The 46,379-nt window shown below is 52.9% G+C and carries 51 protein-coding genes and 13 tRNA genes (1 of these 64 only partly in view); 46 read left to right on the top strand and 18 right to left on the bottom strand.

Annotation, left to right across the window (positions count from 1 at the left end; translation table 11 throughout):
- Positions 1-364 precede the first annotated feature (364 nt).
- The 15 genes from JET16_RS22525 to JET16_RS22455 all read left to right on the top strand — a co-directional run bounded on the left by JET16_RS22525 (position 365) and on the right by JET16_RS22455 (position 3,525).
- Positions 365-440 (top strand) — tRNA-Phe (locus JET16_RS22525).
- Positions 441-454: 14 nt separating this feature from the next.
- Positions 455-530: transfer RNA gene (locus JET16_RS22520), tRNA-Thr, on the top strand.
- An 11-nt stretch (positions 531-541) separates the two neighbouring features.
- Positions 542-627 (top strand) — tRNA-Tyr (locus JET16_RS22515).
- A gap of 4 nt (positions 628-631) precedes the next feature.
- Positions 632-705: transfer RNA gene (locus JET16_RS22510), tRNA-Trp, on the top strand.
- A 17-nt stretch (positions 706-722) separates the two neighbouring features.
- Positions 723-798, top strand: a tRNA-His gene (locus JET16_RS22505).
- A gap of 10 nt (positions 799-808) precedes the next feature.
- A tRNA-Gln gene (locus JET16_RS22500) sits at positions 809-883 on the top strand.
- Between the two features lie 6 nt (positions 884-889).
- A tRNA-Gly gene (locus JET16_RS22495) sits at positions 890-964 on the top strand.
- Between the two features lie 11 nt (positions 965-975).
- A tRNA-Cys gene (locus JET16_RS22490) sits at positions 976-1,049 on the top strand.
- Between the two features lie 19 nt (positions 1,050-1,068).
- Positions 1,069-1,157 (top strand) — tRNA-Leu (locus tag JET16_RS22485).
- Between the two features lie 13 nt (positions 1,158-1,170).
- Positions 1,171-1,247 (top strand) — tRNA-Arg (locus tag JET16_RS22480).
- A 14-nt stretch (positions 1,248-1,261) separates the two neighbouring features.
- Positions 1,262-1,344: transfer RNA gene (locus tag JET16_RS22475), tRNA-Leu, on the top strand.
- 56 nt (positions 1,345-1,400) lie between these two features.
- A tRNA-Leu gene (locus JET16_RS22470) sits at positions 1,401-1,483 on the top strand.
- Between the two features lie 56 nt (positions 1,484-1,539).
- Positions 1,540-1,622, top strand: a tRNA-Leu gene (locus tag JET16_RS22465).
- Between the two features lie 333 nt (positions 1,623-1,955).
- A complete protein-coding gene (locus JET16_RS22460) occupies positions 1,956-3,164 on the top strand; it encodes an ROK family protein (protein WP_199620659.1) in 1,209 nt (402 codons plus the stop codon).
- A 106-nt stretch (positions 3,165-3,270) separates the two neighbouring features.
- A complete protein-coding gene (locus tag JET16_RS22455) occupies positions 3,271-3,525 on the top strand; it encodes a hypothetical protein (RefSeq protein ID WP_199620656.1) in 255 nt (84 codons plus the stop codon).
- A gap of 76 nt (positions 3,526-3,601) precedes the next feature.
- Here JET16_RS22455 and JET16_RS30255 read toward each other — a convergent pair whose 3' ends face one another.
- Together JET16_RS30255 and JET16_RS30250 are read right to left on the bottom strand one after the other, a co-directional pair.
- A complete protein-coding gene (locus JET16_RS30255) occupies positions 3,602-3,694 on the bottom strand; it encodes a YjcZ family sporulation protein (RefSeq protein WP_233532060.1) in 93 nt (30 codons plus the stop codon).
- Between the two features lie 46 nt (positions 3,695-3,740).
- Positions 3,741-3,851: a YjcZ family sporulation protein gene (locus JET16_RS30250; RefSeq protein WP_233532058.1), complete on the bottom strand. Its 111-nt coding sequence runs from the start codon at positions 3,849-3,851 to the stop codon at positions 3,741-3,743.
- Between the two features lie 268 nt (positions 3,852-4,119).
- Here JET16_RS30250 and JET16_RS22450 point away from each other — a divergent pair, with 268 nt between their 5' ends.
- The 8 genes from JET16_RS22450 (at position 4,120) to JET16_RS22415 (ending at position 9,332) form a co-directional block, all read left to right on the top strand.
- Positions 4,120-4,419: a LiaF transmembrane domain-containing protein gene (locus tag JET16_RS22450; protein ID WP_199620654.1), complete on the top strand. Its 300-nt coding sequence runs from the start codon at positions 4,120-4,122 to the stop codon at positions 4,417-4,419.
- 17 nt (positions 4,420-4,436) lie between these two features.
- Positions 4,437-5,114: a PspA/IM30 family protein gene (locus JET16_RS22445; protein ID WP_199620651.1), complete on the top strand. Its 678-nt coding sequence runs from the start codon at positions 4,437-4,439 to the stop codon at positions 5,112-5,114.
- Positions 5,111-5,578: a PspC domain-containing protein gene (locus JET16_RS22440; protein ID WP_199620649.1), complete on the top strand. Its 468-nt coding sequence runs from the start codon at positions 5,111-5,113 to the stop codon at positions 5,576-5,578. The genes JET16_RS22445 and JET16_RS22440 overlap by 4 nt, the downstream gene beginning before the upstream one ends.
- A 2-nt stretch (positions 5,579-5,580) precedes the next feature.
- Complete coding sequence (locus tag JET16_RS22435; RefSeq protein ID WP_199620646.1) at positions 5,581-6,252, top strand: PspA/IM30 family protein; 672 nt, start codon at positions 5,581-5,583, stop codon at positions 6,250-6,252.
- 158 nt (positions 6,253-6,410) lie between these two features.
- Positions 6,411-7,076 (top strand): cell wall-active antibiotics response protein LiaF, encoded by a 666-nt coding sequence (gene liaF / locus JET16_RS22430; protein ID WP_199620643.1) that lies wholly within the window; start codon positions 6,411-6,413, stop codon positions 7,074-7,076.
- Positions 7,077-7,088: 12 nt separating this feature from the next.
- Positions 7,089-8,168, top strand: coding sequence for a sensor histidine kinase (locus JET16_RS22425; RefSeq protein ID WP_199620640.1), 1,080 nt, complete (start codon positions 7,089-7,091; stop codon positions 8,166-8,168).
- On the top strand, positions 8,131-8,781 hold the full coding sequence (locus tag JET16_RS22420; protein WP_199620637.1) for a response regulator: 651 nt from the start codon (positions 8,131-8,133) through the stop codon (positions 8,779-8,781). Before JET16_RS22425 ends, JET16_RS22420 begins: the two co-directional genes overlap by 38 nt.
- 104 nt (positions 8,782-8,885) lie before the next feature.
- Entirely contained in the window at positions 8,886-9,332 is a 447-nt protein-coding gene (locus JET16_RS22415) for a GNAT family N-acetyltransferase (protein ID WP_199620635.1), read from the top strand.
- Positions 9,333-9,383: 51 nt separating this feature from the next.
- Here JET16_RS22415 and JET16_RS22410 read toward each other — a convergent pair whose 3' ends face one another.
- Positions 9,384-9,743, bottom strand: coding sequence for a hypothetical protein (locus JET16_RS22410; protein WP_199620634.1), 360 nt, complete (start codon positions 9,741-9,743; stop codon positions 9,384-9,386).
- A gap of 211 nt (positions 9,744-9,954) precedes the next feature.
- On the opposite strand from JET16_RS22410, the gene zwf reads away from it, so the two are divergent.
- The 4 genes from zwf (at position 9,955) to JET16_RS22390 (ending at position 14,408) form a co-directional block, all read left to right on the top strand.
- Positions 9,955-11,481 (top strand): glucose-6-phosphate dehydrogenase, encoded by a 1,527-nt coding sequence (zwf, locus tag JET16_RS22405; RefSeq protein ID WP_199620683.1) that lies wholly within the window; start codon positions 9,955-9,957, stop codon positions 11,479-11,481.
- A gap of 51 nt (positions 11,482-11,532) precedes the next feature.
- On the top strand, positions 11,533-12,162 hold the full coding sequence (locus JET16_RS22400) for a cyclase family protein (RefSeq protein ID WP_199620633.1): 630 nt from the start codon (positions 11,533-11,535) through the stop codon (positions 12,160-12,162).
- A 98-nt stretch (positions 12,163-12,260) separates the two neighbouring features.
- The gene (locus tag JET16_RS22395; RefSeq protein ID WP_199620632.1) at positions 12,261-13,844 is read left to right on the top strand and encodes a peptide chain release factor 3; all 1,584 of its coding nucleotides are present in this window, start codon (positions 12,261-12,263) and stop codon (positions 13,842-13,844) included.
- A 144-nt stretch (positions 13,845-13,988) separates the two neighbouring features.
- Positions 13,989-14,408, top strand: a complete 420-nt coding sequence (locus tag JET16_RS22390) for a LytTR family transcriptional regulator DNA-binding domain-containing protein (protein WP_199620631.1) — start codon at positions 13,989-13,991, stop codon at positions 14,406-14,408.
- A gap of 255 nt (positions 14,409-14,663) precedes the next feature.
- Here JET16_RS22390 and sspI read toward each other — a convergent pair whose 3' ends face one another.
- Positions 14,664-14,873: a small acid-soluble spore protein SspI gene (gene sspI / locus JET16_RS22385; protein WP_199620629.1), complete on the bottom strand. Its 210-nt coding sequence runs from the start codon at positions 14,871-14,873 to the stop codon at positions 14,664-14,666.
- Positions 14,874-14,962: 89 nt separating this feature from the next.
- Here sspI and JET16_RS22380 point away from each other — a divergent pair, with 89 nt between their 5' ends.
- The 7 genes from JET16_RS22380 to yunB all read left to right on the top strand — a co-directional run bounded on the left by JET16_RS22380 (position 14,963) and on the right by yunB (position 23,611).
- The gene (locus JET16_RS22380; protein WP_199620626.1) at positions 14,963-15,793 is read left to right on the top strand and encodes a TrmH family RNA methyltransferase; all 831 of its coding nucleotides are present in this window, start codon (positions 14,963-14,965) and stop codon (positions 15,791-15,793) included.
- A gap of 227 nt (positions 15,794-16,020) precedes the next feature.
- Positions 16,021-17,814, top strand: coding sequence for a cache domain-containing sensor histidine kinase (locus tag JET16_RS22375; protein WP_199620624.1), 1,794 nt, complete (start codon positions 16,021-16,023; stop codon positions 17,812-17,814).
- Complete coding sequence (locus JET16_RS22370; protein WP_199620621.1) at positions 17,786-19,378, top strand: response regulator; 1,593 nt, start codon at positions 17,786-17,788, stop codon at positions 19,376-19,378. The genes JET16_RS22375 and JET16_RS22370 overlap by 29 nt, the downstream gene beginning before the upstream one ends.
- 96 nt (positions 19,379-19,474) lie before the next feature.
- Complete coding sequence (locus JET16_RS22365; RefSeq protein ID WP_199620618.1) at positions 19,475-20,842, top strand: ABC transporter substrate-binding protein; 1,368 nt, start codon at positions 19,475-19,477, stop codon at positions 20,840-20,842.
- 157 nt (positions 20,843-20,999) lie between these two features.
- Positions 21,000-21,899, top strand: a complete 900-nt coding sequence (locus JET16_RS22360) for a carbohydrate ABC transporter permease (protein ID WP_199620616.1) — start codon at positions 21,000-21,002, stop codon at positions 21,897-21,899.
- A gap of 3 nt (positions 21,900-21,902) precedes the next feature.
- Positions 21,903-22,733, top strand: coding sequence for a carbohydrate ABC transporter permease (locus JET16_RS22355; protein ID WP_199620614.1), 831 nt, complete (start codon positions 21,903-21,905; stop codon positions 22,731-22,733).
- Between the two features lie 113 nt (positions 22,734-22,846).
- A complete protein-coding gene (gene yunB, locus JET16_RS22350) occupies positions 22,847-23,611 on the top strand; it encodes a sporulation protein YunB (RefSeq protein ID WP_199620612.1) in 765 nt (254 codons plus the stop codon).
- An 18-nt stretch (positions 23,612-23,629) separates the two neighbouring features.
- Here the strand turns inward: yunB and JET16_RS22345 are convergent, their stop codons facing one another.
- On the bottom strand, positions 23,630-24,640 hold the full coding sequence (locus tag JET16_RS22345; protein WP_199620681.1) for a M23 family metallopeptidase: 1,011 nt from the start codon (positions 24,638-24,640) through the stop codon (positions 23,630-23,632).
- 171 nt (positions 24,641-24,811) lie between these two features.
- Here JET16_RS22345 and larC2 point away from each other — a divergent pair, with 171 nt between their 5' ends.
- The gene (gene larC2 / locus JET16_RS22340) at positions 24,812-25,297 is read left to right on the top strand and encodes a nickel pincer cofactor biosynthesis protein LarC2 (protein WP_325176760.1); all 486 of its coding nucleotides are present in this window, start codon (positions 24,812-24,814) and stop codon (positions 25,295-25,297) included.
- Positions 25,298-25,391: 94 nt separating this feature from the next.
- Here larC2 and larC read toward each other — a convergent pair whose 3' ends face one another.
- Genes larC through larE form a run of 3 tightly spaced genes read right to left on the bottom strand, consistent with a single transcriptional unit; the run spans position 25,392 to position 27,931 of the window.
- A complete protein-coding gene (gene larC / locus JET16_RS22335) occupies positions 25,392-26,321 on the bottom strand; it encodes a nickel pincer cofactor biosynthesis protein LarC (RefSeq protein WP_199620608.1) in 930 nt (309 codons plus the stop codon).
- A 6-nt stretch (positions 26,322-26,327) separates the two neighbouring features.
- Positions 26,328-27,092 (bottom strand): nickel pincer cofactor biosynthesis protein LarB, encoded by a 765-nt coding sequence (gene larB / locus JET16_RS22330; RefSeq protein WP_199620606.1) that lies wholly within the window; start codon positions 27,090-27,092, stop codon positions 26,328-26,330.
- On the bottom strand, positions 27,089-27,931 hold the full coding sequence (gene larE, locus JET16_RS22325; RefSeq protein ID WP_325176759.1) for an ATP-dependent sacrificial sulfur transferase LarE: 843 nt from the start codon (positions 27,929-27,931) through the stop codon (positions 27,089-27,091). The genes larB and larE overlap by 4 nt, the downstream gene beginning before the upstream one ends.
- 152 nt (positions 27,932-28,083) lie before the next feature.
- Between larE and lipA the strand changes: the two genes are divergently transcribed.
- Both lipA and JET16_RS22315 read left to right on the top strand, forming a co-directional pair.
- A complete protein-coding gene (lipA, locus tag JET16_RS22320; RefSeq protein ID WP_199620600.1) occupies positions 28,084-28,965 on the top strand; it encodes a lipoyl synthase in 882 nt (293 codons plus the stop codon).
- 5 nt (positions 28,966-28,970) lie between these two features.
- Positions 28,971-29,951, top strand: coding sequence for a YutD-like domain-containing protein (locus JET16_RS22315; RefSeq protein WP_199620597.1), 981 nt, complete (start codon positions 28,971-28,973; stop codon positions 29,949-29,951).
- 885 nt (positions 29,952-30,836) lie between these two features.
- Here the strand turns inward: JET16_RS22315 and JET16_RS22310 are convergent.
- Both JET16_RS22310 and JET16_RS22305 read right to left on the bottom strand, forming a co-directional pair.
- Positions 30,837-31,646, bottom strand: coding sequence for an NAD kinase (locus tag JET16_RS22310; protein WP_199620594.1), 810 nt, complete (start codon positions 31,644-31,646; stop codon positions 30,837-30,839).
- A gap of 57 nt (positions 31,647-31,703) precedes the next feature.
- Positions 31,704-32,933 (bottom strand): nucleoside recognition domain-containing protein, encoded by a 1,230-nt coding sequence (locus JET16_RS22305; protein ID WP_199620591.1) that lies wholly within the window; start codon positions 32,931-32,933, stop codon positions 31,704-31,706.
- Between the two features lie 203 nt (positions 32,934-33,136).
- On the opposite strand from JET16_RS22305, the gene JET16_RS22300 reads away from it, so the two are divergent.
- The gene (locus tag JET16_RS22300) at positions 33,137-33,844 is read left to right on the top strand and encodes a DUF2225 domain-containing protein (protein ID WP_199620589.1); all 708 of its coding nucleotides are present in this window, start codon (positions 33,137-33,139) and stop codon (positions 33,842-33,844) included.
- On the opposite strand, the gene JET16_RS22295 is transcribed toward JET16_RS22300, so the two are convergent.
- A complete protein-coding gene (locus JET16_RS22295; protein ID WP_199620676.1) occupies positions 33,845-34,003 on the bottom strand; it encodes a YycC family protein in 159 nt (52 codons plus the stop codon).
- Between the two features lie 182 nt (positions 34,004-34,185).
- On the opposite strand from JET16_RS22295, the gene JET16_RS22290 reads away from it, so the two are divergent.
- Together JET16_RS22290 and JET16_RS22285 are read left to right on the top strand one after the other, a co-directional pair.
- Positions 34,186-35,958 carry a M3 family oligoendopeptidase gene (locus tag JET16_RS22290; RefSeq protein ID WP_199620673.1) on the top strand — a complete coding sequence of 591 codons (1,773 nt, stop codon included), beginning with the start codon at positions 34,186-34,188 and terminating at the stop codon, positions 35,956-35,958.
- 38 nt (positions 35,959-35,996) lie between these two features.
- Complete coding sequence (locus JET16_RS22285; RefSeq protein ID WP_199620587.1) at positions 35,997-36,212, top strand: hypothetical protein; 216 nt, start codon at positions 35,997-35,999, stop codon at positions 36,210-36,212.
- An 82-nt stretch (positions 36,213-36,294) separates the two neighbouring features.
- On the opposite strand, the gene JET16_RS22280 is transcribed toward JET16_RS22285, so the two are convergent.
- Positions 36,295-36,525 (bottom strand): alpha/beta-type small acid-soluble spore protein, encoded by a 231-nt coding sequence (locus JET16_RS22280; RefSeq protein WP_199620586.1) that lies wholly within the window; start codon positions 36,523-36,525, stop codon positions 36,295-36,297.
- Positions 36,526-36,646: 121 nt separating this feature from the next.
- Between JET16_RS22280 and JET16_RS22275 the strand changes: the two genes are divergently transcribed.
- Together JET16_RS22275 and trpS are read left to right on the top strand one after the other, a co-directional pair.
- Complete coding sequence (locus tag JET16_RS22275; protein ID WP_325176758.1) at positions 36,647-37,132, top strand: hypothetical protein; 486 nt, start codon at positions 36,647-36,649, stop codon at positions 37,130-37,132.
- Positions 37,133-37,493: 361 nt separating this feature from the next.
- On the top strand, positions 37,494-38,474 hold the full coding sequence (gene trpS, locus JET16_RS22270; RefSeq protein ID WP_199620584.1) for a tryptophan--tRNA ligase: 981 nt from the start codon (positions 37,494-37,496) through the stop codon (positions 38,472-38,474).
- A gap of 5 nt (positions 38,475-38,479) precedes the next feature.
- On the opposite strand, the gene JET16_RS22265 is transcribed toward trpS, so the two are convergent.
- The 4 genes from JET16_RS22265 to JET16_RS22250 form a co-directional block, all read right to left on the bottom strand.
- The gene (locus tag JET16_RS22265; protein WP_199620582.1) at positions 38,480-38,650 is read right to left on the bottom strand and encodes a DUF5325 family protein; all 171 of its coding nucleotides are present in this window, start codon (positions 38,648-38,650) and stop codon (positions 38,480-38,482) included.
- 33 nt (positions 38,651-38,683) lie between these two features.
- The gene (locus JET16_RS22260) at positions 38,684-39,673 is read right to left on the bottom strand and encodes a metal-dependent hydrolase (RefSeq protein WP_199620580.1); all 990 of its coding nucleotides are present in this window, start codon (positions 39,671-39,673) and stop codon (positions 38,684-38,686) included.
- Positions 39,674-39,798: 125 nt separating this feature from the next.
- Positions 39,799-40,284, bottom strand: a complete 486-nt coding sequence (gerQ, locus tag JET16_RS22255; protein ID WP_199620577.1) for a spore coat protein GerQ — start codon at positions 40,282-40,284, stop codon at positions 39,799-39,801.
- Between the two features lie 26 nt (positions 40,285-40,310).
- Positions 40,311-40,742: a cell wall hydrolase gene (locus JET16_RS22250; RefSeq protein WP_199620575.1), complete on the bottom strand. Its 432-nt coding sequence runs from the start codon at positions 40,740-40,742 to the stop codon at positions 40,311-40,313.
- 241 nt (positions 40,743-40,983) lie between these two features.
- Between JET16_RS22250 and cyoE the strand changes: the two genes are divergently transcribed.
- Complete coding sequence (gene cyoE / locus JET16_RS22245; RefSeq protein ID WP_199620573.1) at positions 40,984-41,922, top strand: heme o synthase; 939 nt, start codon at positions 40,984-40,986, stop codon at positions 41,920-41,922.
- 22 nt (positions 41,923-41,944) lie between these two features.
- Complete coding sequence (locus tag JET16_RS22240; RefSeq protein WP_199620571.1) at positions 41,945-42,556, top strand: SCO family protein; 612 nt, start codon at positions 41,945-41,947, stop codon at positions 42,554-42,556.
- 4 nt (positions 42,557-42,560) lie between these two features.
- Here the strand turns inward: JET16_RS22240 and JET16_RS22235 are convergent, their stop codons facing one another.
- Both JET16_RS22235 and JET16_RS22230 read right to left on the bottom strand, forming a co-directional pair.
- A complete protein-coding gene (locus JET16_RS22235) occupies positions 42,561-42,914 on the bottom strand; it encodes a toprim domain-containing protein (RefSeq protein ID WP_199620569.1) in 354 nt (117 codons plus the stop codon).
- A gap of 82 nt (positions 42,915-42,996) precedes the next feature.
- Complete coding sequence (locus JET16_RS22230; RefSeq protein ID WP_199620568.1) at positions 42,997-44,184, bottom strand: MFS transporter; 1,188 nt, start codon at positions 44,182-44,184, stop codon at positions 42,997-42,999.
- 188 nt (positions 44,185-44,372) lie between these two features.
- Here JET16_RS22230 and JET16_RS22225 point away from each other — a divergent pair, with 188 nt between their 5' ends.
- Together JET16_RS22225 and JET16_RS22220 are read left to right on the top strand one after the other, a co-directional pair.
- Positions 44,373-44,795, top strand: coding sequence for a hypothetical protein (locus JET16_RS22225; RefSeq protein ID WP_199620567.1), 423 nt, complete (start codon positions 44,373-44,375; stop codon positions 44,793-44,795).
- A 68-nt stretch (positions 44,796-44,863) separates the two neighbouring features.
- Positions 44,864-46,379, top strand: the 5' portion of a protein-coding gene (locus JET16_RS22220; RefSeq protein ID WP_199620566.1) for a peptidoglycan D,D-transpeptidase FtsI family protein. The gene runs 578 nt beyond the window's last position; the window shows 1,516 of its 2,094 coding nt (coding positions 1-1,516); it begins with the start codon at positions 44,864-44,866; its stop codon lies off the right edge, out of view.

The following is a 46,379-nucleotide window of genomic DNA, read 5'->3' as shown; positions in this document are numbered from 1 at the left end:
GCAGGAGACCGCGGGTTCGAATCCCGTCAGCTCCGCCATTATTTATTTAACTGTGAGTTTAGGGATGAGAACCCTTTGGGTTCGTCGGAGCATTCGCTTCGATAGCGAAACATTGCAGTCTCGTCAGCTCCGCCATTTTCTTTTTCCACCATGAATTACAGCTTTGCTTTTTACAAAGACTATTATATAATGTAATTCCGTCACCGTTGTCGANGATGAGAACCCTTTGGGTTCGTCGGAGCATTCGCTTCGATAGCGAAACATTGCAGTCTCGTCAGCTCCGCCATTTTCTTTTTCCACCATGAATTACAGCTTTGCTTTTTACAAAGACTATTATATAATGTAATTCCGTCACCGTTGTCGAGGCTTGGTAGCTCAGTCGGTAGAGCAAAGGACTGAAAATCCTTGTGTCGGCGGTTCGATTCCGTCCCAAGCCACCATTACCATCCATCATGCCGCTGTAGCTCAATTGGTAGAGCAACTGACTTGTAATCAGTAGGTTGGGGGTTCAAGTCCTCTCGGCGGCACCATGTATTGCTTTGGAGGATTAGCGAAGTGGCCAAACGCGGGAGACTGTAAATCTCTTCTCTTACGAGTTCGGTGGTTCGAATCCATCATCCTCCACCATTTTAGGGGCATAGTTTAAAGGTAGAACAGCGGTCTCCAAAACCGTTAGTGTGGGTTCAATTCCTGCTGCCCCTGCCAGTAATATCATCATTTTGGCGGTCGTGGCGAAGTGGCTAACGCATCGGATTGTGGCTCCGACATTCGGGGGTTCAATTCCCCTCGATCGCCCCATAACCTTCATTGGGGATTAGCCAAGCGGTAAGGCAACGGACTTTGACTCCGTCATTCCCAGGTTCGATCCCTGGATCCCCAGCCATTTTATGCGGACGTGGCTCAGTGGTAGAGCATCGCCTTGCCAAGGCGAGGGTCGTGGGTTCGAATCCCATCGTCCGCTCCATTTCACTTTTTGGCGCCATAGCCAAGTGGTAAGGCAGAGCTCTGCAAAAGCTTTATCCCCAGTTCGAATCTGGGTGGCGCCTCCACAAACAAACAACACTGCCGGCCGGGGTGGCGGAATGGGCAGACGCACAGGACTTAAAATCCTGCGATAGGTGACTATCGTACCGGTTCAAGTCCGGTCCTCGGCACCAACAAATTGAATATGTGCCCTTAGCTCAGCCGGATAGAGCGTTTGACTACGAATCAAAAGGTCAGGAGTTCGAATCTCTTAGGGCACGCCATTATTTTCATACATGCCGGTATGGCGGAATTGGCAGACGCGCGCGACTCAAAATCGTGAGGGAAACCGTGGGGGTTCAAGTCCCTCTACCGGCACCATATGTTTTTACAGCTTACAGTAATCTGCTGTACAGTATTTGTTGACGATTTTACATGCCGGTATGGCGGAATTGGCAGACGCGCGCGACTCAAAATCGTGAGGGAAACCGTGGGGGTTCAAGTCCCTCTACCGGCACCATATGTTTTTACAGCTTACAGTAATCTGCTGTACAGTATTTGTTGACGATTTTACATGCCGGTATGGCGGAATTGGCAGACGCGCGCGACTCAAAATCGTGAGGGAAACCGTGGGGGTTCGAGTCCCTCTACCGGCACCAAACATAAACAGTTCGCAGCCTTGAGCATCGATAATGATGCCCAAGGCTATTTGTGTTAGTTCGTAACCGGAATTTCGACGATGCCGACCGGAGGAGGCGAAATGACGCCAGGCTCAAAAATGAGCACAGCTTTCCCGTTGCAATCACGTCATCATCATGGACATGGAGCGGTTGGTCCGAACTTTTATTTCGGTTGTATAGGTGCTTGGGTTGGGTTCGCAAGGCTCTATTGCTTTTGCCGGGAAGATTTTGCTGCCGTATGCTACAATAATCGATAGCCTCATATATTCCAATATCAACGGTTATCGGTGCGGTTTGAACGGAGGGCAGACGATGATTGCGGTTAGGGAGCGAATCGGCAGCGTCAAGGCAAAGCAAATATACTCTTTAATTAGAAAATATAGAACGGTGTCGAAACAGTTTTTGCAAGAGCAAAGCGGAATGAAGGGAAGCACGCTGACACGGCTTCTTGAAGATATGGCACAAGAAGGATGGATCCAGGAAACCGGATTCGGTGAATCGACCGGCGGCCGGCGGCCCATACTATACCAAGCGCATCCGGAGCAAGCATTCGTGTTCGGGCTCGACATATCGCGCATACATTCGCGCTTGGTGCTTTGCGATATGCATTTTCGCAAAAGGGATTCCAGGGTATGGAAAATGACGCCGAATACGACGCCTGAGGTATTGATTGAGCATATGACCGAAGCGATGGCGGATATGCTGAAGATCCACAATATCGAACATACCCGGTTGCTTGGCGTCGGCGTCGGGTCGGTCGGTCCTTTGGACCGTGTCGGAGGCATTATAACCGATCCGCTGTATTTTCCGTCTCCAGGCTGGAAGAACGTTCCTGTATGCGAAATGATTTCGAAACGGCTGAACGTTCCGTGCGTGCTCGACAACGGAGCGAATGCGGCTTTGCTTGCGGAATATTGGGTGGACGATCCCGGGCAGCGTTGCGAGCACGTACTTTATATTCACGGCGGAATCGGTTTGCGTTCGGCTATGCTCTCCAACGGCAAGCTCGTCTACGGCGCAGTCGATATGGAGGGGGCCGTCGGCCAGATGATCATTCAAACGGACGGTATCGCGCACCGCGAGCCGCAGGGCAACATAGGGTGTCTGGAGTCTTATGCATCCATCTACGCATTGGAGCAAGCGGCGATTTCACGAATTAAGCAAGGACGTGACACCGTGCTCCGTCAATTGGCGGGCGGATACGATCAATTGTCCTTTTCTCACTTGGTGGAAGCGCTTGAGACAGGCGATCCGCTTACTACCGAACTGTTCGCGCAATCGGCAACGTATTTCGGCATCGGACTGGCCAACATGCTTAATATGCTGCATCCGGAAAAGGTGATTTTCGGAGGGCCTTTATTTAATGCGCAAGATTTATATTTCGATGTGGCCACCCGCATCGCGATTAAGAATACTTATTATTACCCGGCTTACCAGGTTCAGTTTAGCCGCGGTCGGCTTGGGGAAGAGGCCCTGGCCATCGGGGCCGCGGTAATGATGGCTGAGCAGTTGACGGTGTGATCGAACGAATACCCTTCCTTCTCGTTCCCAATTGATGACATAGGCGTTAAGCTTGTGCTTTTCAAGCCGGTCATTGAATAGAATGATAGGGAAGGGAGGGGTACTTGTGGAGTTTCAAGCTTATGACATAGCGCTCGTGCCGATTATCGTTGGCTTGGTCGGGGTTGCCCGGACCGCAGGTTTGCCCGCACGTTGGCTGCCTCTTCTCGCCGTTGTGCTCGGTCTCGTTTCGGGTTTTGTATATATTGCTCCGGATGAACCGCAAAAGGCTGTGTTATCCGGTGTCGTAATGGGATTGAGTGCAATAGGGGCTTGGTCCGGAACAAAAAATACGATCCAAAGCCTGCGAAGCAAAAAGTAGAACGAAGCTTTCCATTGTACGCAAAAACCGCCCGTTACGAGCGTTTCTCGTGACGGGCGGTTTTCTGTCGACTTTATTAGCACACGAAAAATACACGGGAGACGATCACCAATAAGATGAAAAGCACGAGAATGACTCCCGTAGACGTAAATGCACCGACCGCAGTCATGAGACCTCCTCCTTCTTACTGTAATATTCTGCGGATACCGGCCTAGTTAGAAGACTCCGAAGATACCGCTGCGCAGAATGATGACCAACAGGATGAACAGCACGAGGATTGCGCCTGTGGAAGTGAATGCACCGAAACCTGCTCCTACACCTGACATTGAGCGACACCCCCTTAATCTGAAGTCAATACCAACATATTCGGACAGTGAGTATGCGGATTGGACGGATGACCCGGCTTAGCCCTATTTTTGGAACTATCGCCTGCATTGGGGAAAACCCGGAATTTTTCTCCGGTCTAACGCCGTCCCCGCCTTAGGTCCAGTCATAAAAACCGTCACCGGTCTGTTTTGGCGGCTCATGAAATCTCCTAAACTATAAACATGAACACCATACAATGTAGCAAAAAGAAACGGAGTGAAAGAAGCCATGAAGTGGAACGGGAAAATGGGCTTGGGGATTGCGCTGATTGCCGTAGGCGGATTGTTCTTGTTAAGCAAGCTCGGTCTTCCGACAGGCAACTTGCTGCATGCGATCATACCGGCCGCAATGGTGCTGCTCGGATGGTACGGGATTAAGCACGGGCGATCGACAATCGGTTGGATCGTGCTAACGATCGGATTGATCGGCCTGATTGGGATGCTTTCCGGATGGATTGCGGTGCTGTTGCCGATCGCTCTGATTTGGGCCGGCTGGTCCTTGCTGAAGAGCCGAAGCAAAGCATATTAAAGAAGGGAGATGCACATATGGGCATTATGAAGAGAGTAAGAGACATAACAATTGCAACATTGAACGATCGTTTGGAGCATGCGCAGGATCCGCTTCGAGTCATTGACGGATTTTTGGCTGAAATGGCGAACGCCATCCGTCAGACGGAAGCGTTGTACCGCCAATGCGCCGCGCATACCGCCAGCATGAGGAGCCAATACTTAGCCGCCGAATCGCTCGCCGACAAACGCGAACGGCAAGCCATGACGGCATTGAAGGCCGGTGAAGACGGCATCGCCCGGGCCGCGCTCGCCGAGAAGGTGTTGGAGGATGAGAAGAAGGAAGGATTCCGCAACTTGTACGAGCAGAGCCGTCTGTCGACGATGGAACTGCAAGAGCAGCTCAACGCGCTGCAGAGAGATTATCAGGAAGCATACCACAAGCGGCAATATTATTTGGCTCGGGTTGAGACGCTTCGGCTGCAGCAGCAGTTGACCGAACGCAGCCGTCAGTACGGTACTCACTCCGGAGGAGTTTGGTTCGATCGGTTGGAAGACCGCATCCGCGACATGGAATTTGAAGCGGCCACCCTGCGGGATGTTCGCAACGGGACGAGCGCGGGCAGCGTATACGCCGCGAGAAACGAGAACGATGGAGTGGATCAGGCTTTAGCGGAAATGAAGAGAAAACTGGAAGAAAGCGAGGGCATGCGATGAAAACGATCTATCGATCGCACCGCGATAAGAAGCTGTTTGGGGTGTGCGGCGGTTTGGCCGAGGCATTCGGGATCGATTCGACCATCCTTCGTCTGGTAACGGTTGTCGCGACGATTTTCTCGAGCGGAGCGGTGATACCGGTTTATATAATAGCGGCGCTCGTCATGCCGCGCGACCCTATGTTTCAGCCGCACGTACAACCGAATATGAACGGGTACCGGCACGGTTGGGGACACGGTCATAACGGCCAAGGGCATCATGGCAATCATGGCCATTACGGCCACCAACAGCCGCCTTTCGGACAAACGACGCACGGCCAATACGGCCCGAACGCCGGAAGCGCCGCGGGCGCCGATCTGGACGGAATGATGAACGACTTGGAGAAAAAAGCGCTGCAAAAAGAAATTGAACAGTTAAAAGCGAAATTGGCCAAAATAGAAAATAACAATAAGGGAGATGTGTAACAATGGGAGTATTCAAAAGAGTGAAAGAAATGACTGTAGCGTCGATCAATGATTTGCTGGACAAAGTGGAAGATCCGGTGGTGATGCTTAATCAATATTTGCGCGATATGGAAGAGGAGATCGCATCGGCTGAAGTGACGGTCGCCAAGCAAATGGCGAGCGAGCGCAAGTTGAAGGAGCGTCTTCACGAAGCAAAGCGCTCCGGCGAGACGCTTCTGGCGAAAGCGGAAGAAGAGCTGCAGGAAGGCCGGGAAGCAACGGCTAGAGCCGCTCTTGAAGAAAAGCTGCGTTACGACGAGAAAATCGCCGATCTGGAAAAAATGCACACACAAACGAAGGAACATGCAGGAGAATTGCTGTCCCAGCTTCACGGGATGAAAGAAGAGTTTTACAAGATGCGGAATAAGCGCAATGAGCTGGTTTCCCGCGCACAGCTTGCAAAAGCGAGAAAACAAGTTGCGCAAGCGGCGTCGGTGCATTCGATCGACGGCGGCAGCGCGGCAAGAGGGTTTAGCCGCATGGAAGAGAAGATTATGCAGTTGGAGGCGGAAGCGGAAATCTCGCAATTCCCATACGGCGCACCGGCGGCGTTAGCCAACGGTGTCAAGAATGAGCAGGTCGAGTCCCAGCTGGAAGAGCTGAAGCGGAAATTATCCTCCGGCTCCGAACAATAACCTGAATAGGAGTTTTCCGAAGGAAACCCTCCACGGAAAATTGATGTGGGACAGTTGACGGAAATATGATATAAAAGGCCATAGGGGTTTTGCGGATGTTTCCGCAGAAAGAACCGCTATGGCTTTTTGCAGCTAAGAATGGGAGGAGGGTGCCGGATATGGAGCGAAGCAATCGCAACACGGCCATGTTTTTCATAGGAGCGGGATTGTATTTAGCCATCGGGGCGGTCGCCGGATATCTCACGGCCAGCGCGTTGCTGTTGGCGGCTCTGGGATTCGCGCTCCTTCGTTCTTCCGGCAACTCCGAACAGGGTAAACGATCGGCTTATGTGGTGTTCGCCATCGCCGGATTCGTGCTGATCGCCAATCACTGGCTGTTCATGCTCGGTTTAGCGGCGGCAGGCATCGGTTGGTATTTTATCAAGACAAAAGGCGAAACCCGGCAGGGGGTCAAATTCGTAAAACAAAGTATAGTTGAAAGTGTGAGATGGGAAAAGGATGAACCGTGGGTGCTCGAATCGACGGATATTACCGTCGCGGTCGCAGAAGTGCGGATCGACTTGACGAAGGCTCTATTGGAACAGAAAGATACGCAAGTGAATTTGCAGGGAGTGATCGGAGACATCGATGTGATCGTTCCTGAAGATATCGGATTGTCGGTGAACGCTTCCGTCCTTCTCGGGCAAATTCAAGTGGCAGGAGAGAAGGGCGCCGGGGCGATGAACCGTCTCGTGTGGCGTTCTCCGAACTTTGAGAGCGCGGAGCACCGGATATTGCTCAATATTTCTTACGCGGTAGCGGATGTCGACGTGAAGGTGCTGTAGAGGGGGGCGAAAATGGGACCTAAATTAACGAGTATCATGTGGCGGACAATGGGGGAAGCGATTTTGCTCAGCCTTGCGCTCTTCGCGGTCGTTGCGCTATCGATGCACGGATTTCAACTTCTCCGCCCGACACAGTGGACCATCGGCATCCGGTTTACCGCAACGACGCTGCTGATTGTTACAACCGTAGGCGCAGCCTACGGGTTTTGGCAAAGCCACCGGCTCAACGCCCGGCTGGAGGCGCTGCGCGAGGCGATGTTATATATGGAGAAGGGCAATTTCGCGCGTCCGATTCCGAGACTTGGCGAAGACGAAATCGGAAGGCTTGCGGAGCAGCTGGGCAGGATTAGCAGCAAGTGGGAAGAGCAAGTGACAAGCTTGCAGCGGCTGTCGACGCATAATGCGGAGCTGGCCGAGAAAGCGCGGTATTCGGCGGTTATCGACGAACGCCAACGTTTGGCCCGCGAATTGCACGACGCGGTTTCCCAGCAGCTGTTCGCGATATCGATGACGGCAACCGCGCTGGGACGAACGCTCGAACGGGATGTGGAGAAGGCGAAACGGCAAGTATCCTTAATCGAGGAAATGTCGTCGGTCGCCCAATCGGAGATGAGAGCGCTGCTGCTCCACCTGCGGCCGGTGCACCTTGAGGGCAAACGATTTACGGTTGCGCTGAGAGAGCTGCTGCAGGAGCTGACGGCCAAGATGCCGATTCATATTGCATGGGAGATGGACGACGACGTGCGCATGGCGAAGGGCGTTGAGGACCAATTGTTCCGCATCGTTCAGGAGGCGCTGTCGAATACCCTCCGGCACTCCCGCGCCGACCGGCTTGAGATGAAGCTGCACCGGCGCCTTGACGGGGTTCGGCTAAGCATTCGGGATAACGGCGTGGGCTTTGAGTTGGATGAGAAGAAACAAACGTCTTACGGTCTTCTTTCAATGGGCGAACGGGTCAACGAGATCGGCGGGTTTTTGAACATTGTAACCGCACCTGGGAAAGGGACGAAAATCGAAATTCGAGTTCCTGTAATGGTGGAAGGGGAAGAAGGGCATGACGGTAAACTTACCGGTGAAGGTGTTGTTGGTTGACGATCATGAGATGGTGCGCATCGGACTTGCGGCTGTATTGGGCACCGAGGAAGGGATCGAGGTCGTCGGCGAAGCGTCTAACGGCAACGAAGGCTTGCGCCTCGCGCAGGAATATCGGCCGGATGTCGTATTGATGGATCTTGTGATGGACGGAATGGACGGCATTGAGACGACGAGGCGGCTGCTTGAAGTACACCCGGATTGCAAAGTGATCGTCCTAACCAGCTACATTGACGACGAGAAGCTGTATCCGGTCATAGAAGCGGGCGCGTTCAGCTATTTGTTGAAGACATCGCGCGCAAGCGAAATCGCCTCCGCCATCCGTGCCGCGGCAAACGGGCAGCCGGTGTTGGAGTCGCGGGTCGCTTCCAAGATGATGAACCGCTTCCGCCAACCAAAGGCGGCCGCAGCGCCGCACGACGAGCTGACGGAACGCGAGATGGAAGTTCTGAAGTTGATTGCCAAAGGAAAATCCAATCAAGAAGCGGCTGATGAATTATACATCGGCATCAAAACCGTCAAGTATCACGTTACCAACATCCTCGCCAAGCTTGGAGTGGAAGACCGGACGCAAGCGGCGATTTATGCGGTAAAGAACGGATTGGCCGATTGAAAATAATATCATAAAGTACCGGAGAGAGACAGCCGTCCATACATCCGCCGTCTATTTCGCATAGGGTAATACATACCCCATGAAGGCACAAGGACGGTGGAGGAATGATCCGCAAGCGGAATCCATCTAAAGACGACAGAGCCATCTTCGGATTGATTCGGCGGGAACTCATTCCGTTAAATCCGCCGGAGCTGCAATTCGGAGATCATTCGGATCGGCAGCTGCTGAAGCGGCTGAAGCGGGGAATTACGTACGTATGGTCATCTTCGGGCACGGAGCCCGCATCGGCGTTCATTACGTTCATCCCGCGCGGCTCCACGATGTTTGTCGACTTGTTGGCGGTACACCCGAAGCTTCGCGGTTCGGGAGTCGGTTCCGCATTAATGAAGAAAGCGGAATGGCACGCATGGTCGCTCGGTTGCCGCCGCGTGCAATTATATGTGAATGAAAGCAATATGACCGGACTGCGGTTTTACATGAAAAACCGGATGTCGGTCGTTCGTTACGAAACTATATTGCGAAGTTACCTGATGGATAAACCGATCGGATAACGAAGAGCCTCTCCTTTGCCGAAGAGGCTCGATGCGCCGGCGGGGCGAAGCCTACGGAAACAAGGCGAACAGCAATGCGATTTTTTCGAGCTCGATCGCTTTGTATTCCGCAGGCGGAATGTACGGTGCCAGCGGCGCCGCAGGGCTCTGCGCAGGCGACAGCCCAATCGCGGCCGTCTTAGCCGTATTGTCCTGCTTTACGCTTATGCGTGCCCCTCTTTTCTTCGCTTTCTTCTTTAAAGTTTCCGCTTTTGTTTGTTGCTTAAGCAAGTGTCCGTTTAAAATCAGCTTTCCGCGTTCGCAGCCGGTGACGGTTCCATAATGATGCGAACCGTCATGCAGTACGGCGCAGACATGCTTGTTTACAAAGCGCGGAATTTGATTTTCCGTGACCGGATGTTGGACGTGCATCCCAATGAACACCTCCTGACGATTTACCACCACTGTATTCACCCAGTTCCGGCGTTGGTTGGACTCGGGACAAAAAACCACAGCCCATTTTTCATAGGCTTATCTCCCGGCTTACATAGCATTATGAGGTTCGATTATGCTACACTTATAGTATCGCTATGGGATCCATAGCCAATTTCGAACGAAAGAATGATGCCGCTTGGACCGTAATTTGGAAGGAGCCGTAATCTTGTTATTCGGAGCGACGGGCGATTTGGCCCGGCGCAAACTATATCCGGCCATCTACAGCCTGTATCGCGAAGGCAAATTGTCGGACAAATTTGCAGTGATCGGCGTAGCTCGCCGCAGCCGGACCGACGAGAAATTCCAAGACGACGTTCTGGAATCGATTCGGGAATTTGCGCGGCATAAACCGGAAAGCGATGAAACGTGGAGCCGTTTCGCCGAACATTTCCGTTACGTATCGCTTGATATACATGATGTCAATGCGTTTAAAGAATTGCGCATCGTTGCGGACGGATTGGATGACCGTTTCGGCATCGGGGGCAATCGATTGTATTACCTTGCGCTTGCGCCGGAGTTGTTCGGGGACGTGTCTCACAACCTGAAGGGAGGAGGCCTGCTGGATTCGGAAGGTTGGAACAGGCTTGTCATCGAGAAGCCGTTCGGCTACGATTTGGCTTCCGCAGAGAAGTTGAACGAGGTCATCAGAGAAGTGTTCCGGGAGGAAGACATATACCGGATCGACCATTACCTCGGGAAGGAAATGGTCCAGAACATCGAGGTCGTCCGCTTTACGAACGCATTCTTTGAGCCGATCTGGAACAACAAATACATAAACAACATCCAAATTACGCTTAGCGAGACGGTTGGCGTTGAAGAGCGGGGCGGTTATTACGATTCGGCCGGCGCTCTTCGGGACATGGGGCAAAACCATATGCTCCAGATGGTTACGATGATGGCCATGGAGCCTCCCGGAGTGCTTCATCCCGAAGCGGTCCGCGACGAGAAAGTGAAAGTGCTTAAGAGCATGCGGCTGTATAAAGACGCTGCGGACGTGAGGCGCAACGTCGTCCGGGGCCAATATACGTCCGGAAGCGTGAAGGATAAAGAGGTCCCCGGCTACCGCAACGAAGAGAAAGTGAACCCGGAATCGAAGACCGAAACGTATTTTGCGGCGAAGGTGTATGTCGACAATTTCCGCTGGGCAGGAGTGCCGTTTTATGTGCGGACGGGCAAACGTCTCCCTGTGAAGGCGACGGAGGTCGTCGTAGAGTTCAAGAACGTTCCGGACAATGTATACTTGGCGAGCAAGTACAGTCTGCAGCCGAATTTGCTCGTGTTCCGCGTTAATCCGATGGAAGGCATCTACGTTAAGTTTAATGCGAAGGCGCCCGGTTCCGACGGTGCCATCCAGCCGGTGGCGATGGATTTTTGCCAATCCAGCGGGGTCGGCATCAATACTCCTGAAGCGTATGAGCGGCTTCTGAGCGATGCGATTCGCGGCGATTCCACTTATTTTACCCGTTGGGACGAGGTATCCTCCGCTTGGCGTTTCGTCGATGTCATCGCCGACGCATGGAAGGAATCGCCGGACGATCTCGAGTTTTATCGCGCCGGCACGTGGGGGCCCGAAGGCGCGTCAAAGCTGCTCGAAGCGGAAGGCAATCGGTGGTGGCCGGTGAACGGCCAGCGGGATGAAGATACGGTACGTGTTTGCAGCGAAGAGGCAACCTGAGGTTGCCCGCGATGACGAGTTTGTGTAGCAAAGGAGGTTGACCCTAAACCGATGTTGAACGGACGAAAATTATACGATATATCCATGACGATTAACGAAGGCATGCAAGTGTACAAAAACAAAGAAGAAAAGAAACCGGAGCTGCGCAACATGTCGAACCATCGGACGGGCTCCGTATACGAGACCCGCATCGGGATCGACGCGCACTGCGGGACGCATTTGGACGCGCCGCTTCATATGCTGGACGGAGGGGCGACGATCGATACCATTCCGCTTGAGCGCCTTGTTTCAAGTGCTCAAGTGGTCGACCTGACGCATGTGTCCGGAGGCATAAGCAGATCGGATCTTGAAGCGCTGGACATCGGGGATTCCGAGTGGCTGCTCTTGAAGACACGCAACTCTTTCAGCGAACAATTCGATTTCGAATTCATCTATTTAACGGCTGACGGCGCTCAATATGTGATTGAGAAGGGCATTCGAGGGGTAGGTACAGACGGATTGGGGATCGAGCGGTCACAGCCCGAATATCCGACGCACCGCTCTTTGATGCGCAGCGGCGTGCTCATTCTGGAAGGGCTTCGCTTGAAAGACGTGCATCCCGGAGTGTACGATTTCGTGCTCGCGCCTTTAAAGCTCGAGGGGATTGAGGCTGCTCCGGCGAGGGCGTTTTTGATCGGGTAGCGACGGAAAACAATGGAGGGGGCGATTTTCAAGCGCGCCCCTCTTTTTCGTGTATAATGTATGAAGCGAATATGTATATGGAAGGACAAAAGACTGAAATGAGCAAAACATTGGGAACGGAACTGTCAAAAGAAGTGTCGAAGAGGCGAACATTCGCCATTATTTCCCACCCGGACGCGGGGAAAACGACCTTAACCGAAAAGCTGCTGCTATTCGGAGGCGCCATCCGGTTAGCCGGAACCGTCAAAGGGAGAAAGGCCGGGAAATTTGCGACGTCCGACTGGATGGAAATCGAGAAGCAGCGCGGTATTTCGGTGACATCGAGCGTCATGCAGTTCGATTATCAAGGCAAGAGGATCAATATTTTGGATACGCCCGGCCACCAAGACTTCAGTGAAGACACGTACCGCACATTGACGGCGGCGGATTGCGCTGTCATGTTGATCGACTCCGCCAAAGGGGTGGAGGCGCAGACGAAGAAATTGTTCCAGGTTTGCCGGATGCGCGGCATTCCGATTTTTACATTCATCAACAAACTTGACCGGGAAGGCAGGGATCCGTTCGAGTTGTTGGAAGAGCTGGAGGAGGTTCTCGGCATCCGCTCGTATCCGATGAATTGGCCGATTGGGCAAGGCAGAAGCTTGCGGGGAGTATATGACCGGCTCCAATCCCAGATGGAATTGTTCCAAGGAGACGACCACTCCGCCATAGCTCTCCGCCCGGTGGAAGGATATGACGATCCGGCGGTTATAGAAACGGCGGGCGACGATCTGTACCCGAAATTGCGGGAGGACCTGGAGCTGCTGGAGGTGGCCGGCGACGAATTCGATCTGGAGAAAGTGTCCCGCGGAGAGTTGACCCCGGTCTTCTTCGGCAGCGCCATTAATAATTTCGGCGTGCAGACGTTTCTTGAAAACTTCCTGCTTCTGGCTCCCGAACCGGCGCCTCGCAAAAGCACGGCCGGGGAGATCGATCCGAGTGAGAGCAAGTTCTCGGGATACGTGTTTAAAATTCAAGCGAACATGAATCCGGCTCACCGGGATCGCGTCGCATTTTTGCGCATCGTATCCGGCAAATTCAGCCGCGGTATGGCGGTGAAGCATGTCCGCGTCGGCAAAGAAATCAAACTCTCGCAGCCGCAGCAATTCCTTGCACAGGATCGCGATATCGTGGAAGAAGCTTTTCCGGGGGACATTATCGGCTTGTTCGATCCCGGCATCTTCAGGATCGGCGATACGTTATCGGAGCGCAGCGACATCGAATTCGACGAGCTCCCCACTTTCTCGCCGGAGCTGTTCTCCAAAGTCGTTGTAAAGAACGCGTTAAAGCATAAGCAATATCAGAAGGGCGTCGATCAGTTGACGGAAGAAGGCACCATTCAAGTGTTCAAGACGACAGGCTTTGAGGATACGATTTTAGGCGTTGTCGGTCAGCTTCAATTCGAAGTGTTCGAGTATCGGATGAAGAACGAATACAACGTAGATATCGAGCTTCAACGCCAACCGTATCAATTTGCCCGCTGGGTCGTCGGCGAGAATGTGGATCCGGGCAAGTTCCGCGTAAACTCGCAGCTATGCCTCGACAAGAAAGGGAATTTCGTCGCATTATTCGACAGCGAATACGCGATGCGCGCGGCGATGGAAAAAAATCCGTCGATTACGTTCCTTGAGACAGCCCCGTGAAGGGGCCGTCCTTTTTGAATAGTTCGAAAGTAGCATTTTAGAATCTCTCGATAAATTCTGAAACTGCTATTTTCATAGTATGGAACAATATGGTATACTGTGAGCATGGGTCTTTTCAAAGATTGTATGAAAAGAGTGATGGGTATGATGATGACGGTGCTCCGCGTGCACCCGAATGGTTCGGAGGAACTAGCTTGTATCAGCTTGCAGGATGTCGACTATATGGAAATCGAAGGGCGGAAAATAGTATACCACGCTAACAACCAGAAATTCAGGCACATTTCGACATTGTCGGAGATGGAAGAGTGTTTGTCCAAGTTCGGTTTTGACATGTTGGACAAGACCAATCTTGTTAACTTGAACAAGGTGGCTTCATTTGACGAGACACAGGGCAAAGTGTTTTTCGAAGAACCCGCCAACCCGTGGAGCAAATACGCTACCGTAGCACTTATCAAGCAAAAGCTGATTCGCAAAGAGATGATCCAGTCGGCAACTGCGCATATTCGCGAGGTGTTGAAGCGGATTAAAGGCGAAGAAGTAAACCGACGCGAAGCGAACGCTTAGCGTGATTTTAGACCGCACCGGAAACGGTGCTTTTTTGTTGGCTCCGCGCAGCGGTGACTTTTTCCTCTGCACCGCCGGATTCGGCGAATTGAGGCAATTGCAGAGGAAAGTTTTGCCGATGCAGCAATAAACGAGACGGCATTCGAGCATATTCGAGTGCTGCAGCGGCAATTATTAGCTTTGGAACAACATACGATAATTCGGGACTAAAGGCCCTCCTGGTTACGGTACCAAACGAGCGTCTAACGGTTCGCATTATTCCTTGGGAAAATTCGCTTTCAACGTTGAAACGAGCTTGTTCTTCGTATCTTCATCGATATTTTGCCAAATAATCTCAAATAAAACGCCAAGCCCGGGCAACGTCCTTTCGTCGTTCCCAATCGCGTCTTCAATGGTGTTCATGAACTCATCTTCGCTCATCGGCAGCATCTTTTGATAAATCGCTTGTCGTAAGGTTAAAATCATTTACAAAACCTCCGGAATGTGCATTGAGAATAGTATGGACATGCTGTATGCGATTCATGCGGAGCAGGATACGGAAAGGAAATCGGTCAATGGATGAAGGGATTCGGTCGTTAAACAACGAGCAAGTGAAGCAATGGGCGGCCCTGCAAACGAAAAAAGGACGCGATAAAAGCGGGACTTTCCTCATCGAAGGAGCGCATGTTGTCGGAGAAGCGTTTCACAGCGGCGCGAAAGTGGACACCATACTTTACATTCCGGGTTCGCCGGCCGTTCGTGAATTGGGCGGTTCCGGGCTCGGATTCGGCCCGGAACAACAATCCGGGGGAGCCCGTTGGGTGCCGGTGTCCGACGCCGTGATGGCCAAAGTGGCGGATGCGCAAACTCCCCAAGGCGTAGCCGCTGTCGTGAAGATGCCCGATTACGGCTTCGAGCCGCTGCTCGCCGCCGCGCAGAACGGGCTTTTCGTAGCTGTCGACGCGGTACAGGACCCGGGGAATTTGGGGACGATCATTCGGTCGGCGGACGCTGTCGGAGCAACCGCCGTACTTGTCGGCAAAGGTTCGGCAGACGTGTATAATCCTAAGACGGTCAGGTCAACGATGGGCTCGCTGTTTCATGTTCCGGTCGTTCCTTGCAATCTCGCGGACGTTCTTCCAATCGCTCGTTCCAGCGGCGTGAAAGTGATTGCGGCGTCGCTCGGCGCGACGCATACGTGTTTCGATGCCGATTACGCCGGAGCCGTTTGCTTTCTCGTCGGCAACGAAGGGGCCGGCGTTTCGGCGGAATTGCTGGCGATGGCCGACGAAACCGTCATTATCCCGATACCGGGGCGCGCCGAATCGTTAAACGTGGCGATGGCCGCCACAGTGTTGTTATACGAAACGGTCCGGCAGCGCCTGGTTTACAACACAAAAAAATGATTGCTGTGCCAAAAGTCCGATGTAATACGATTCATGCGGGGACAGCCCATTGCTTCATTGAGGGCTCCCTTTTTTTATGCTATTTTGCAGAACGGCTGAATTGAAATGAACAAGACTCTCCTGTCAAGAGGAGGGTCTTGTCGTATATTTATATAAAAAGCCGCATACGGGTCTGAAAAAAGTCGCATTCATCTCATGTTATACTGTTCTGGAAGGGGGCATCTCCGATGACCGGGTTGCGGCAGCTATGGAGCAGTGTTTTCGTCAAGTTTTCCGGTGCGTTCATTGTGGTAGGCATGATCCCGCTCTTCGCGCTCAGCTTGTTTTCGTTGCAAACGTTTACCGGGCACGTGCAGAAGTACACCGTAAATAACTTGACGCAGATGACACTGTATATGAGTTATAACTTGAACAATGCATTTAATCACTATAATGAAATCACGAAACTGATGTATAACAGCAAAAACAACGGGACTACGGAAAGCACCTTGGTTAGTCAAAGCTTTTACGTAGACCAGTTGGAGCAAATCAATCAAATTCCGATCGAGGACTTCTTAAAGACGGTGCTGTACAGCGACCCCTATATTCGCACCGCCTTTTTCGTCCGACAGTCAGACAAGAAGCTTTATTATCAAACCCGCGAAGGAAATGCATTGCTGACGGATCGATTGCCTATCGATACTTGGCTCTTGCCGCTGCAAGAGAACCCCACAAGACTGGCGGTGCACTTAACCCATTCGATGAAATATGTGTTCAATTCCCAACGGAATGTCATTACTTTCGGACGCAGCTTGATCGATATTTCAGGGCCGGTCACACCGGACCGGAAAGTGGTAGGCGCGTTATTCATAGATGTCGACAGCCGTATTTTCTATGATATGTTCAGAGAGCTGAATTTGGGTGACAACGACGAGCTCTATGTGCTTGACGGGAATGATTTTGTATACCACAGCAATAAAGAGGAGATCATCGGCGCGAGGCGGCCGGTTTCCGGTTTAACCGACAGCGACAAATTCGTAATCAGCGAAAGGCTGTCTTTCCTCAATGGACGCGTCGTCCTGAGGATATCCAAGAACGATCTGTTCGAGCAGCTGACATCGACGCAATCTGCCGTATATGTCGCCATTGCGATATGCGTATTCGTATTGATAGTGATGGGCGGATGGTTTTCCAAGCGGTTGGCGGAGCCGATCAGGGTGATCATCAAACAGATGGCGAAGGTGGAGTCCGGAAATTTGGAAACGCAAGTCGCGAAGTACGGCAACGACGAAATCGGGAGGCTGGCCCACGGCTTCAATCGGATGGTCGAGCGCTTGAACAATTTTATCCATGAAGCGTACATTGCGGAGCTCGGCAGGAAGCAAGCGGAACTGAACGCGTTGAAAAGCCAAATCCGTCCGCATTATCTGTACAATACTTTAGAAGTGATTCGCATGAACGCAGTACATAACGACGACTCTGAAGTGGCCGATATGATCCTTTCTTTGTCCAATCAGCTGAAATACGTGATCGACTACGGAGAAGACTGGGTATCGATCCGCAGGGAATTGGATCACCTGCACGATTATTTCTACATTATCGGCGTCCGCTTTGAAAACCGGATCGAGCTGCGCGTTGACGTCGCTTCCGGCGTCGATCCGGAGTGGCAAATTTTAAAGCTGTCGCTGCAGCCGATCGTCGAAAACGCGATTCAGCACGGCATTCGTCCGAAGGGCGGCAAAGGTAAGGTCTGGTTGACGATAGAGACGATAGATGAGGACTTAACGGTCACAGTTTATGACGACGGCGTCGGTATCGACGAGGAAAGCTTGGCGGACTTGAACGCGAGGATCGACGATCCGAAGACGGCGGTCAAGGGCGTTGGGATGAAAAACGTCCATGAACGAATCAAATCGGTATGCGGTGATAATTACGGATTGGAAATCAGCAGCAAGAAGCATATCGGCACCTCGGTGCGGATGCGGTTTCCGATCCGGAAGGAGGCGGCAAGGCATGGCGATACGAGTCATACTGGCGGATGACGAACCGCTTATTATTAAAGGTTTGCGAAAGCTGATCGATTGGGAAGCGCTCGGCATGGATATCGTGGCGCAGGCGTACGACGGACATGAACTGATGGAGGCAATCGAAACGCACAAACCCGACATAGCGATCAGCGATATAAGCATGCCGCACAGGTCCGGCATCGACATTATCAAGGAAATCAAACGGCGTTCGCTGCCTGTCAAAGTCATCTTCATCAGCGCGTATCAGGAGTTTTCGTATGCGAAGGATGCCGTCGCCTACGGGGCTGTGGATTATTTGGTGAAGCCGCTCGTCAAGCGGGAGCTGGAGAACGTGCTGATCAAAACAGTCTCGCTGCTTCGGCAGGAGGATGAGCAGGTAAGGCAGAAGGACAAGCTCCAGCTGCTGGAACGGAGAAGCCGGAACGAGGAGATGCGGGATTGGTTCGTTCGGCTGACGGACGGAACATTATCCGAACAAAGCGAAGCTTACCGGACGATAAAAGCGGAATTTTACGGTCCGTTCCATTCGATAGGGGTCGTGGATATTGAAGGCATCGGAGGCGAGTCGGAGAGATGGCGCGATCAGGAAAAGAAGCTGGTCGATTTCGCCGTGGAGAATATATTGACCGAACTATTATCGGGCTATGGCCGAGGGCAAATGTTTTATAAAAATAAAAGGCATATGTATGCCGTCGATCATGCCGACCCCGAGGAAGCGATCCGGCTGGCTGAAGTCATCCGGGAAAAAATCGGCTCCTATCTGAAGCTGGAAGCCTCCATCGGCCTCGGTCGGCCCGTGCCCGATATCGCGCTGCTCGTTCAATCGTGCCGTGAAGCCGAGCAAGCTTTGTCGATGAAGTATTTCCTCGGATTGAACCGCATTATCGTGTATCACGAGCACGAGCAGAAGAGGGATGTCGAAAGCGAATTGTATGCGCTTCGATCGGAGACGGTTCGCGGCTTCACCTCCAACGATTGGCAAGCGGCGAAGTCGGCGATGAAAAGCATGCTCGATACGATAGGTACCGCAGCGTACGGAAATCAGGCGCTTGCCGTCTCGACTTGCTTTTCGTCCGTGTTGTTCATCATTCAGGAAGTGAAAAATTCGGGAATCAGGCTGTCGGGCGGGGGATTCGACATTCATGACCTGCAAAGCCGGTTGAATCGGTTTGAAACGTTTGCGGCTATGAAGCAGGGCATCATGGGGATGCTGGAAGAACTTCATCATCGGATAGACGATAAGGCGGGGAATAAAGAAAAGCTGCTCATGGCGCGGATCAAACAATACATCGACGACCATTATGCGGAAGAAATCACATTGGATTCCGTCGCTTCGATCGCTTATATGAACCCCTATTATTTCAGCAGCTTCTTTAAGAAGCATACGATGCAAAATTTCAAGCAGTACGTGACGGAGGTGCGGATGAAGAACGCCGTGCGGCTTCTCACCACCACCGACATGATGGTGTACGAGATCGCGGAAAAAGTGGGCTACAACAATGCGCGTCACTTCAGCGACATGTTTAAGAAGATGTACGGTAAACTTCCTCTGGAATTCAAGCAGTCCGCAAAATCTTAAATATAGCGCATATGGGACTTAAAAAACTTCATTCAAACCGATCGGACGGGGTGCTATTCTTTAACTGAGTTAACAATAAGGGGAGGTTCATGCAGCATGACAAAAAAATCACTATTCGCGCTTCTTACGCTTGTCCTGGCATTATCCGTTTTCTTGACCGCATGCGGCGGCGGCAACAATGCAAACAATGCTTCAAATGACGAATCGTCCGAACAACAGCAGAGCAACACAAATAGTGACTCAGCGGGAGAAGAACCGGCTCCGCCGAAAGAGGTATCCTTCACAATCGGCTACGCTTCGGGCGATCCGGCTACCAGACAAGCGATGGCTAACGCGATCAAAGCGTTCGCGGATGCGAATCCGCACATCAAAATTAAGGACATTAGCGAGACCGGAACCGCTTCTTACCTGGATTGGCTGAAGACGAAAGACGCGGTTGGCGAATATCCGGACCTCGTTGAATTGCGCGACGTCCAAGTGTTCGTGGACGCCGGCCGGGTCGCCGAGCTGCCGTCCGATCTTCACGATATTTTCAAATCGTTGCCGGAATTGAACGGCAAAAAATACGTCGCGCCGATTGTCGGGAACGCGCCGCAAGGTATTATTTACAGCAAGAAGGCGTACGCCGATGCCGGCATAACCGAGCTTCCGAAAACATACGACGAGTTCATTGCCATTCAGGAAAAGCTCAAAGCGTCCGGCATCTCGCCGATCGTGGTAGGCGGCAAAGACATTTGGCACATGGGCTTCTGGCTTAACAAGTTTCTGATCGATCAAGTGTATGCCAACGATCCGCACTGGAATTCCAAACGGACGGCCAAACAAGTCAGCTTCACCGATGCCAACGTTGCGCAGGCCATGACCGACTATAAAGATTTGTTTACCAAGTACGTTGACAAAGGCTGGCTCAGCACGGCGGACAACCAAACCGCGTCCATTCTCGTAACGGGCAAGGCGGCGCAGCTGTTCTCCGGACCATGGATGTTTACGCAAATCAAGGAAGCGGACCCGAACTTCGAATTCGGTTTCTATGCGATTCCCGACCGGCAGGGCAATCTGATTGTCAACGGTTTGCCGACTTTGGCGGGTTGGTCCTTCTCGGCTGAAGCGTCGAAAGATGCGGACAAAGTTGAAGCGATGAAATCGTTCATCCGGTTCTTCTTCAGCAAGGAGCAGTATACGAAGTTCCTTGAAACCGCTAACGCTCTTCCGACCACTGCGGAACCGATCACATACGAATCGACCGAACAATTTGCGAAAGTGTTGGAGTATGTAAACGACCCGAATGTGAAGAAATCGCTCATGATCAACAACTGGTGGGGCGATGATGCAATTCCGCCGCAGTTCCGCAACTGGTATTACAAGTTGATGCAAGAGATGGTCGTGGAGAACGGCGACGTCACGGAATACATGAAGCGCGCGGACGCCGAATATGACAATCAAGTAATACAGAATCAAAAATAAGAAAAGCTTCTATCGAAGCACATTCAGTGAAGCGGATACGTCCTTTGTAGAGGAAGTTTAAAAGCAAGAGTACGTTCAATTTCGGAGCAACCTCTGCGCCAGCAGAGGTTCTCCTTATATTAGAACGGCTTTAAAGGGAAGGCAGGGAGAGAAAACCATGTTGGCAACGCGGCCTGTAAGGAAGAAAAGATGGTTCAACTATGCGTTTTGGTTTATTTTGCCGGCATTTGTACTTTATAGCGCGTTTGTAATCGCCCCCACGGCAAGCGCCGTCTGGCTGAGTTTTACATCATGGGACGGAATCAGCGACGACATCCGTTATATCGGCTTCAGCAATTTCATCGAAATTTGGCACAGCACCCGGGTGCATAATGCGCTGAAAAACACGCTTCTTATAACGATTGCTCTCGTGGTTTTGGAGAACGTATTGGCCATCATTCTCGCTATGCTCGTGGACAAAGTTCGTTGGTTCCGCAACATTTTCCGCAGCGTGTTTTACTTTCCGGTGCTGATGAGCGGCATCGTTATGGGATTTATTTGGGTAATCATATTGAATTACAACTTCGGCGTCGTTAACCAATTCCTCGATAAGATAGGTTTATCGGCTTGGAAGATGGATTGGCTCGGCGACCCGAAGATGGCTCTGATCTCCATTATTTTTTCCACGGTGTGGAAAGCGGCCGGATACTACATGGTCATTTATTTGGCCGGCATTCAAGGCATTCCGCAGGAATTGACCGAAGCGGCCAGCATCGACGGCGCGAACGGTTGGCAGCAGTTCCGCTATATCACATTTCCGCTGCTCGCTTCCGCGATGACAGTATGCGTGATGCTCTCCATGATCGGGTCACTGAAAATATTCGACCAGATCGCCGTAATGACCGATGGCGGTCCGGGCTTCGCGACCGAGACGTTAACTTATATCATATATAAAGTCGGCTTCGGGGAGCTCAGACAAGGGTTCGGTACGGCGCTCGCGATCGTGCTGTTCCTGATTACGCTCATTTTCTCCCTTATTCAGATAAAGGTGCTCCGGAAGAGGGAGGTGCAATATTAAGCGATGCGAAAAAAGAGGCACTTCTTGGATATATTAATTTTTAGCGTTACGCTGGTGCTCGCCGCCGTATTTTTCTTTCCGATATTTTTCAATCTCATCTCGGCTTTCAAGAGCAACGGGGAGATTTTGCGCGATGCGATCGCGTTTCCGCAAGGCCTGTATTTGGAAAGCTTCAAGTATTTGGTGACGGAGACCGATTATCCCCTGGCAATCTTAAACAGTGCGATTTTAACCTTTTTGTCCATTATATTTATGATTCTCGTCATTCCGATGGCGGCTTATGCGATCGAGCGAACGAACAAGAAATGGACGAACGGCGTATTCATTTACTTCTTGTTCGGCTTGATGATCCCGTTCCAAGTCTATATGATTCCTCTGATCAAGGAATTGAAAATGATCTACTTGTACGGCAGGTTAGCCGGACCCATTGTGATATATATTTCCGGATCGGTTGGCTTCGGCGTGCTTTTATATACAAGCTTCCTGAAAGGCGTTCCGAGGGAAATCGAGGAGTCCGCGGAAATCGACGGCTGCAGCAAAACGGGGATATTTTGGAAAATCGTCTTCCCGCTGCTTGGACCGTGTACGGCAACGATGGTTGTGCTGCAGGGACTTGGAATATGGAACGACTTTCTGATGCCGATGCTGGTTCTCCCGTCGGGCGAACCGAAAACGATGATTGTCGAAATATTCTACTATGTCGGCGAATTCACGTCCCGTTGGGATATGATATTCGCCGGGACGACGATGTCCATCGTGCCGGTGCTCGCGGTGTTCCTGGCGCTGCAAAAGTATTTTGTGAAAGGTGTCGCCACCGGGGCCATAAAGGGATAGGCCGCCGCCCGCCTTGAGTAATCGCCCCTCTGCTTTGACGGACGGCTTCTCTTCTTTTTCCCAAAACTTCCGCATATAGATGGGGATAACGACCAAGCGGAGGAGGGCGCAAGATGCGAAGTCGCAGGTTCCGCAGCCAAACGAGCAAGCCGTTCAGCCGCAAAACCGTGTTTTTGCTGTCGCTGATCGTGATGCTCATTTTTTCTCTGCAGACGTTTATATTTATCGAGAAAAATTTGCGCGAACCGCTGATGGACGTAGCGCGCATCCGTGTGCGGCAAGTGGCAACGGACGCCATCAACAAGGCGATCGCGAACCAAGTCTCCGAAAAAGGCGACACCGACAATCTGATCGACTGGCGAACCGACTACAGCGGCAATGTAACGGGATTTATGCTCAATTACGCGGAGCATACGAGAATATCGTCGCAAGTCGTTAACATTGTGAAAAAAACACTCGGAAAGCAGAAGCATCTTACCGAGTACGTTCCGGTCGGGCAAGCGTTCGACAGCGTCATTCTTTCCTCGTTCGGCCCGTCCATCCCGATTCGATTCGAGGCGGCGGGTGCGCCCCAAGTCGATCTCGGCACGAAAAAAGAAGACGCCGGCATCAACATGCTGCTCGTCACCGTATTCGTCCGGATCACCGCGGAAGTTATGATCTACATTCCGTTCGCGACCGCACCTGAAATCGTGACGACCGAAATTCCGATCTCGTATATACTTGTGAACGGCGATGTGCCGATGTATTATTTCAACTCCAAGGGAGATCCGTCCGGAACGTTAAACGGAGGCGCCTTGCCGCCCGCGCTTACTGTGCCTCCGGCAAGCGGTGAAGAAGCGGAGACGCCGGAAGCCCCGCCCGTTACGACGCGTTGAAGGGCGGGGCTTCTATCTTCACTTGCGTTTGCGGCGTTTCCGCTCTTCCCGTTCCCACTTGCGCAAATGAGGGTACGGATCGAACGACCATTCCGTAAGCCCGTTATCCCGGTATAATCCGTAGTGCAAGTGAGGAGGAAACTTGCCTTGGGTTCCGGGCCTGCCGTAGCCGGAGCTGCCGACCCACCCGACGACGGTGCCGGGTTCCACGATGTCTCCTTCGCGGAAATTCTTATTGAAACCGGACAAGTGCGCGTAATAATGATATACGTTGTTCAAATCCCGTATGCCGACACGCCATCCCCCGTACCGGTTCCACCCCATCACCTCGATGACTCCGAAACAGGTGCTGCGCACCGGCATGCCGTAATGGGCGAACAAATCCGTTCCTTCGTGAATGCGGTAGCCGCCATAGCTTCGGGAAGCCCCCCACGTGCTGCGGAACGAATAATCTCCTCCAAGCGGCAGAGGGAAGGCGTGGCGGTGAAGATCCAACGTGCCGTACTTGCCGTAAATCCGGGCAAATTGATTGATTCTTTCCACGCTTCGTGAATTTTCGTAGTACTCCCATAACCCGATATTGAAATCGGATGAAGAAGTACCGTATTGCAGCAGGAAATGGGCGACGCTGTAAAGCACATCCGCGTCATTGTTCCGGTCGGCCTTCCCGTCCCCGTCGCCGTCCCGTCCGAAGCCGTCGAAGTAAGCGATCGACCTCGGTTTCGTATCCTCATGGTCCGGGTTCATCAAGCCGACCCACTTCACTTCGTTCATATAAATCGCGATGAGTCCATCCCTTAAAGGACGGGTTTTCGGATGAGCGAAGCTCAGCGTTCGTTCGTATTGGTCGATAGCGGCCAAGTTGTACCAGGGGATGCCTGTCATCGTTCCGATATTTTCGTACAGCGCTCTTCGCTCCGTAAACGTGTCGAGAAGCGATTTGCGGGCCGATTCGACGGTTTTGTCGTTGCCGGCAGACGTATTTTGGTTCGGTTGCCTGGCGGATTCAGACGATGCGGCACAAGGCATTGCGACTGCATTTACGACGAATGCGGCAAACACAAATATCGAAATATATCGCTTAATCAACGCGGTTTCGCCTCCATTTGCCAACTTGCTGTTTTTCGGTATCATTTTTAATGTGCACAATTATTGTGAAAATGTTTCTATCTTCCCGAAAAAAGGAGTCGGTGAAAATTGGTGTTCGAAGAGGCGCACGCTGATGAGCACATAGATGACGGCATGGTGCTGCTGCAGGCAAATTTGGACGATATGAATCCGGAGTGGACGTCGTATGTGTCGGATCTTCTGTTCGCGGAAGGAGCGAACGACGTCTATTGGGTGCCGATTATTATGAAGCGTGGCCGTCCGGGTGTCATGTTGAACGTATTGACTGACGAGCGGGCGGTGGAACGGCTGGAGGAAATTGTGTTTCGCGAAACGACCACATTGGGGGTGCGGAGGCTGCGCGCTTCCGTGCACCGGCTGGGAAGACGGATCGTTCACACAGAGACGCAGTGGGGGACGATTCCGGTAAAAGTGGGTTTGTTCCAAGGGAAAGAGGTTCAGTATGCGCCGGAGTACCGCGAATGCGCCGCGGCGGCGGAACGGTATGGAGTTCCGTTAAAACAAGTGTACGATGAAGTGAGGCGGTTGTACCTTGAATCGAAGGGAGAGGCGCGGTAACGGAGTTTAATTTCCTCTGAAGCGGGAAATGCGGCTTCAACGGATAAGCAGCGGAAAATTACCCCTGGGAGAGATCGCCGCCCAGGGGGAGTGATTATTGTTCTCTATGGTGATGTTCGTGCTCTTGGTGATGCGAGCCCACATGTTCCGAATGCGTTGCGGGCCAAAGGCCGATCCGTTTCTCGGCGAAGCCTAGAACGGTGCGCAATACGTTCGGTTGATTCGGCAAATCGCGTGTGCCCGCTCCGTAACCGATTGCCTCTACGACCATAGGCGGCAAGCTTGGCGAAAATTCGTTCACGACGGCCGATACGATTCCGGCGCCGGTAGGCGTCGTCAATTCGACGGCATGCGGTGACGGAGCGACGGGCAGTCCGCGCATCATCTCCAGCGTAGCGGGCGCGGGCACAGGGTAAATTCCGTGATCGATGCGTACGCTGCCGGACCCTAGCGGTACGGGCGAGCATACGATGAAATCGGGATTCAGATTGTCTATCGCCAAGGCGACGCCAACGATATCGACGATCGAATCTACGGCTCCCACTTCGTGAAAATGTACGCGGTCCATCGGGATATTGTGGATCTTTGCTTCCGCCGCGCCGATTTTCTCGAAGATGGCCAGGCTGATCTGCGTCGTCCGCGTACTTAAGCCCGCGTTCTCAATCAGCTTCACGATATCCGCATAATGGCGGTGGTGATGATGGCCATGATCGCCTTGATCGCTGTGACTGTGTTTGTGCTCATGTCCATGATGATGGCGGTCGCGGTCATCATGGTGCTCATGTTCGTGCTCATGCTCGTGCTCGTGCTTATGGTGGTCATGACGGTCGTGCACGAGCACATCCGCTTTCAACGCCGCGATGCCCTTCTTCACCACGCGGCTCCACGATAAGGTATATTCATCGACGTTCAGCTTTTGCAGTTCGCGTTCGATGTAATCGCTGTCGGCGCCGAGGTCGACCAGCGAAGCCAGCGTCATGTCGCCGCTGATGCCGGAGAAACAATCCAAATATAAGATGCGCATACGTATTTACCTCTTCGCGATTTGTTTATGAATAATGCCGGCGTTATATCCGGCCCCGAAACCGTTGTCGATATTGACGACCGACACTCCGGGCGCGCATGAATTCAGCATCGTGAGAAGCGCCGATACGCCGCCGAAGCTTGCACCGTAACCGACGCTGGTCGGCACCGCAATGACCGGCTTGTCGACCAATCCGCCGATTACGCTTACCAATGCGCCTTCCATACCGGCTGCAACGACGATTACAGAAGCGCCGCGAATCGTATCGAGCCGCGCAAACAACCGGTGAATGCCGGCAACTCCGACATCGTAAATACGCTCCGTGTGCGAACCCATGCATTCGAGCGTAAGCGCCGCTTCCTCGGCGACGGGAAGATCCGACGTGCCGGCGCACACTACCGCCACGTACCCGTCGCGCACGCGCAGGATCGGGCGCTTAAACCACGTCAAGGCCCGCGCCGTTTCGTGAAATGTAACGGCGGGTAATGCGGCAGTTACAACGGCGGCCTTCTCCGGCGTCACTCGCGTGGCGAGCACGCGGTCACCGCTCTCCATCAACCGGCGGAAAATCGCCGTTATTTGTTCGGCCGTCTTTCCTTCGCCGAAAATCACTTCCGGGAAGCCCGTCCGCCGTTCCCGTTCCAAATCAAGCTGAGCGAAGCCGAGGTCGGCGACAGGGGAAGCCGTCGCGGCGCGAATCGCCTTCTCGGCCTCCGCCGGGTCAAGCTTCCCCTCCCGAACGCGAAGCAAGAGCTCTATTAAATCCGTCATTGAGCCGTTGCCTTCTTTCTTATATCAGACCCCAGCACCTCGTTCATGCTTCCGGTCCGGTATCCCTGCAAATCCAAAGTGACATATTGAAAGCCGAGCTCTTTGAATTTCTCATCGATTTTGCCGCTGTGAGCGATCACTTTCGTCATTTCCTCCGGCATCACTTCAATGCGGGCGATTTTCTCATGATGACGGACGCGCACCTGCCAAAGCCCGAGTCCCATCAAGAAGTTCTCCGCCTCGTCAAGCTGGTCGATCTTATGCTTCTCGATCTTCGTTCCGTAAGGGATTCGAGAGGATAGGCAGGCGAACGACGGCTTATTCCAAGTCGGAAGCCCGAGCCGTTTCGAAAGCTCCCGGATTTCGTTCTTCGTAAAGCCCGCTTCTTGCAATGGGCTTCGGACGCCTTGCTCCGTCTTCGCTGCAAGCCCGGGACGGTAGTCTCCAAGATCGTCGACGTTTGAACCGTCGACGATGAACCCGTACCCTTGCTCCGCCGTTATGCGTCTCAGATGCGAATAAAGCCCCGTCTTGCAATGATAGCAGCGATCCGGATTGTTGGCGACAAAATCCGCATTGTCGAGCTCGGACACCTCGGTCTTGATGAGACGAACGCCCATTTGTTCGGCAAGCGCGACGGCCGCGTCGAACTCCCTGGTAGGAAACGTCTCCGAAGCGGCGGTGACCGCGACGCATTGATCCCCTAACTCTTGGAAAGCGCGTTTAAGCACGAACGTACTGTCCACGCCTCCCGAGAAAGCAACCAGTACATGTCCCATATCGCGCAAAATTTCACCGAGCAGCGCGTCCTTTTGTTCCAAAGTCAGATTGCGTTCCACGTCGGTCCTCCCCTTTTCCCGATATGCTTCCATATTCACTAATGATAGCACAAATCACCATCCGAAGTGGAATGGAGTTCAGTTCATGTTATAATGTCAGAAAGTAAATGTTTTGGAGCGAATCGTTTTTTTGGAAGGAAGGGATGCCGCCAATGGCGAGAACGATCGAACGCAAACCCGATTGGCTGAAAATAGACCTCGTTTCCGGGGAGAAATACAAGAACTTCAAAGAAATCAAAAGCATGATGCGTTCCAAGACGCTTCACACGGTGTGCGAGGAAGCGAAATGCCCGAATATTCACGAATGCTGGGCGAACCGAACGGCGACGTTCATGATTCTCGGCGATATATGCACTCGGGCGTGCCGGTTTTGTGCGGTGAAGACGGGACTGCCGACGGAACTCGACCTTGCGGAGCCGGAGCGGGTGGCGGAAGCCGCCGAACAGATGGGACTGCGTCACTGTGTCGTCACTTCCGTTGCAAGGGACGATTTGACGGACGGAGGCGCTTCGATTTTTGCGGAGACGATTCGCGCGATCCGCCGGAGAATGCCTATGTGCGGGGTCGAAGTGCTTATTCCGGATTTCTTGGGACGCGAGGAGTCGCTGCACACGGTGCTGGATGCTCGTCCGGACATATTGAATCATAACGTGGAAACCGTGGAACGTTTGTCCGACCGTGTGCGCTCCAAGGCGAAATATCGCCGGTCTTTGGAGCTGCTGCAGAGGTCTAAAACATATGCCCCCAATATTCGTACGAAGTCGTCGATTATGATCGGCGTGGGCGAAACGTTGGATGAAATTGTTGCGACGATGGACGATTTGCGCTCGGTGGACTGCGATATTATGACGATCGGACAATATTTACAACCGACAAAACAGCATCTATATGTAGAAAAATATTATACGCCGGACGAGTTCGCCGCCTTGAAGAAAGAAGGCTTGAAGCGCGGTTTCGCGCATGTGGAATCGGGACCGCTTGTCAGGAGCTCGTACCATGCGCATGAACAGGTGGAGTCGGCGAGGGGGAGCTAACAACAGTGATATTGATCGGGGAAAAGACGTACGAACTGATTTTGGAGCATAAGAACGCTTGGAATGCGGATGCGTTTAAAGAGCGATACAGCGAAGTGCTTGACCGGTACGACTACATTGTCGGCGATTGGGGATACAACCAGCTGAGGTTGAAAGGATTTTTCCGCGAAGGAAGCCCGAAATCGACGAAAGATACCTCGATTGGCGGATTGCAGGATTATTTACAGGAATACTGCAACTTCGGTTGCGCTTACTTCGTGTTGGAGCGGACCGCAAATAAGGCGGGAGGAGTTCCGCCCGTAGCGGAACCCGTCCAAGCGGTACCGGAAAGCGCAGAGGAAGACGGTGCGGTTGATGCGGAGCCGCAGGAAGGGCGCGGCTATACTGCCGGTTTGGCGGGAGGCCAAGCCTTCAGCGACCGCAGGCCGTACTCCTGGCGTGAACATCAATCGCCGTCGAGGCATTCCGGCCGAAACGGCGGGGAACGTAAGGACGCCTCAGCCGACGCGGCCGGCGACGTCGGCGGCGTCAAGGCGGAGCCCGAACGCGCCGCAGGCGCCGGACCTCGCGGCCGCGAGCGCAATGAGGAGTCGCCCCGTCTGCATGGCGCATATCAGCGCCAGAATGACGGCAAGGGCCGGCAGAACGAGGAAGGTTCGGCGGGACGCGATCGTTTCTCGAACCGCGGCGGCGCCCGCAACCCCGTTCCTAACGGGGACGGAGGCGGCGATCGCGGAGAGAAGGCGCATCGAGGCGGCGGGTTCCGCCCTCACCACAAGGGGCCGAAACATAACGCGCATAACCGCAACCGCGGTCCTGGAGGCGGCGGCGGTCAAGGTGCCCGCGCGGAAGGCGGCGGGCAAAGGGGAGCAGCCGGAAACCGGCCCGACGGCCGCGGAAGACCGGACGGTGACGGGGGTAACCGCCATTCGCAGCGCGGCGGCCAGCACCGGGCATCTGCGGCACCGCAACCACGCAACAATTAAGGAGTTTATTTAAAGTGTCCGCCCGTGGTATTCATGCCGATTTGGGCGGACATTTTTTTCGCCCGTCGGATGCAGAGCACTTTACCAGAGTACATTCCCCAGAAACCGTTCGCGTTGAGGAGTGGTTCTAACAATACTTTGTCTAACAAGCAGCTTGAGGAAAATTCCCTCCCGCGCTTTCTCTTGGTCTACGACCTCCATTAAAACAAAAATGTTGATTATCCATCGTCCCGATGGTTAATTCTACTTACTTACACAAACTTCTTGATACCCGGGAAAATGGACGCTGAGGCGTATAGGGTCAATAATTGAGGCTGTCGATTAATTGTGGACAACAGACTTGCATTTCAAACAAACGCTGTATGTAACAGAAAAAACATCAAAAAGTCCGGTTACACAGTGACGCATCTGGAACAATAGTTTCACTTTTTGAAGTTATTGCGCGGAAAGAGGCTGGATTGATGGCAATAGTTTCATTTTTTGAAGTTATTGCGTGCATTTTGGGTGAAAATCAGTCAGATCGGGCACAATAGTTTCACTTTTTGAAGTTATTGCGCGGAAAGAGGCTGGATTGATGGCAATAGTTTCATTTTTTGAAGTTATTGCGTGCATTTTGGGTGAAAATCAGTCAGATCGGGCACAATAGTTTCACTTTTTGAAGTTATTACGTGCAAGGATGGGGTTTGGGAGGGCATAGTTTCATTTTTTGAAGTTATTACGTGTATTTGGGGAAACGGCGGGAAATTCAAACGGAAAGCCAGATTCACTATATAAATTGAGCTCTCCCTTTAAGCGCCAAAACCCGTGCGGGCGGCTGATGCCACAGGCACACCAAAGCGGCGGCCGCAGCACACCCGCAAAAAAATAGCGCCTCACAATGAGGCGCTATTTTACGTCGTCGCCGACAAAAGCTTCCCTCACCCGGTTCCAGAACGGAAACGGGCGATACCGCGCGAAGCTCACTTTCCGCTCCGCCACCATGCTGCGAACATTCAGGACGGAGGTGTGCGGCACAGCCAAATGATCGACCGTAAGCACGACCTTCTGCTCTTTCTTCGGCACGATGTCGCAGTGGTGATGCTTCGGCAAAATCAACGACGAGCCGATGGTGCGGTATACGCGGTTGTTGATCGACGCTATTTCGGCGATCTGGATCGCCTCGAGCGACGGATGAATCAACGCGCCTCCGAGACTTTTATTATAAGCCGTACTTCCGGAAGGGGTCGAAATGCAAATGCCGTCGCCGCGGAACATTTCAAACGGAGAATCGTTGATGTTCAGTTGCGCCACCAGCGTTGCGTCCGCGCCTTTCAATGTGAATTCGTTCAAAGCGAGGAACGTTTCCACGCCGAAAGAAGTCGTCAGTTCGATTTTCACAAGCGGATATTTCACGATCTTGTCCTGCAGCCTCGAGCCGCTCTCGGCCATCAGATTCGCCAGCCGTTCAATTTCATCCGCTTTCCAATCGGCAAAAAAACCTAAATGCCCCGTATGGATTCCGACGAACGCAATTGAATCGAGCCGCTCTTTAAATACATGAAACGCGTGCAGCATCGTGCCGTCGCCGCCGATCGACAATACCACATCGGGTTCGTCTTCGGACAATTGCATCCCTCTTGATGCCGCCAACGCGTGAAACTGCCCGGTCAATGACCGGGACAGGCTGTCGCCCCGGTCCAACACGAAATATTTCAAAGCGCACCTCCGCAAATCCCGATAATGTATTCATCATAGCGGAACTCCGAACGGAACTCAACGAATTAAGGCGCGCAGCAACCAACGTAACACGGCGTAAAACAAATATAATACAGGGATAGAAGAAAGCACGCCGGCAAAAATCGCGATCGAATAGGGAGCGAATGCCCGGAAAGCGTCCCAACCCGAGACCGGAGCCGCGCCGACCGGCAGCCACGCGCTTGCCGCCGGAGATAACCAATCCCACACGAAGTAAACAATGAAGGCCGATATGAAAGCATGCACAAGCCGGGCGAGGAAAAAAGATGAGTACCGAACCGGCATATGATGCATCAAGCTCATGGATTGCGCATGCACGGATAAACCAGCCCATGACAACACGAATGCGGCCACGGCCGATTGCGCGCGAAGATCCGCACCAGGGAATGGGGTACCCGCACTTCTCGCGCCGAGCGTCACTTCGAAAAATCCGTTCACAATCGCGGCAGACAGAGGTGCGGCGATCCCGAATACCGAGAGGGCCCAGCTTACGAAGCTTTGCAAGATGCCGATTACTCCCGCCAGCGACAATACTTTGAGCGCAACCGAGAAAAACACGACGAGACCGCCGACGACGATGATCAGGCGGAGGCCGGATTGTATCCCTTCCCGGAGAAGCGTTCCTACCGGCCTTCCGTCGTTCACCCTGGCCCGGTGCATCGCTTCGAACGCCCTGCGCCATATCGAACCGCTATTGCCGCCGCCGTACACGAGCTCCCACCCGGAAGCGGTGCGCCCGCCCCAATAGCGCATTAGCAGACCTACGGCGACCGCTCCTCCGTAATGCGCGATCGCAAGCACCGGAGCCAGCGCCGCGTTATGGAAGAAACCGACCGAAACGGCTCCGATAAGGAATATTGGGTCCGAAGTCGTCGTAAAGGAGGCCAGTCGTTCGCTTTCCTCGCGGTTCACCAACCCTGCGTCCCAAAGCTGCGACGTCAACCTTGCGCCGACAGGATAGCCTGAAGCAAGTCCCATGGCCAACACGAATCCACCCGGTCCCGGAACGCGGAAGAGCGGCCGCATCATGGGATCGAGCAGCGTGCCGAAGAAGTGTACGATACCGAATCCAAGCATCAATTCGGAAAGGACAAAGAAAGGGAATAACGCCGGGAACAAGACGTCCCACCAGATGCCCACTCCCTGCAATCCCGCTTTAAAGCTATCTTCCGGAAATGCAATGATCAGAAGAGCGACGGCCGCAGCCGCAACTGCAAGACTGATTTCGCCTCTTGAACGAAAGACCACCGCGCCACATCCGTTCCTCGCAAGATGCCGGCCGTCCGATGTAAAAGACGAGCCTATCACAATATATGCGAAGCCCGCTCTGCGAATGACGCACAATAAACGAATGAAAAACCGGTGATTTTTTCCTATAGAATAGGTATAATTGTCCTATATAAATGAGACGGGCATTGCCACATTATGTAGTACGAGCGGAGGGTAATCCGATGGATCCACTTTACCAGATTTCCGTGAACTGCTTGCAGTGCGGACGCGATTTCAAAACTTCCAAAGTGCGCCCGAGCTTCAAGAAAGCCGTCCGTTCCGACACCGACTTTTGTACATATTACAAGCCCGGGAGCGAAAATCCCGATTTTTACGTTGTGCGGGTTTGCCCGTTTTGCGGCTTTGCGGCAACGGAAAATTTCTCGCAAAAAATGACGGATAGACAGCGCGCGCAGTTTCAACAAAAAATCGGAGCCAACTGGAGCTGCCGCGATTACGGAAGCCGCCGAACGGCCGAAGACGCCATGTTTGCTTACAAGCTCGCGCTGCTTTGCTCCCAAATCGCCGGAGAAAGGGAAAGGGTGACGGCGGGTCTGCTGCACCATATCGCCTGGTTGTACCGCAATGAAGGAAACGCGGAAGCGGAAGAACGGTTTTTACGCTTTGCATTGGACTCTTATATCAAGGTTTACGAATTGGAAGGCATCGATCTCAACAACGCCCGGCTCATGTATTTGATCGGAGAGCTCAACAGGAGGTTGAAGCAATATCAAGAAGCGGTCAAGTGGTTCGGCCGCGTCATCAACGACAAAAAAATAATGGACGCCGGGATGATTCGGGCGTGCCGCGAAGGATGGGCGGCGACCCGGGAAGACATGCTGAGGAATCAGGTGGAACTGCCCGAAGAATTAAAGAGCGCAGGAAGCTGATTACTCTTCCTTGCGCTCTTCTTTCTTCAGATCGGCGGCCAGCTCCGCCAGCTTTGCCAACAAAATATGCTGAGGCATATGCATCAGATGCTCGACGGGGACATTCAGCTTCTCCGCTAATTTCAGGGCGGTTTCCGGCGATATTTGCAAAGGTCTCAGATTGTACCATTCCTTTCGGAAACATGATATATTTAGCTTACAATAAGAAAAACTTTTTCGCACGCACCTTCAAGGAAGCCAGACCGCGATTAGAGGAAGTTTTTCTTGAAACTCTAGAATTGCTGTTTACTCCGTGAAAACTTACAAATTCTAGAGTTATACGAAAGGGGTTTTTACCAATGATGCCTGCAACGCTCCCCCAAACTTGGGATTTGGACGCCATTTTTCCCGGAGGAAGCGGTTCGGCTCAATTTGCGGAATTTTTATCCGCGTTGGAGTCAGCTATCGACTCTTTCGGAGTACATATACGCGAAAACAATGAAATGACCGCCGGCCGGCTCGCTTCACTGCTCGCCGAATTGCAAGCCATTGAAGCGCGGCTGAAGGAAGCCGACGCATTCACCGGATGCTTGGCGGCGCAAAATCAGAAAGACAAGAAAGCGGTTGCCCTCGGAGGCAAAATTAAAGCGATGTCCGCGCAATTCGAATCGCAGTTGAATCAGTTCGATAGACTGCTGACCAACGTTCCGGACCAAGAATGGGAAGCGATGACGGCTCAAGACGCTATCGCACCCGTTGCGTTCCCGCTTTCCGAGCGCCGTTCGTTGGCTCTTGAGAAGATGACGCCCGAGCAGGAATCGTTGCTTAACGACCTCGCCGTGGACGGATACCACGGATGGTCGGAATTGTACGACACGACCGTATCCTTGTTGAAGATTCCGTATGAGGAAGACGGAAAAACCGTTTATTTGTCCGCCGGTCAAGCTTACAACAAGCTGCACCATCCTTCCCGGAGCGTTAGGGAGAAGGTATTTGCCGATTGGGAGAACGCCTGGTCCGAGCACGCGGATTACTGCGCTTCCGCGTTAAACCATCTTGGCGGCTTCCGCTTGCAAGCTTATAAACACCGGGGATGGACTTCGATTCACAAGGAGCCTCTCGCCGTCAACCGGATGTCGGAGGAGACGCTTCATGCGATGTGGGATGCGATCGACCGTAATAAAAGGCCGCTCCTCGACTATTTCGCCAAGAAGGCGCAATTGCTCGGCGTAGACAAGCTTGCTTGGCATGACGCGGACGCACCGGTAGGTAAAACGAACGCAAAGATTCCTTACGAAGAAGGCGCAAGGCTCATTATCGACCAGTTCAGACAATTCGGCCCGAAGCTTGCCGACTTTTCCGAAATGGCGTTCCGCGACCGTTGGATTGAAGCGGAAGACCGCAACGAGAAGCGTCCCGGCGGCTTCTGCACATCGTTCCCGGTTAAGAAGCAAACCCGGATTTTCATGACATATGAAGGCACGATGAACAATGTGTCCACGCTTGCGCACGAGCTCGGTCACGGATTCCACCAGTATGTGATGAAGGATATGCCGGAGCTCGCGCAAAATTACGCGATGAACGTGGCGGAGACGGCCTCCACGTTTGCCGAGATGATCGTTTCCGACGCGACGATCCGCGCAGCCAAAGACCGGGAAGAGAAGCTCTCGCTGCTGGACGACAAAATCCAACGCGCCGTCGCGTTCTTGATGAACATTCACGCGCGGTTCATATTTGAAACAGGCTTTTACGAAGAACGGAAAAAAGGTTCGGTAAGCGTTGAGCGGCTGAACGAAATGATGGTTGAAGCGCAAAGAAAGGCGTATTGCGACGGGCTTGCTTCGTACCACCCGCATTTTTGGGCGTCGAAGCTGCATTTTTACATCACCGAAGTGCCGTTCTACAATTTCCCGTATACGTTCGGTTTTCTGTTCAGCGCTGGCATTTACGCGCGCGCCGCAGGAGAAGGGAAAGCGTTCGAAGAGCAATATATCGCCCTATTGCGGGATACGGGCAGTATGAGCGTCGAAGCTCTCGCCCGCAAGCACCTCGGCGTCGATCTCACGAAACCGGATTTTTGGCAGGAATCCATTGCGATGCTGAACAAAGATATTAAAGCGTTCCTAGCCTTGTAATGCACGCATATAGTTATGCGGAAGGGGGGAATTGACAAGTGTCTCTGGAAAATTGTCAACGTTGCGGTTCCCTGTTTCTAAGGGAAAAATCCGAGTTTTGTGCGGATTGCACTCGTTGGTACGCCGAAGTGTACGGCAAAGTGCGCGCGTATTTGCGCGAGAAGCCCAACAGCAACTTATGGGACTTGCATGTCGCGCTCGAAATTCCGCTTTCCGTACTCCAGCAAGTGGTGAAGGGCGAGAAACTGCACTAGCGCGGCACGCCGTTAAAATACAGAAAAAAAGTGACTATGGGATATAGTCACCTTTTCCGTAAGCTGTTTGTTTGATTTGCTATTAGCGGCCTACGCCGAATTGTCCTGCCAGTTGCTGCTCGGCGATTTGTACGAGACGCCGGGTGATGTTACCCCCGATCGCACCTGTGTCGCGGGTAGCCATATAACCCCAGTAGCCGTCTTCCGGAACTTGAATGCCCAGCTCCTGCGCGATTTCATACTTCAATCGATCCAATGCTTGGTTCGCTTGAGGTACAACCAAGACGTTAGTGCTTCTGGATCCTTGTGCCATGTATATCACCTCCCTGATGGTAGTATGAGCAAAATCATTGATTATACGCATCATACGAAATGGAAATTTAGACCAAAGGGTAGAGGCGAAAAAGCAGACACGGCAAGGGAGGATGACAATCGTGTTTGATATTCGTTACGAAAAGCTGTCTCTTCATCCCGAGCTTCAAATCGTGCAAGCCGACGTAGCGGTAACCGCGGAGGGCGAACGATTGATTGACGAACCGCTCTGTATCGACGTCGGATTGCCGGCGCTGCTTGCCAGCGCTTTCGAAGATACGGCTCCGGACCGCTTCGCCGATCCCGCCGCCGAATGGCGGAAGATGCCCTTCTTCGTTTGCGGCTGCGGCGATCCCGAATGCCGGGGATATTCCTTTGCAGTGCGCCATGAGGGGGATCGGGTCGTCTGGACCGAGATAGACGAGACTTCAACCGGAGTCAGGGAGGGCAACGCTTACCGCATTCCTTTAAGCGAATACCGCCGGGTCGTCGCCGCTGCGGCCGAACAATTTCTAGCATACGTAGAGCCGCTCGATTACAGGCCATTGTACGCCGAAACGGCGGACACGGTGCGAAAGCTGTTGAAGAGGTTGAAAGAAGAAGCTTAATTGAAAAAAAGGCTTGTGCCGCCGCGAACCTTTTCGTATAATGTGGAAAATCGACGTCGACAATATTGAAGTATAACGATGACGGGAGCGAGTACCTGGGTCATGACAAGGATCAGAGAGCCGGCGGATGGTGAAAGCCGGACCTTGTGGCCAAGCGGAAATGGGTCCCCGAGTTCGAATCCGATCCGTAAGCGGGTGTCCGTACGGCGCTGACGGTTAGGTGACGCGGCTTCCCGCCGTTATCGGGGTTTAGGTTGGATACGTACGATCCAACGAATTAGGGTGGCACCACGGCTTCTCGTCCCTTGCGGATGAGGGCTTTTTTTGTTTTTTTGAAGATATTCAAGGAGGATGAAAAACGATGAAAAAAGTATTATCGGGCATACAGCCAAGCGGGCTGCTTACCATCGGAAACTATATCGGGGCGATTCGCCAATTCGTGGAAATGCAGGACACGCACGATTGCTATTTTATGATTGTCGATCTGCACGCCATTACGGTGCCGCAAGAACCGGAGAAGCTGCGTGAGCAGACCGAATCGGTCGCCGCGATGTATTTGGCGTCCGGCATCGATCCGGAGAAGGCGGTCGTGTTTCTTCAATCGCAAGTCAGAGCTCATGCCGTACTCGGCTGGATTATGACGACGCTCACCGGAATGGGCGAGTTGGAACGCATGACGCAATTTAAAGATAAGTCGGCGGGGAAAGAGTCGGTAGGAGCGGGTTTGTTCGTATATCCGTCGCTTCAGGCCGCGGATATCGTATTGTACAATGCGGATCTTGTTCCTGTGGGAGAAGATCAGAAGCAGCATTTGGAGCTTACGCGCGATTTGGCTCAGCGGTTCAACCACCGGTACGGCGATACGTTCGTCGTGCCGGAGCCGCACATTACGGATGTCGGGAAACGGATTATGTCTCTGATAGACGCAAGCAAGAAGATGAGCAAGAGCGATCCGAACCCGGGCGCTTTCATCTCGATGTTCGACGAGCCGGACGTAATAAGGAAAAAGTTTAGCCGCGCGACGACGGATTCCGGAAGGGAGATTAAGTACGATCCGGACAATAAACCGGAAGTGAGCAATTTGCTCGAAATATTCTCGATCTTCTCCAAGGTGCCGATTTCCGATTTGGAGGCCCGGTACGAAGGGCAAGGCTACGGGGCGTTAAAGAAAGATATTGCAGAAGCGGTCATTTCGGTGTTGGAACCGATTCAGGCGAGATACCGCGACATTCGGCAATCCGGAGAGCTGCAGGCGATCTTAAAGCGGGGTGCGGAGAAGGCGAACGCCGTCGCGGACGCCACGTTGAAAAGAGCGATGGAACGGATGGGGTTCCTGCTCTAACGGCTTCACTTGCGGTTTAAACGCCGCTTGACCGCCATGCCGAACCCGGTGACGGCAAAGCTTAACAACGTAAAGAATAGCGCCCAACCGGGTTTCATATAGCTCAATGCCGCGCCGGCGGCAATGAGGCAAGCGATGCCGAGCACCGCGAATAGTAACGCCATTGGCTTATTCATCGCAGCGGTTCTCCTCTCCTGTTCGTGTGCCGGTTAGCTCATGCCCGTGTCGAGACGGCGTTCGAGCTTTTCTTCGCTGATCCACCCGATATAGCTTTCGAGGGGGCGCAGCGACCTATCCATCCGAAGCACGGCGACGAACGGATATTGTTTCCGGTATTGATAACGGACGTCAACCCAACGAACCTCGTAGCCCCAACCGCGTTCGTCGACCGAAGCGCACGCGTATGAACTGAACGAGAGCAAAGCCGCAACGTCGGGGTGATTGCGGGAAGCGGCGACAGCGGGATGGGAATCGCAAGTAAGCACGTCGTTCCAGGTGAGACGCCCGGCCTTCCATTCGCCGACGGCGAAGCTTTCGCTACGGCCTTGCATGCGTTTGACGACGTTCCAGACCGTTAAGCTCACCGTCGGGATTGCCGTGTACCGGTCGCCCGGCTCGTGCTGAGGGTCGCGTTTCGGCAAGCGGCGCTGCACCGCGGCATGCTGAATCGTTCTTGCCGCATAGTATACGGCAATGAACCCGTAAAGCAGCGGGAACACAGCGGAAGGAGCGGCCATGCCCGATAGCCACAGCAATACGGCAACGACGTGCGAACCAAAGATGACGGGATCGAAAATGTGAATGATATTCCATGCGATCCACCGCTTTGTAAACGGACGAAACGCTTGAGTGCCGTAGCTGTTAAACAAATCCGTAAGCACATGAATGAGCACCGCGGCAAATACCCACAGCGCAATTGTCGTGAAAGATACGCCAGGGAAGAACAGCCAAACGGCGCCGCCGATGAGCGCGGTCCATATGAACCACGCGGGTATGGAATGGGACAGACCGCGGTGGTTGCGAACGTACGCGGCGTTGCCCTTAAGACGCAATAGCATGTCGAAATCGGGCGCTTGCGATCCCGCAACGGCTCCGACGAGCACCGCCGCGGACGTCCATGGGTCCCCTGCTACGGCGGGGTCCAACTGCGACAATCCGGCTAAACCGAATCCGAACGCGAAATGGGTTCCGGTATCCATGTTCGTATACCTCCTGAGCTGTCACGTTGCTTAAGGGCCGATACCCTAATAAGATCTTACCATAACATTTCAAGAATGAACAAAACCCTTCCGCGCACAGTGCGGGAAGGGTTTTGTCGATGCAATTATCGGCCCGCGGCGGCCGGTGTCGCGGCAGCCGGGGTAGCTCCCGCGAACGGATATTGGTAATTCAACGGTTCGTCGAACGTAATGTAGTCGAGATTGACCATCAGCAGCAGGTAACGCATGCCCGTTTGCGGGTCGCTGATAATAATGTGGTCCCTGCCCGCCGCTTCAAGGCGCCCCTTGAACACTTTTGCATTCCATTGGGGGTTGTTTTCGAACGTCATGTAAATGGTGGCCATTTTCCCCAAGTTCAGACGAAGGATGTTTTCAATATACGACTCTTCAAATACAGGCGCGGCTGCAGCCGGCTGTTGGAACGGTTGCACGCCACCCATTGGCGTCATCCCCGGAATCGGGCCGCCGATCGGCGCATATGCGCTCGGGAACGCGCCGGTTGGCGTTTGGTATGTCGGAAAACCGGGCGTCGTGCCGGCAAGCGAACCGGGAAACCCAGTGTAAGTACCCATGTTTTGTTGGCGATCCATCGGTAAAACTCACTATCCTTTCTTTTCTAATAAGTTCCGTAAACGGCGGGGCAATTTTGACTTGACGGGGCGAAAAAGCAATGCGCTTTGAATCTTCCGGTGTTCGGTTGGTTGTACCACTGGCCCGGGCATCCGCCGTCCGGACGGAAAAACCACAATGCGTTGGATGCGGGATGCTGGCGCTCTCCGTTAATGGCGCGCCGAGCGAGCCGAACTTCCTTATCGCGAGCCTTCTGGTAAAAGTACCCTTTAATGGTTGCTTCAAAGCCGCCGGGACGTTGGAACACCATATCGCGGATCGTCCTGATTTGTTTAAAATCCAGACAGTCCCCGCGCACGCGGTTCACCCCGACATTGCCGACCATCAGCATGCCGAGTTCTCCTTCGCCTTCCGCTTCCGCCCGCATAAGCCGCGCCAGCAGTTTTACGTCTTCGCTCGATGTTTTGATGACGGCCATGCGTTCCGTTCCCCTCCCTTCGCATGAAACGTGCCAATACAGGCAAAAATCTACATAGCTAATGTATTAGGCGAATACCCGTTTCGTGCATGTCTGCAAGAAAAACCGACAAATTGATGAACGGTCGGCTTACCTTGTTGTCAAAGCAAGTCGGCTCCGGTATCATAAAGATTGATTTTGCCGCTGGATGAAGTTATTTTCGCTAGATGAAGTTCAATCCCGCAAGGAGGATGGCGCATAAGTGGACAATCCGTTGACATACGAGACGCCGGCCGATCGGACAGGGGAGACGGCAATTCCGAAATCGCGCGCCTCCTGGAGAGATTATTTCGTTCTCGCCAAACCGAGAATGCTGGTCTCCAATTTAATTCCCGCGCTGGGCGGTTTTTGGGTCGCTTCGAAATGGAATATCGATTGGGCGACGCTAATATTCATGCTCGCGGGCACGGCGCTTGTCATGGCCTCCGGCTGCGTATTTAACAACGTGCTCGACCGCGAACACGATTCACAGATGGAACGTACGAAGAAACGCGCAATACCGTTGGGCAAAGTCCGGCTTGAATACGCGATTGGATACGGTGCGGCGCTCGGCATTTTGGGCATAGCATTGCTATACTTTTTCGTTAATCCGTTGTGCGCTTTGCTTGGCTGTATCGGCCATGTAGCATATGTAATCATCTACACGGCGTGGTTAAAGCCGACTTCGACCTGGAGCACGTCTGTGGGCGGAATATCGGGAGCGGTCCCGCCAGTCATCGGTTATTGCTCCGTCACCGAGACGATCGACATCGGCGCATGGCTGTTGTTCGCTTTGTTGTTTTTTTGGCAGCCCCCGCATTTCTGGGCGCTCGGCATCCGCAGAGTGGAAGAATACCGTAAAGCCGGCTATCCGCTGCTGCCCGTGGTGAAGGGCATCAAGCGCACGAAGCTGCAAATGATTCCGTATTTGATCGCCCTGTATCCGACGACCGTTTTGTTATATACCATGGGTTATGTCGGTCTCGTATTTTTAATCGGCGGATTATTGCTTCTGACATTATGGACGGTTCAATGTCTTAAGGGGTTGTTCGTCGAAGACCATAATGAAGCTTGGGCGATGCGGTCTTTTAAGTATTCATTGTACTACCTGACGTTCGTATTTTTGCTTTTGGTAGCTGATACGACGACTCTTCACGCGTAGCGCTCGCATAAGGAGGACAACAATGGACGGGTTTTGGCGGAAACATTGGTATAAAGCGGTGATGGCGGCCGTTTCGGTCGTGCTGCTCGGCGCCATTGCATTCGTATATTGGGGCGGGGGGCAAAAAAACGAACTGCCTGTAATGAAAGAAGCATCCGGATTCGAATTGACCGGTATAGACGGAAATGCGGTTTCGCTTGAAAATACGGAGGGAAAAGCAAGAATTCTGTATTTCTTCTTCGCTAACTGTCCGGATGTGTGCCCTACGACGACGCATATGCTGTCGAGAGTACAGGAGCGCTTGAAGGAGCGGGGAGTGTTCGGAACGGATGCGCTGTTTTTGCAGGCGACGATCGACCCCCAACGCGACACTCCGGAATCGCTTAAGAAATATGCGGATGCTTACGGTGCCGACTTGAACGGCTGGAAGTTTCTGCGGGGGACGGAACAGCAAGTGCACGAGGTTGCCCAAAGCTACGGAATAACCGTCATCGATGACAATAAGGGCAACTTCACTCACATCAACGCCGTCATTCTTATAGACCAAGATAACCAAATTCGCCGGACGTACCAGTCGGACGATTTGGACGAAGATTTAATCGCGGACGATATACTGCAATTGGTTAACGGTTAGACGGTTATTCAGCAAAAAGGTCGGGCTCGGGGTACACGATATACTCTTGCAGCCCGGCCTTTTCCAATTCCCGGACGATATGCTCGTCGGGAGTTCCTTCGACTCCCGCATATCCGGTTTTCGTATGAAGCTGTTCTGCGTCCGGGAACGTATCCCGCAGAATGCCTCTGATCCGTTTGCCTGAAGCGTCGTTGTCCGTAAAGATGAAGACCGAGCGGTTGCCGACCTTTTTGACCAGCTGCTGCAATTGCTTCGTTCCGGGCGTACCGTATGTGCAATATATCGGGACTTCCTCCGACAGCAATTTGGCCAGACGGCTGCGGTCGTTCTTGCCTTCGACGATAATTACAAAATCCATAGATGACCTCCGCGACGTTCGACTCTCTCTTTCGACTCACTCTATTGTAACAATTCCCTGGGAAATGTCGAAATGCGGATGGTCAGGTCCGGACGCTGGCTGCTCTTCCGTTCCCATTGCGAATCGGCGACGGCAGCATCGCCAAAGCGGCCATTAAGACGAGGAAAGCGATGTAATACGGAGAAATCCAATCGCGCGTTTGCCCGGCTAAAATCGGTCCGAAGAATGCGCCGAGAGAGAAGGAAATCGACAGCAGCGAAAATACGCGTCCGTATCGCCGGGCGTCGGTAACGGATGCCAACAGCGTTGCCATAGCCGGGAAGATCACCCCTTTCGACATGCCGATAAGCAGCAGAGCGACCGGCAGAGGCAGAGGCCAACCGACCGCCATGCCGAAAAAAATAAGCGCAAGCGTCAAGCTCCCGAACGCCGTACGGATATGAGCGGATATTTTGTTCAAGAAGAGCATTCCCAAAGTAATCAGAGCGCCTAATGAGACGACGGAAAACAGCATGCCGGATTGCATTATGGACATCTGGGCCGAATCGACGAGCGGAAGCTCAAAGAATAGGATACCTTGGGAACACGATAATGCGAGCGGGATGCCGTAAAACAGCCACGGTATCTTTTGCTGATCGGAGGCGGCGATTGTCGAAGCGGCCGCGGTACCGGGTTCGATTTGGCTGGAGGATGCTGCAGTCGAAAGACCGGCGAATGCCGGCGTTTTCTGTTCTTTTACTCCGACAATGGCTAGCAGTCCGGTGCCTACCAGACCGAAGCCCAGGGCTACGAACGCATTCGTAAAGCCGATTTGGCTGACCAGCAGCGCGCCTGCGGCCGGAGAAACGACCGATGCAAGCGTATGAACGAGACCGTTGCCGGACATGAGCTTGCCTTGTTGAACGCGATCCTTGGCCATCTTCGCAAGCAGCGCGAGACATGCGGGAGAGAGGAACGCCAGAACGAAACCGCTGACGGAGCGGACGGCGAGCAACTGCCACGGGTCGCTCACTCCTCCTTGGATAATGAGCAATATGCCGGCGGCAATGAGGCTTCCGACGATGAACGGTTTGCTGCCGAAACGGTCCACGCTGATGCCCGCAAGCAAGTTGCCGGGCAGGTGGGTCAGCGAGTAAATGCCCATGATAAATCCGATAAACGACGGAGCCGCGCCAAGAGAGATGGCGAACGGCGTAAGCATCGGGTATTGTGCATGCAAATCGAAAAACGCCACAAAGATAAACAAGTAGAGCCACATAACGGTTTTCATTCGGCTTCCCTCCGGTATGTCTGTTTCTGGGGCATGGCCCTTACTTAGTTTTATGGATTTGTCCATTCCGGTAGACCAGTTTTTGCGCCTCTCATAATGGTGTAAACTTTACTGAAATGTCGGACGGTCTTGATGTATAATATAGAAAGCATGCCAAAAAAGCGATAATTGTCGGAGGGACTTTTCTCATGCCGGAACAGTGGTGGTCGTTTGCGCAAGAACGTTGGTGGCTTATCATTGCAGCCGTCGTCGCTTTGTTTGTGATTATTAATGTGGTAAAGACGGTGCTGAAATGGGTTTTGGTCGCTGCCCTCGTTGCCGCGATAGCGGTTTACGGCGCGAACTATACGGACGAGTTGGCCGCCATGGGCGACCAAGTGCTGGGCGATGCGAAGGACCAGGCGTTCCAAGCGATCGTCGGGCAGGCGTTTAACGCCACTTATGAATCGAAGGAAGACGGCACGTACGCGGTTTATACGGGATCGGTGCGCGTAGAAGGAAAAGCCGGTTCCAACGAAGTGACGCTGTATTGGAACGATATGAAAATCGGCACTTTCCCGATAGACGAAACGATTGAAGCATTTATTAACCAAGCAAAAAATAACGGTTAAGGTACCGGCCATGCCGGCCGGAACATAAATATCGATTGCAGAGAAGATAATCGGGGGAGGAGGAAGTTATGAAGAGAACGCTTCACAGCGACGATCCTCAGCAAAGAGAGATCGTCAAACGGCGGCAGTTTACGTTTCGCATCAATCTTTTTTTCTTCGGCATTTTCGTTTTATTTTCCGTGTTGGTCGTGAAGCTGGCGTTTATTCAATTCGTGGAAGGCAAAGAGCTGTCCGCCATGGAATCGCAGCGGACCAAGAGATCTGTGGATATCGCTCCGATACGCGGCAACATCTACGACCGGAACTTGTATCCGATCGCTTATTCGACATCCACGCAATCTTTGTATTTCCGGATGGAGCCGGGGAAGACAAGGGAAGATCATATCGCGCTGGCCGAGAAAATCGCCGATTTGTTCGCGAAATACGGCGATCCGACGTTGAAGACAATAACGGTGTCGGACGTATTCGACGCCATGGATGTCGGCTACGATATTGAAGGCAACACGAAAGTTTTTATGAACCGGATGTACGAGCCGCGCCGGGTGAAAGCGGGATTGACCGAGAAAGAGATCGCGTATGTAATGAGCCACCCAGAGCTGTTTCCCGGCGTCGAGGTGGTCGAGGAGAGCGTCCGCCACTACGATGCCAATACGATTGCGGCGCAATTGATCGGATATTTGAAGCCGTTCACGTCGTCAAACAACCTAAAAGAAGGCCAATATTTGGATTTCTACCGCAATAAGGAGGCAACTTCGGGTTACTTGCGAACGGAAGAGGTAGGCTTCGACGGTCTCGAATTCATGTATCAGACCGAGCTTCGCGGCATTAGCGGAAAGAAGGAATACCCGGTCAACAGCCTGAACCAGATTATCGGTCCCGTCGAAGTTACGCCTCCGAAGAAGGGCAACAATTTGGTTTTGACCATCGATAAAGACGTTCAGTTGACGGCGGAGCAAGCGATTATGGATCAACTCGCGTATATGAAGAGCGACGAAGCGAAGCGGCTGAAATGGCCGGCGATGGGGGCGCAAGCGCGCGCGGGCTATGCGGTGGCGATGGAAGTGGACACTGGCAACGTGATCGCGATGGCGTCGATGCCGGATTACGATCCAAGCGTCTGGTCCGGAGGCTTATCGACGGAACTATGGAACGAAATCCAACCCTACTACCAAAACGGTACAATCAAGACGGTGTATCCGGATTACAAGGACGCTGACGAACGCAGCAAGCATCCGACGTCCATCGTTCCGCTCGGTTCCACGATGAAGCCGCTGACGGTGCTGATCGGGTTGAATGAAGGTCTGATCACGCCTACTACGAAGTATACCGATACGGGCAGGTTCTACTTTGGACGGAACGACTCGGAATCGATAGGTAACGCTCAAAAACACGCATACGGCAAAATCGATCCGGCGAATGCGATACGGGTATCGTCCAATCCGTTCATGGCGGAGATGGTAGGCGAAGCTCTGTACCTTAAGTATAAGGGACTTCCGGCGGTTGACGTATGGGACGAATATATGAAGAAGTTCGGACTCGGCACATCGACCGGAAGCGGACTGCCGAACGAAAGCTTGGGCGTTA

The sequence above is a fragment of the Paenibacillus alkalitolerans genome (genome assembly GCF_016482785.1).
GTDB classification, from domain to species: domain Bacteria; phylum Bacillota; class Bacilli; order Paenibacillales; family YIM-B00363; genus Paenibacillus_AE; species Paenibacillus_AE alkalitolerans.
This window is presented reverse-complemented; position numbering and strand designations above follow the sequence as displayed.

Coding starts and splice junctions, on each gene's coding strand:
- JET16_RS22435 (WP_199620646.1), top strand. CDS start 5,581: ATGGGAGTATTCAAAAGAGTGAAAGAAATGACTGTAGCGTCGATCAAT.
- JET16_RS22380 (WP_199620626.1), top strand. CDS start 14,963: ATGGATGAAGGGATTCGGTCGTTAAACAACGAGCAAGTGAAGCAATGG.
- JET16_RS22290 (WP_199620673.1), top strand. CDS start 34,186: ATGCCTGCAACGCTCCCCCAAACTTGGGATTTGGACGCCATTTTTCCC.
- JET16_RS22415 (WP_199620635.1), top strand. CDS start 8,886: ATGATCCGCAAGCGGAATCCATCTAAAGACGACAGAGCCATCTTCGGA.
- liaF (WP_199620643.1), top strand. CDS start 6,411: ATGGAGCGAAGCAATCGCAACACGGCCATGTTTTTCATAGGAGCGGGA.
- JET16_RS22225 (WP_199620567.1), top strand. CDS start 44,373: ATGCCGGAACAGTGGTGGTCGTTTGCGCAAGAACGTTGGTGGCTTATC.
- JET16_RS22440 (WP_199620649.1), top strand. CDS start 5,111: ATGAAAACGATCTATCGATCGCACCGCGATAAGAAGCTGTTTGGGGTG.
- JET16_RS30255 (WP_233532060.1), bottom strand. CDS start 3,694: ATGACTGCGGTCGGTGCATTTACGTCTACGGGAGTCATTCTCGTGCTT.
- JET16_RS22395 (WP_199620632.1), top strand. CDS start 12,261: ATGAGCAAAACATTGGGAACGGAACTGTCAAAAGAAGTGTCGAAGAGG.
- JET16_RS22370 (WP_199620621.1), top strand. CDS start 17,786: ATGGCGATACGAGTCATACTGGCGGATGACGAACCGCTTATTATTAAA.
- JET16_RS22375 (WP_199620624.1), top strand. CDS start 16,021: ATGACCGGGTTGCGGCAGCTATGGAGCAGTGTTTTCGTCAAGTTTTCC.
- JET16_RS22390 (WP_199620631.1), top strand. CDS start 13,989: ATGATGATGACGGTGCTCCGCGTGCACCCGAATGGTTCGGAGGAACTA.
- JET16_RS22365 (WP_199620618.1), top strand. CDS start 19,475: ATGACAAAAAAATCACTATTCGCGCTTCTTACGCTTGTCCTGGCATTA.
- JET16_RS22450 (WP_199620654.1), top strand. CDS start 4,120: ATGAAGTGGAACGGGAAAATGGGCTTGGGGATTGCGCTGATTGCCGTA.
- JET16_RS22230 (WP_199620568.1), bottom strand. CDS start 44,184: ATGAAAACCGTTATGTGGCTCTACTTGTTTATCTTTGTGGCGTTTTTC.
- JET16_RS22265 (WP_199620582.1), bottom strand. CDS start 38,650: ATGAATAAGCCAATGGCGTTACTATTCGCGGTGCTCGGCATCGCTTGC.
- JET16_RS22445 (WP_199620651.1), top strand. CDS start 4,437: ATGGGCATTATGAAGAGAGTAAGAGACATAACAATTGCAACATTGAAC.
- JET16_RS22400 (WP_199620633.1), top strand. CDS start 11,533: ATGTTGAACGGACGAAAATTATACGATATATCCATGACGATTAACGAA.
- JET16_RS22420 (WP_199620637.1), top strand. CDS start 8,131: ATGACGGTAAACTTACCGGTGAAGGTGTTGTTGGTTGACGATCATGAG.
- trpS (WP_199620584.1), top strand. CDS start 37,494: ATGAAAAAAGTATTATCGGGCATACAGCCAAGCGGGCTGCTTACCATC.
- JET16_RS22425 (WP_199620640.1), top strand. CDS start 7,089: ATGGGACCTAAATTAACGAGTATCATGTGGCGGACAATGGGGGAAGCG.
- sspI (WP_199620629.1), bottom strand. CDS start 14,873: ATGATTTTAACCTTACGACAAGCGATTTATCAAAAGATGCTGCCGATG.
- JET16_RS22360 (WP_199620616.1), top strand. CDS start 21,000: ATGTTGGCAACGCGGCCTGTAAGGAAGAAAAGATGGTTCAACTATGCG.
- JET16_RS22240 (WP_199620571.1), top strand. CDS start 41,945: ATGGACGGGTTTTGGCGGAAACATTGGTATAAAGCGGTGATGGCGGCC.
- yunB (WP_199620612.1), top strand. CDS start 22,847: ATGCGAAGTCGCAGGTTCCGCAGCCAAACGAGCAAGCCGTTCAGCCGC.
- larB (WP_199620606.1), bottom strand. CDS start 27,092: ATGACGGATTTAATAGAGCTCTTGCTTCGCGTTCGGGAGGGGAAGCTT.
- JET16_RS22460 (WP_199620659.1), top strand. CDS start 1,956: ATGATTGCGGTTAGGGAGCGAATCGGCAGCGTCAAGGCAAAGCAAATA.
- gerQ (WP_199620577.1), bottom strand. CDS start 40,284: ATGGATCGCCAACAAAACATGGGTACTTACACTGGGTTTCCCGGTTCG.
- JET16_RS30250 (WP_233532058.1), bottom strand. CDS start 3,851: ATGTCAGGTGTAGGAGCAGGTTTCGGTGCATTCACTTCCACAGGCGCA.
- larC (WP_199620608.1), bottom strand. CDS start 26,321: ATGCGCATCTTATATTTGGATTGTTTCTCCGGCATCAGCGGCGACATG.
- JET16_RS22235 (WP_199620569.1), bottom strand. CDS start 42,914: ATGGATTTTGTAATTATCGTCGAAGGCAAGAACGACCGCAGCCGTCTG.
- JET16_RS22345 (WP_199620681.1), bottom strand. CDS start 24,640: ATGCCTTGTGCCGCATCGTCTGAATCCGCCAGGCAACCGAACCAAAAT.
- JET16_RS22250 (WP_199620575.1), bottom strand. CDS start 40,742: ATGGCCGTCATCAAAACATCGAGCGAAGACGTAAAACTGCTGGCGCGG.
- JET16_RS22410 (WP_199620634.1), bottom strand. CDS start 9,743: ATGCACGTCCAACATCCGGTCACGGAAAATCAAATTCCGCGCTTTGTA.
- JET16_RS22280 (WP_199620586.1), bottom strand. CDS start 36,525: ATGGCACAAGGATCCAGAAGCACTAACGTCTTGGTTGTACCTCAAGCG.
- JET16_RS22260 (WP_199620580.1), bottom strand. CDS start 39,673: ATGGATACCGGAACCCATTTCGCGTTCGGATTCGGTTTAGCCGGATTG.
- lipA (WP_199620600.1), top strand. CDS start 28,084: ATGGCGAGAACGATCGAACGCAAACCCGATTGGCTGAAAATAGACCTC.
- JET16_RS22300 (WP_199620589.1), top strand. CDS start 33,137: ATGGATCCACTTTACCAGATTTCCGTGAACTGCTTGCAGTGCGGACGC.
- JET16_RS22355 (WP_199620614.1), top strand. CDS start 21,903: ATGCGAAAAAAGAGGCACTTCTTGGATATATTAATTTTTAGCGTTACG.